Source organism: Metabacillus sp. 113a (assembly GCF_050107635.1).
Taxonomy (GTDB): Bacteria; Bacillota; Bacilli; order Bacillales; family Bacillaceae; genus Metabacillus_B.
The window spans coordinates 57672-110788 of sequence record NZ_JBNILJ010000009.1; the positions used below are offsets into that span (position 1 = coordinate 57672).

The 53117-nt window shown below is 44.5% G+C and carries 56 protein-coding genes, 1 pseudogene and 2 riboswitches (1 of these 59 only partly in view); of the genes and pseudogenes, 19 read left to right on the plus strand and 38 right to left on the minus strand.

What is annotated here, in order from left to right; translation table 11 throughout:
• Together ACQCVE_RS13480 and ACQCVE_RS13485 are read left to right on the plus strand one after the other, a co-directional pair.
• Positions 1–90, plus strand: the 3' end of a protein-coding gene (locus tag ACQCVE_RS13480) for a DMT family transporter (protein ID WP_426863115.1). The gene continues 804 nt to the left of window position 1, outside the view; the window shows 90 of its 894 coding nt (coding positions 805–894); its start codon lies off the left edge, out of view; it ends in the stop codon at positions 88–90.
• 23 nt (positions 91–113) lie between these two features.
• Positions 114–670, plus strand: a pseudogene (locus ACQCVE_RS13485) (class I SAM-dependent methyltransferase).
• Positions 671–699: 29 nt separating this feature from the next.
• Here the strand turns inward: ACQCVE_RS13485 and ACQCVE_RS13490 are convergent.
• From ACQCVE_RS13490 to ACQCVE_RS13545, 12 genes are all read right to left on the minus strand, one after another.
• A complete protein-coding gene (locus ACQCVE_RS13490) occupies positions 700–942 on the minus strand; it encodes a hypothetical protein (RefSeq protein WP_426846131.1) in 243 nt (80 codons plus the stop codon).
• A 141-nt stretch (positions 943–1083) separates the two neighbouring features.
• Entirely contained in the window at positions 1084–1905 is an 822-nt protein-coding gene (gene nadE / locus ACQCVE_RS13495; RefSeq protein ID WP_426846133.1) for an ammonia-dependent NAD(+) synthetase, read from the minus strand.
• Between the two features lie 22 nt (positions 1906–1927).
• Positions 1928–2545 (minus strand): nicotinate (nicotinamide) nucleotide adenylyltransferase, encoded by a 618-nt coding sequence (nadD, locus tag ACQCVE_RS13500; RefSeq protein ID WP_426846135.1) that lies wholly within the window; start codon positions 2543–2545, stop codon positions 1928–1930.
• Between the two features lie 7 nt (positions 2546–2552).
• Positions 2553–4019 (minus strand): nicotinate phosphoribosyltransferase, encoded by a 1467-nt coding sequence (locus ACQCVE_RS13505; protein ID WP_426846137.1) that lies wholly within the window; start codon positions 4017–4019, stop codon positions 2553–2555.
• A gap of 24 nt (positions 4020–4043) precedes the next feature.
• Complete coding sequence (locus tag ACQCVE_RS13510) at positions 4044–4592, minus strand: cysteine hydrolase family protein (protein ID WP_426846139.1); 549 nt, start codon at positions 4590–4592, stop codon at positions 4044–4046.
• Positions 4593–4607: 15 nt separating this feature from the next.
• Entirely contained in the window at positions 4608–5393 is a 786-nt protein-coding gene (locus tag ACQCVE_RS13515) for an NUDIX hydrolase (RefSeq protein ID WP_426863116.1), read from the minus strand.
• A 280-nt stretch (positions 5394–5673) separates the two neighbouring features.
• Positions 5674–7182 (minus strand): methyl-accepting chemotaxis protein, encoded by a 1509-nt coding sequence (locus tag ACQCVE_RS13520; protein ID WP_426863117.1) that lies wholly within the window; start codon positions 7180–7182, stop codon positions 5674–5676.
• 258 nt (positions 7183–7440) lie between these two features.
• Complete coding sequence (locus ACQCVE_RS13525) at positions 7441–7746, minus strand: ArsR/SmtB family transcription factor (RefSeq protein ID WP_426863154.1); 306 nt, start codon at positions 7744–7746, stop codon at positions 7441–7443.
• Positions 7747–7810: 64 nt separating this feature from the next.
• Entirely contained in the window at positions 7811–8596 is a 786-nt protein-coding gene (locus ACQCVE_RS13530) for an SDR family NAD(P)-dependent oxidoreductase (protein ID WP_426846147.1), read from the minus strand.
• Between the two features lie 639 nt (positions 8597–9235).
• The gene (locus tag ACQCVE_RS13535; RefSeq protein ID WP_426863118.1) at positions 9236–9997 is read right to left on the minus strand and encodes an NAD-dependent protein deacylase; all 762 of its coding nucleotides are present in this window, start codon (positions 9995–9997) and stop codon (positions 9236–9238) included.
• A 31-nt stretch (positions 9998–10028) separates the two neighbouring features.
• Positions 10029–11084, minus strand: coding sequence for a mechanosensitive ion channel family protein (locus tag ACQCVE_RS13540; protein ID WP_426846241.1), 1056 nt, complete (start codon positions 11082–11084; stop codon positions 10029–10031).
• 263 nt (positions 11085–11347) lie between these two features.
• Positions 11348–11455, minus strand: coding sequence for a YhdX family protein (locus tag ACQCVE_RS13545; RefSeq protein WP_426846151.1), 108 nt, complete (start codon positions 11453–11455; stop codon positions 11348–11350).
• 424 nt (positions 11456–11879) lie between these two features.
• On the opposite strand from ACQCVE_RS13545, the gene ACQCVE_RS13550 reads away from it, so the two are divergent.
• Together ACQCVE_RS13550 and nagZ are read left to right on the plus strand one after the other, a co-directional pair.
• The gene (locus ACQCVE_RS13550; protein ID WP_426863119.1) at positions 11880–13268 is read left to right on the plus strand and encodes a zinc ribbon domain-containing protein; all 1389 of its coding nucleotides are present in this window, start codon (positions 11880–11882) and stop codon (positions 13266–13268) included.
• Positions 13269–14543: a beta-N-acetylhexosaminidase gene (nagZ, locus tag ACQCVE_RS13555; protein WP_426846153.1), complete on the plus strand. Its 1275-nt coding sequence runs from the start codon at positions 13269–13271 to the stop codon at positions 14541–14543.
• Positions 14544–14671: 128 nt separating this feature from the next.
• Here nagZ and ACQCVE_RS13560 read toward each other — a convergent pair whose 3' ends face one another.
• A complete protein-coding gene (locus tag ACQCVE_RS13560) occupies positions 14672–15100 on the minus strand; it encodes a GNAT family N-acetyltransferase (RefSeq protein WP_426863120.1) in 429 nt (142 codons plus the stop codon).
• A 105-nt stretch (positions 15101–15205) separates the two neighbouring features.
• On the opposite strand from ACQCVE_RS13560, the gene ACQCVE_RS13565 reads away from it, so the two are divergent.
• Positions 15206–16582: a PLP-dependent aminotransferase family protein gene (locus ACQCVE_RS13565; RefSeq protein ID WP_426863121.1), complete on the plus strand. Its 1377-nt coding sequence runs from the start codon at positions 15206–15208 to the stop codon at positions 16580–16582.
• A gap of 57 nt (positions 16583–16639) precedes the next feature.
• Here the strand turns inward: ACQCVE_RS13565 and ACQCVE_RS13570 are convergent, their stop codons facing one another.
• The gene (locus tag ACQCVE_RS13570) at positions 16640–17431 is read right to left on the minus strand and encodes a GNAT family N-acetyltransferase (protein WP_426863122.1); all 792 of its coding nucleotides are present in this window, start codon (positions 17429–17431) and stop codon (positions 16640–16642) included.
• A gap of 779 nt (positions 17432–18210) precedes the next feature.
• Positions 18211–18690: a hypothetical protein gene (locus ACQCVE_RS13575; protein ID WP_426846160.1), complete on the minus strand. Its 480-nt coding sequence runs from the start codon at positions 18688–18690 to the stop codon at positions 18211–18213.
• 141 nt (positions 18691–18831) lie between these two features.
• Between ACQCVE_RS13575 and ACQCVE_RS13580 the strand changes: the two genes are divergently transcribed.
• Positions 18832–19185 (plus strand): hypothetical protein, encoded by a 354-nt coding sequence (locus tag ACQCVE_RS13580; RefSeq protein ID WP_426846162.1) that lies wholly within the window; start codon positions 18832–18834, stop codon positions 19183–19185.
• 141 nt (positions 19186–19326) lie between these two features.
• Here ACQCVE_RS13580 and tenA read toward each other — a convergent pair whose 3' ends face one another.
• The 9 genes from tenA to ACQCVE_RS13625 form a co-directional block, all read right to left on the minus strand.
• On the minus strand, positions 19327–20013 hold the full coding sequence (gene tenA, locus ACQCVE_RS13585; RefSeq protein WP_426863123.1) for a thiaminase II: 687 nt from the start codon (positions 20011–20013) through the stop codon (positions 19327–19329).
• A gap of 76 nt (positions 20014–20089) precedes the next feature.
• Positions 20090–20192: riboswitch (TPP riboswitch) on the minus strand.
• A gap of 50 nt (positions 20193–20242) precedes the next feature.
• The gene (locus ACQCVE_RS13590; RefSeq protein ID WP_426863124.1) at positions 20243–21217 is read right to left on the minus strand and encodes a DUF3231 family protein; all 975 of its coding nucleotides are present in this window, start codon (positions 21215–21217) and stop codon (positions 20243–20245) included.
• Positions 21218–21755: 538 nt separating this feature from the next.
• Complete coding sequence (locus tag ACQCVE_RS13595; protein ID WP_426863125.1) at positions 21756–23882, minus strand: heavy metal translocating P-type ATPase; 2127 nt, start codon at positions 23880–23882, stop codon at positions 21756–21758.
• Positions 23875–24246, minus strand: coding sequence for an ArsR/SmtB family transcription factor (locus tag ACQCVE_RS13600; protein ID WP_426863126.1), 372 nt, complete (start codon positions 24244–24246; stop codon positions 23875–23877). The genes ACQCVE_RS13595 and ACQCVE_RS13600 overlap by 8 nt, the downstream gene beginning before the upstream one ends.
• Before the next feature lie 275 nt (positions 24247–24521).
• Positions 24522–24869 carry a fluoride efflux transporter FluC gene (locus ACQCVE_RS13605; protein ID WP_426863127.1) on the minus strand — a complete coding sequence of 116 codons (348 nt, stop codon included), beginning with the start codon at positions 24867–24869 and terminating at the stop codon, positions 24522–24524.
• Positions 24866–25249, minus strand: a complete 384-nt coding sequence (crcB, locus tag ACQCVE_RS13610) for a fluoride efflux transporter CrcB (RefSeq protein WP_426863128.1) — start codon at positions 25247–25249, stop codon at positions 24866–24868. Before crcB ends, ACQCVE_RS13605 begins: the two co-directional genes overlap by 4 nt.
• A 22-nt stretch (positions 25250–25271) precedes the next feature.
• A complete protein-coding gene (locus ACQCVE_RS13615; RefSeq protein WP_426863129.1) occupies positions 25272–26204 on the minus strand; it encodes a nucleoside hydrolase in 933 nt (310 codons plus the stop codon).
• A 182-nt stretch (positions 26205–26386) separates the two neighbouring features.
• Positions 26387–27139, minus strand: coding sequence for an anti-sigma factor (locus ACQCVE_RS13620; RefSeq protein WP_426863130.1), 753 nt, complete (start codon positions 27137–27139; stop codon positions 26387–26389).
• Positions 27129–27695 carry an RNA polymerase sigma factor gene (locus ACQCVE_RS13625; protein WP_426863131.1) on the minus strand — a complete coding sequence of 189 codons (567 nt, stop codon included), beginning with the start codon at positions 27693–27695 and terminating at the stop codon, positions 27129–27131. Before ACQCVE_RS13625 ends, ACQCVE_RS13620 begins: the two co-directional genes overlap by 11 nt.
• Positions 27696–28048: 353 nt before the next feature.
• On the opposite strand from ACQCVE_RS13625, the gene ACQCVE_RS13630 reads away from it, so the two are divergent.
• Positions 28049–29512: a potassium/proton antiporter gene (locus tag ACQCVE_RS13630; protein ID WP_426863132.1), complete on the plus strand. Its 1464-nt coding sequence runs from the start codon at positions 28049–28051 to the stop codon at positions 29510–29512.
• A 46-nt stretch (positions 29513–29558) separates the two neighbouring features.
• On the opposite strand, the gene ACQCVE_RS13635 is transcribed toward ACQCVE_RS13630, so the two are convergent.
• The 4 genes from ACQCVE_RS13635 to ACQCVE_RS13650 all read right to left on the minus strand — a co-directional run bounded on the left by ACQCVE_RS13635 (position 29559) and on the right by ACQCVE_RS13650 (position 31828).
• Complete coding sequence (locus tag ACQCVE_RS13635) at positions 29559–30119, minus strand: sugar O-acetyltransferase (RefSeq protein ID WP_426863133.1); 561 nt, start codon at positions 30117–30119, stop codon at positions 29559–29561.
• An 11-nt stretch (positions 30120–30130) separates the two neighbouring features.
• Complete coding sequence (locus ACQCVE_RS13640; RefSeq protein ID WP_426863134.1) at positions 30131–31030, minus strand: cation diffusion facilitator family transporter; 900 nt, start codon at positions 31028–31030, stop codon at positions 30131–30133.
• A 116-nt stretch (positions 31031–31146) separates the two neighbouring features.
• Complete coding sequence (locus tag ACQCVE_RS13645; protein WP_426863135.1) at positions 31147–31494, minus strand: DUF4440 domain-containing protein; 348 nt, start codon at positions 31492–31494, stop codon at positions 31147–31149.
• Between the two features lie 67 nt (positions 31495–31561).
• Positions 31562–31828 (minus strand): YueH family protein, encoded by a 267-nt coding sequence (locus ACQCVE_RS13650; protein ID WP_426846192.1) that lies wholly within the window; start codon positions 31826–31828, stop codon positions 31562–31564.
• A 303-nt stretch (positions 31829–32131) separates the two neighbouring features.
• On the opposite strand from ACQCVE_RS13650, the gene ACQCVE_RS13655 reads away from it, so the two are divergent.
• Positions 32132–32362: a hypothetical protein gene (locus tag ACQCVE_RS13655; RefSeq protein WP_426846194.1), complete on the plus strand. Its 231-nt coding sequence runs from the start codon at positions 32132–32134 to the stop codon at positions 32360–32362.
• Positions 32363–32496: 134 nt separating this feature from the next.
• On the opposite strand, the gene ACQCVE_RS13660 is transcribed toward ACQCVE_RS13655, so the two are convergent.
• Entirely contained in the window at positions 32497–33393 is an 897-nt protein-coding gene (locus ACQCVE_RS13660; protein ID WP_426863136.1) for a manganese catalase family protein, read from the minus strand.
• 228 nt (positions 33394–33621) lie between these two features.
• Here ACQCVE_RS13660 and ACQCVE_RS13665 point away from each other — a divergent pair, with 228 nt between their 5' ends.
• The 3 genes from ACQCVE_RS13665 (at position 33622) to lepB (ending at position 35470) form a co-directional block, all read left to right on the plus strand.
• Positions 33622–34080: a DUF2243 domain-containing protein gene (locus ACQCVE_RS13665; RefSeq protein ID WP_426846197.1), complete on the plus strand. Its 459-nt coding sequence runs from the start codon at positions 33622–33624 to the stop codon at positions 34078–34080.
• Entirely contained in the window at positions 34080–34865 is a 786-nt protein-coding gene (locus ACQCVE_RS13670) for a cytochrome c oxidase assembly protein (protein WP_426863137.1), read from the plus strand. Before ACQCVE_RS13665 ends, ACQCVE_RS13670 begins: the two co-directional genes overlap by 1 nt.
• Positions 34866–34945: 80 nt before the next feature.
• Positions 34946–35470: a signal peptidase I gene (gene lepB, locus ACQCVE_RS13675; protein WP_426846201.1), complete on the plus strand. Its 525-nt coding sequence runs from the start codon at positions 34946–34948 to the stop codon at positions 35468–35470.
• A 56-nt stretch (positions 35471–35526) separates the two neighbouring features.
• On the opposite strand, the gene ACQCVE_RS13680 is transcribed toward lepB, so the two are convergent.
• Positions 35527–36492 (minus strand): L-lactate dehydrogenase, encoded by a 966-nt coding sequence (locus ACQCVE_RS13680; protein WP_426863138.1) that lies wholly within the window; start codon positions 36490–36492, stop codon positions 35527–35529.
• 239 nt (positions 36493–36731) lie between these two features.
• Between ACQCVE_RS13680 and ACQCVE_RS13685 the strand changes: the two genes are divergently transcribed.
• The 4 genes from ACQCVE_RS13685 (at position 36732) to ACQCVE_RS13700 (ending at position 41586) form a co-directional block, all read left to right on the plus strand.
• On the plus strand, positions 36732–37562 hold the full coding sequence (locus tag ACQCVE_RS13685) for an endo alpha-1,4 polygalactosaminidase (RefSeq protein ID WP_426863139.1): 831 nt from the start codon (positions 36732–36734) through the stop codon (positions 37560–37562).
• Positions 37556–38758, plus strand: coding sequence for a CdaR family transcriptional regulator (locus ACQCVE_RS13690; RefSeq protein WP_426863140.1), 1203 nt, complete (start codon positions 37556–37558; stop codon positions 38756–38758). The genes ACQCVE_RS13685 and ACQCVE_RS13690 overlap by 7 nt, the downstream gene beginning before the upstream one ends.
• Before the next feature lie 87 nt (positions 38759–38845).
• Positions 38846–40258: a glycolate oxidase subunit GlcD gene (glcD, locus tag ACQCVE_RS13695; protein ID WP_426863141.1), complete on the plus strand. Its 1413-nt coding sequence runs from the start codon at positions 38846–38848 to the stop codon at positions 40256–40258.
• Complete coding sequence (locus tag ACQCVE_RS13700) at positions 40255–41586, plus strand: (Fe-S)-binding protein (protein ID WP_426863142.1); 1332 nt, start codon at positions 40255–40257, stop codon at positions 41584–41586. Before glcD ends, ACQCVE_RS13700 begins: the two co-directional genes overlap by 4 nt.
• Positions 41587–41644: 58 nt before the next feature.
• Here ACQCVE_RS13700 and ACQCVE_RS13705 read toward each other — a convergent pair whose 3' ends face one another.
• The 3 genes from ACQCVE_RS13705 to ACQCVE_RS13715 form a co-directional block, all read right to left on the minus strand.
• Positions 41645–42145, minus strand: coding sequence for an RDD family protein (locus ACQCVE_RS13705; RefSeq protein WP_426863143.1), 501 nt, complete (start codon positions 42143–42145; stop codon positions 41645–41647).
• A gap of 158 nt (positions 42146–42303) precedes the next feature.
• The gene (locus tag ACQCVE_RS13710) at positions 42304–43149 is read right to left on the minus strand and encodes a dimethylarginine dimethylaminohydrolase family protein (protein ID WP_426863144.1); all 846 of its coding nucleotides are present in this window, start codon (positions 43147–43149) and stop codon (positions 42304–42306) included.
• Between the two features lie 114 nt (positions 43150–43263).
• Positions 43264–43674 carry a CBS domain-containing protein gene (locus ACQCVE_RS13715; RefSeq protein ID WP_426863145.1) on the minus strand — a complete coding sequence of 137 codons (411 nt, stop codon included), beginning with the start codon at positions 43672–43674 and terminating at the stop codon, positions 43264–43266.
• A gap of 125 nt (positions 43675–43799) precedes the next feature.
• Positions 43800–43938, minus strand: a riboswitch (cyclic di-AMP (ydaO/yuaA leader).
• A gap of 357 nt (positions 43939–44295) precedes the next feature.
• Here ACQCVE_RS13715 and ACQCVE_RS13720 point away from each other — a divergent pair.
• Complete coding sequence (locus tag ACQCVE_RS13720) at positions 44296–45474, plus strand: NupC/NupG family nucleoside CNT transporter (protein WP_426863146.1); 1179 nt, start codon at positions 44296–44298, stop codon at positions 45472–45474.
• A 222-nt stretch (positions 45475–45696) separates the two neighbouring features.
• Here ACQCVE_RS13720 and ACQCVE_RS13725 read toward each other — a convergent pair whose 3' ends face one another.
• Positions 45697–46461: a MerR family transcriptional regulator gene (locus ACQCVE_RS13725; protein WP_426863147.1), complete on the minus strand. Its 765-nt coding sequence runs from the start codon at positions 46459–46461 to the stop codon at positions 45697–45699.
• A gap of 206 nt (positions 46462–46667) precedes the next feature.
• Here ACQCVE_RS13725 and ACQCVE_RS13730 point away from each other — a divergent pair, with 206 nt between their 5' ends.
• A complete protein-coding gene (locus ACQCVE_RS13730) occupies positions 46668–47603 on the plus strand; it encodes an AraC family transcriptional regulator (protein WP_426863148.1) in 936 nt (311 codons plus the stop codon).
• A gap of 17 nt (positions 47604–47620) precedes the next feature.
• Complete coding sequence (locus ACQCVE_RS13735) at positions 47621–48010, plus strand: DUF1761 domain-containing protein (protein WP_426863149.1); 390 nt, start codon at positions 47621–47623, stop codon at positions 48008–48010.
• Positions 48011–48043: 33 nt separating this feature from the next.
• Here ACQCVE_RS13735 and ACQCVE_RS13740 read toward each other — a convergent pair whose 3' ends face one another.
• From ACQCVE_RS13740 to ACQCVE_RS13750, 3 genes are all read right to left on the minus strand, one after another.
• Positions 48044–49051 (minus strand): FecCD family ABC transporter permease, encoded by a 1008-nt coding sequence (locus ACQCVE_RS13740; RefSeq protein WP_426846227.1) that lies wholly within the window; start codon positions 49049–49051, stop codon positions 48044–48046.
• Positions 49048–50055 (minus strand): FecCD family ABC transporter permease, encoded by a 1008-nt coding sequence (locus tag ACQCVE_RS13745; protein WP_426863150.1) that lies wholly within the window; start codon positions 50053–50055, stop codon positions 49048–49050. The genes ACQCVE_RS13740 and ACQCVE_RS13745 overlap by 4 nt, the downstream gene beginning before the upstream one ends.
• Before the next feature lie 186 nt (positions 50056–50241).
• Complete coding sequence (locus ACQCVE_RS13750; RefSeq protein ID WP_426863151.1) at positions 50242–51024, minus strand: ABC transporter ATP-binding protein; 783 nt, start codon at positions 51022–51024, stop codon at positions 50242–50244.
• A 189-nt stretch (positions 51025–51213) separates the two neighbouring features.
• Between ACQCVE_RS13750 and ACQCVE_RS13755 the strand changes: the two genes are divergently transcribed.
• Positions 51214–52263, plus strand: a complete 1050-nt coding sequence (locus ACQCVE_RS13755; RefSeq protein WP_426863152.1) for an NAD(P)/FAD-dependent oxidoreductase — start codon at positions 51214–51216, stop codon at positions 52261–52263.
• Between the two features lie 7 nt (positions 52264–52270).
• On the opposite strand, the gene ACQCVE_RS13760 is transcribed toward ACQCVE_RS13755, so the two are convergent.
• Entirely contained in the window at positions 52271–52915 is a 645-nt protein-coding gene (locus ACQCVE_RS13760) for a hypothetical protein (protein WP_426863153.1), read from the minus strand.
• Positions 52916–53117 lie beyond the last annotated feature (202 nt).

Consider the following 53117-nt stretch of genomic DNA (forward strand, 5'->3'; position numbering starts at 1 on the left):
GCTATTTGGGGACTTTTAGTCATTTTAGCCGGCGTGTATCTTTCCACAAGGAAAAAGAAACCAGCCATTGCGGTCAGCGAGTCTGCGTAGAGGAAAAAAATGGAGAGTGTGAAATGTTGGTTCCAACTGAGATCCGGGTTGTTATCGGGGCAGGTCCCTACAATAATAATCCCGGCTGGCTGCATACACAGGAAGAAGAGCTCAGCCTTCAACCCCCATCAGTGGGAAAAATGGTTTGAGCCTGATTCTGTCACCGCAATCCTCGCAGAGCATGTTTGGGAGCATTTAACCTTTGAAGAAGGGGTTGAAGCAGCAAAGCTGTGCAGGCGATTCCTGAAAAAAAAACGGCTACATCCGGTGTGCCGTTCCAGATGGTTTGTTTCCGGATGAAAGCTATCAGAGACTTGTGCAAATCGGGGGGCCTGGACCGGCAGATCACATTTGCGCCTCTCATCAAATCGTCTACTATTATAACACTCTGGCGAAGATGTTTGAGAAAGCCGGATTTATGGTCAAACTGCTTGAGTACTTTGACGAAACAGGCACCCCCCATGTTACGGATTGGGATGGAGAAAAGGGCATAATTTTCCGTTCAAAAAAATACGATCCGAGGAACCAGGGAGAGCAGCTGCAATTTGCTTCCCTTATAGTGGATGCGGTGAAAGAATAATCTAGTTGTTATTTCCTTTACTGGATACATTATTTTGTTATACGGGACACAGAATGTGAAATCCTGAATTCATAAAGTTTTTCTGCCAGAAAACTTGCTGCCAGCCCGATCAGCAAAGGCATAAAGGAGCCAGCGGAAAGGGAAAGTCCATTCTCATTAATAATTAAACTAAACTCAAAGCTTAGCCATGGGATCCTATATAGTTGGCCGATTGCTGTAAACAGTGCAGCTGCTCCTGCAAAACTCAGAAAAGCAATTAAAATTTTTTTCAATTCAAGCACCTCCCTTTTTAACGATGCCATATATTTACCATATTCCACATATTGATGGGGCTATATCTTAGATGCTATTATGAGCTCAATTCATATGCCCCCTTCAAAAAAAACAGACCAGGTCGCCCCGGTCTGTTTTTATTATTCTTTCCACCAGCCGTCAAACATTGTCGCAGGCAGCTGCCTCTTATGCTCAGTGACGGAATAGCGATTTTCAATTTTTTCAGCCGTTACTTTTGACACTTCCTTGCCTTCCAGATAGTCATCCAGTTCATCATACGTAATTCCGAGCTCCGTCTCATCAGACTGCTGAGGTTTATCATCAAGCAAGTCCGCGGTAGGAGCTTTCATATAGAGGCTTTCCGGGCAGCCTAGTTCTCTTAGAAGAGCTTTACCCTGCCTTTTTGTCAGCCCTGTCAGCGGGAGAACATCGGCACCGCCATCTCCATATTTTGTGAAGAAGCCGGTAACTGCCTCTGCAGCATGATCCGTACCGGTTACAAGTAAACCGTGCTGACCTCCGAATGCATATTGAGCGGTCATCCGAATCCGTGCTTTGACATTTCCTTTATGATAATCGGCAAGCTTTTCTTCATCGGATTCATTATATGTACTTGTAAATCCGTCAACGGCCTGTGAAATATTAAAACTGACAACCTTATCCGGTTTGATGAAATCGAATACAAGCTCCGCATCTTTTTCATCATGCTGAACGTTGTAGGGAAGCCGAACGGCGAGAAATGTTGCTTCATAGCCTTCTTCGCGCAGCTCTTCTACAGCCATCTGATTCAGTTTTCCGGCTAAAGTTGAATCCTGGCCAAGACTGATGCCAAGTACGTAGCCCTTTGCTTTCGTGGCCTTAATATACTCTTTTAAAAAATCGACCCGTTTCCTGATTTCCTTTGCCGGATCAAGATCAGGCTGCACGTTTAATGCTTTCATGATTTGTTTCTGCAAGCTCACTATTACGTCCTCCTTCTGGAAATTAAGACTGATAAAGACCATGCTCTTTTATATAGTCATAACAGGCATCAGGCAGCAGGTAACGCGGTTCTCCGCCTTTTGCAAGCTCATCCCTTATATAGGTGCTGCTGATTTCCATAGCTAAACCCTTATCAATCAAATGGAAGCGGGTTCCATCATCATAGTTGCGCAAAAAGGGAGAGCGGGAAATTGTCTTTAACATATCTATACCATTTCGGGCCATGACGATAAACTTATTATTGGCAATTAGTTCATCGGAATACTTCCATTTCCCTCCCGCAATGTCTTCAAGCAGATCTGCTCCCATAATAAACGACAGTTCATCATCCGGAAAAACCGTATGAAAATGCTGCATCGTATGATAGGTGTAGACGTTCCAGCTTTCCTGCTTCATTTCATAGTCATCAAGTGAAAATTTGGAATTGTTCCTGAGAGCGAGCTTGAGCATGGAAATACGGTGTTCATCTGTCGTATTCAGCCGCTTATCTTTTCTTTTGCTCGAGCAGGGAAGAAAAATAACACGGTCCAGCTTGCAGCGGTGTGCTACCGTGCTTGCCGTCCATAAATGAACATTTGTCACGGGATCAAAGGAGCTTCCATAGATACCGATTTTAGCCATTCATCACTCACCCTTTTCTGATTTGCTCGACCTTATCCTTAATCTCCCGTATGTTTCTCATCTTATTTTCCCAGCATTTCTCACTAAGGTCCACCGGATAATCCTCAGGGTTAAGCTTTCTTCTGTACTCATCCCAAAGCTCCTCCAGATTTTCCCTAACTTTGCTCTGTATTTTCTGAATAGATGGGAGATCATAAATCATTTTCCCATTAGCGAAAATATCCTTGTGAAGGTCGCGGGCCACAAAATCAGTTACAAACTTGCTGATGTACGTATGGACAGGATGAAACATTTTCAGCCGTTCCTCTTCATTCGGGTTTTCTTCTTCAAGTGCAATATAATCGCCTTCTGATTTATGATTGTTGGTATTAATGATCCGATATATCCGCTTCATCCCCGGAGTAGTCACTTTTTCGGGATTACCGCTTATTTTGATCGTATCCGCCATTACTCCATTTTCATCCTCTATGCTAACGAGTTTGTATACCCCGCCTAAAGCCGGCTGATCGTATGCAGTTATCAGCTTTGTGCCGATTCCCCACGTATCGATCCGAGCCCCTTGAGACTTTAGGTTCATAATGGTGTCTTCATCCAAATCATTTGATGCAATAATGTGTGTCTCGGTAAATCCGGCTTCATCCAGCATTTTTCTGGCTTTTTTTGAGAGGTATGCCATATCGCCGCTATCAAGGCGGATCCCTTTAAAGTTGATTTGATCCCCAAGCTCCTGGGCAACCCTGATCGCGTTCGGAACGCCTGACTTCAGCGTATCATATGTATCAACAAGAAACACGCAATCCTTGTGGCGCCGCGCGTATTTATGGAACGCTGTATATTCATCACGGTAAGCCTGAACGAGAGCATGGGCATGGGTGCCGGCTGCCGGTATTCCAAATAGCTTTGCCGCCCGTACATTCGAAGTCGCTTCAAGACCGCCAATAAAGGCCGCCCTTGTGCCCCAAAGAGCCGCATCCATTTCATGAGCTCTTCTGGATCCGAATTCCATGACGGTCTGGTCTCCCACAGCCTGCTTAATTCTGCATGCCTTCGTTGCAATGAGAGTCTGGAAATTTACAATATTCAAAAGTGCCGTTTCAATGAGCTGAGCTTCTGCAAGCGGAGCCTCGACCCGAATCATTGGCTCGCCTCCAAAAACCAGCTCCCCCTCTTCCATCGAACGGACCGATCCTGTAAACCTCATATCCTTTAAAAAGGTCAGAAAATCATCCTGATAGCCAAGTTCTTTTAAAAATTCCAGATCACTTTCCGTAAACTGAAATTCTTCCAGGTATTGAATGACGCGCTCAAGTCCTGCAAAAACCGCATACCCATTCCCAAATGGCAGCCTTCTGAAAAACAATTCAAAAACAGCTTTCCGGTTATGGACTCCATCCTCCCAGTACGTCTCCGCCATGTTAATTTGATAAAGATCCGTGTGAAGCGCCATGCTGTCATCTTCATATTTGTGTTGCATTGAAACGATCTCCTCTCCATCCAGCTACAGAATTTGTGCGTTTAAGCTGCCTTTAAAATGTCTCAGTGCCCATTTGTGGCCTTCCTGGTCAAAGCTTGCAGCTGCTTGTTCATAAACGGTGATTCTAAATCCTTTGTTGTAAGCATCAACAGCCGTATGAAGAACACATATATCCGTACATACGCCGATAAGATGAATGTCGTTGATTCCTCTCTCTCTGAGAAGGATTTCCAAATTTGTTCCTGCAAATGCGCTGTACCGTGTTTTGTCCATCCAAATCACATGATCAGCCTGCTTGTTTTTGCTGTAAACTTCTTGAAGCCTGCCGTAAAGGTGCCTTCCCTCTGTCCCTTCGATATTATGCGGCGGATAAAGAGCCGTCTCCGGATGGAACGGGTCATTCCTTTTATGAACATCCACAGCAAAAATCACCGGTTCCTTTAACTCTATAAACTCTTCGGTAATTCTGACGATCTCCGGTTCGATTGACTGACCCGGCTTTCCGCAAGTAAGCGCCCCATCCTCAGCTACAAAATCATTTGTGTAATCAATCACAAGTAAAGCTTTGGTCATTTTCATTCCTCCTGTTCAATAGCGAGCTGTATAAATCGGCTTGATAACGTCCATATCTGTGAACCGGTACAGTTTGGCAGGTTTCTTCGATGTTCTCGCTGTCATTTTCCCTTCAGCTTCTTTAATAAAAGGCAGGGTCTTTATTTTTCTGGCAAACGATTGATCGCTTTTGATGGCCGGATCATCGGTCACTGTAAGCAAAACGGCCTGAAGCTCGGAGTAAGTAAATTCGCCCGGCAAAAAATTTTTTACGGCTGTAGTCTGCAATAAATCAGATCTTATTTCCCTGATGGCATCAGTGATCAGCCGGCTGTGATCAAAAGCAAGCTGGATGGAATCCAAATCCTCGAGTCGGAAAAGCTGCACTTCAGCCGCATCATCCTCAGCCCGTCTATCTTTAAGGGCATCTTCCGGGACAATGGCGTAATGAGCGTTGGATAAAATCCAGCCGCGCGGGTCTCTGCCAGGTCTGTCATACATCCCGTAATGCTTCATATGGATCCCGCGTACACCTGTTTCCTCCAGCAGTTCTCTGTGCGCAGCTTCAAGCGCGGTCTCATCCGGCTGGACAAAACCTCCCGGAAGTGCCCATTTGCCGCCCTCAATATTCGGGATTCCTTCTGCCGTCATTTCTGTTCTTTTAATCAGCAATAGCATTAAACTGACGACCGGGGGCTTATGCTCCATTTTTTCTGAGTGAAGGGTAAACACTGCGATATCGGATGTATAGCCATCCGGCGTTCTGTAGTCGCTCACACGGTAATGCTCTAAGGCTTCATGATTCGGGTTCTTTTTTTCCAATCGATCACCAACTTTTTAATTAACATTTTGTTAATTGCAATTGTAATACACAGATGCCTGGAAAGTCAACAAGGATCCTTTAAACAGGTAAAATTGATGAGTATTCTTCTTCACGCTTAATTTGGGATGTTTTAACCCTTTCGTGTGCTGAAGAACTATGAAACCCTTTGGGACAGATGGACTCCAGGAAAAGCGTTTGAGGAGCAAGGCGATTCGTCAATAAAGCGGACGGCTGCAGAAGAAATGGATCAACAGAAAAAAACAGCGTGGCCGCTGCTTCTCACTTGTTTTTTCCGAGGGTCGTTACCAGTCCATTCATACTGACTGTAAGCTCTCCCAACGATTCGATGATGCTTCGCACATGATGAACGGCCTGTAATTGCCCTTCCATGCCAGAAGCGATCTCTCCGCTTGCTGATTGGCTTAGCTGAAGAGCAGCCGACATATTTGAAATAGAATGGCTGACCTCGGTTATGTGCTGGACAAAACGGCCGACTTCCTCCGCCACCCTGTTTGTCCCGGCAGCCACCTCATTTGAAGCGGCATCAATCTGCTCAAACGCAGCAGCTGCAGTTTCCGCTTTAAGCAAACCTTCTTCTACTACCGAGGTACCGCTGTTCATCTCCTCTGTTACTTTCCCAATGTTGGTTTGAATCGTTTCAATTAAAGACCGGATCTTCTCTGTTGACTCGTTTGATTTAGCTGCGAGCTTGCGGACTTCGTCAGCAACTACGGCAAAGCCCTTGCCCGATTCGCCCGCTCGTGCCGCTTCAATGGCAGCATTTAACGCTAGAAGATTGGTTTGATCTGCAATGGAAGAAATTTCAGAAACAATGCCTCCTATTTCAATCGATTGTCCCTCAAGGGACTGGACAGACAGGGCAAGTTTTTCAAAGGTTTGGTGAATTGTCTGAATTTGCTGCTCTGTTTTTCCAAGTGACTCTTTACCTGCCGCTACAAGCTGATTGGCTTTTATTGACCGGTTCAGAATCTCTGATGCGGCGCTGGCAATTTCCGAGGCTCCCGTTTGCATGGAAAGCATTTTTCTCTCACTCTGTTTGGCTTCTGCCACATTTGCAATTGCACCTGCAGCTGCTTCAGCCGCTGTCTTTTCAATGGAGCTGCTCACTGCCGTTGTTTCTTCGGCATGCTCGGTCAGTTTATCAACATTTTCTACAATCCGGCCCGCAGTATAGCCAAGTTCTTCAGTCAAACGCTCGAGGGACTGCTTTTGCCATTCGTTTTTCCGAAGGAGCTCCTCGGTCATTTTATTCTTCGTATAAATTTGCCATGAAATCCCTCCAGAGGTAAGGACCAGATAGAAAGCGTGTATAAAAAACATGAACCACGTATAATCGTGATCCCCAAAAAACAGATCCGTAAAGGCGAACATGGCAAGAAGATGCGGAATGGCAAATAACACGGTCATCACTGAAATAAGTTTAATAGTGTCATAGTATGCAGCCAGTGCAACCACTAAAAAGATTGAAAAATGATAAACAACCATTCCTTCACCTGAAACAATCATCACAATGCTGGTAAACGTAAGCGTTAGAATGATGAAGAGCGGAATGAGTTTGTGGCTGCTGTGCTTTTTATAGAAAGAGATAGCGAATAGCAAAAAAATAACCGGAATAAGGATAGAGGCCAGTATAATGGGTGAGTAATGGTCAGCATGCTGCTTTTCCCAATGCATGGGCGAAATACGATGAATGCTTTGTATACCGCAGGCGATCAGGATTCCTGCAGCGGATACCCATAGCATGAGTCTGTTTTTGGATGCGATCAAGGTAAATCCTCCTATAAGATATCGGTGATGCTTTTATGTAGTTATGAATATATCGTAAAAAAGTCCTATTGTCGTCGCAGGATGTGCTGAATAATAAACTATTTTTCGACAAAACGAAGGGGACAGCATGTCCATTTGACGCCGTCCCCTTCGTTCATCGTGTTTCTTTATCCTCTTTGGCGAGAAGCCCCCCACTTCCTGCAAAATGTTCAAACGTTTAATTGTATAAACATTTTGCCCGGAGTGAATCATGTTTACTTAAAGATCACACTCTTCTTCTATTTTAGATATTAGCTGTTTAAGCAGATTGACAGACTGATTCAATGACAATGAATAATACCGCTGGGTTCCTTTTTGCTCAATCTCTACAAGGTGATTGTCCCGTAGAACCTTGAGATGGTGCGAGATTGCCGGTCTGGAAAGATGGGACTGCTCAGCGATTTGATTTACCGTAAGTGTATCGTGTTTTGCCAGCAGTAAAATAATATCCTGCCTTGCAGGATCTCCAAGCGCTTGAAAAATTGGTGTACAAGAGCGAAAAATTTCTAAAACGGATTCTGACATGCAAATCAGCCTTTCTTCAATCAATTTCATTTATTATACACCAGTGCAGATCTTCCTGGCATCGTTATTGATCCTTTCCCTGAACCTTCCTTACAACAGATGTAACCATTTTTCTCGGCATAAAACGGACAGAACCAACCAGAAGTTTATTCTGGATCCCTGGGATGATCACGGTTTTTCCATTCATCCACCCATCAAATCCAATCTTTGCCACTTGATCAGCCGGCATCACTCCATTTTTAAACAGCTTAGAATTTTCAAGCTCTGCTCTTTCGAAAAAGCCGGTTTCAGTAGGACCGGGGCAAAGTGCAGATATATGGATATTTGTTTTATTTAGTTCATTTTCAAGAGCCTCTGTAAAGGAAAGAACATATGCCTTTGTAGCATAATATACAGCCATTAATGGCCCCGGCTGGAAAGCAGCTATGGATGCAACATTTAGAATTCCTCCCTTGTTTTTTTCTGCCATCCCCGGGAGGAACATCTTGGTTAGATGAGTAAGAGACCTGATATTTAGATCAATCATATTTAATTCATCCTGAAGATCTGTATCCAGAAATTCTCCATACAGCCCGAAGCCTGCATTGTTGATTAAATAGGAGACGTGGATTTCTCTGCTCTTAAGCACCTCTCCCAGCTGGCTGATTTCCTCAGGCTTAGATAAATCCGCCGGGTGGATGATCACCTGGGCATTGTACTCTTTTTCAAAGCTTTGCTTAATTTCATAGAGTTTTTGTTCGTTTCTGGCGCTCAGCACAAGGCTGTGGCCTTTACTGGCAGCCAGTTTGGCAAGCTCTAACCCAATCCCTCCGGAAGCACCTGTTACCAATGTATAATCTTTTGAGTTCATACGTTTATCCTCCTCTTTCATTATGTTTAACATTTTAAACGTTTAATCTTACGAACTTAATATACATGGTAATCGCATTTTAGTCAAATGAATGATCAGAAATACGGAAAGCCTGTTTGTTTAAATGGTAACAGGCATCCGCTAATCTATGCTGCTTGCCGCGGCAGACATGAAGTCAACGTTTGAGCCAGGCTGAGCTGATCAGGGAAGATTGAGACCATTTTATTATGTCTGACATTGTTGTCTGACATTCACCCTTTCAGGCGCGTTGTCTGACATTGTTGTCTGACATTTACCCTTTCAGGCGCGTTGTCTGACATTGTTGTCTGACATTTACCCCCTTCAGGCGCGTTGTCTGACATTGTTGTCTGACATTCACCCCCCTCAGGCGCGTTGTCTGACATTCTTGTCTGACATTCACCCCCCCTCAGGCGTTGTCTGACATCATTGTCTGACATTCATCCCCCTCAGGCGCGTTGTCTGACATCATTGTCTGACATTCACACCCCTCAGGCGCGTTGTCTGACATTCTTGTCTGACATCATTGTCTGACATTCACCCCCCTCAGGCGCGTTGTCTGACATTCTAACAGAGCCAAACAAAAAACCTCTGTAAAATCCAGAGGCGTTACAATGACTTTTACAGCTCCAGCTTTACAGAAAGCTGTCTTGCTATTTCACCGATGGATTCATGAATGACGAGATCGAATAAATTATCCATCATTGTTGGTTCACGGTTGATGAGCACCATCCTTTTGTTACCCCTGAAACGGAAGTCCTTTGGAATCTGGTTGACTGGATAGACTTCCAGTGATGTGCCCATTACAAGCAGCAGATCCGATCGGTCGACTGTATGATAAATGTCCTCTATATGCTGAACCATGTCACCAAAAAGAACAACATCCGGCTTCAGGATAGAGCCGCACCTGCTTCCGCTTTCTAAGCGGGCATTACATCTCGGCACATCCTCCTCATGAATACTGGTCAGATCATATGCTGCGGCGCATTTAGGACATGCAGCAGTCTGAATGGAACCGTGCATGTTGTAAACGGATCTGCTTCCGGCTTTCTGATGGAGTCCATCCACGTTTTGAGTAAAGACATGGACCTCTTTCCCGGCAAGCTCCAAATCCTTCAGAAACAAATGTCCTTTATTTGGCTGATGCTGCATGCTTAATTTTGTTTGAAAAATTTCCTTAAAGTATTTCCAAAAGAGTTCAGGATTTTTTTCATAATAGGACCGGCTCATCACCTCTGTACGGGAGAAATCCTCCGTCCATAATCCTCTGGAAGAACGAAAATCCGGTATGCCGGATTCCGTGCTGACACCTGCTCCTGTCATTACTGAAATGACCTTTGATTCTCTCAGCCATCCGGCTAATTGATGAACGTTTGGATTCAAAGCAAAAACCTGCCCCTATGCTGTAGAATTTTCAAGAATACTGCTTTTCTTTAGCTTGACTATCATCCTTTTGAGAGGTTTGCTCGATATACAGTGTCTGGCTTGGGAATGCGAAGCTTGCACCCTCCTCTTCCAATATACTCATAATTTTCAAGTTAATGTCTTGCTTAATTTTCAAATGCTCCCCGTATATGGTTGTTTTCGTAAAGCAATTAATCAGCACGTCCAGGCTGCTGGCACTAAATGCGTTAAATGTAACCTGCACGATTTCATCATCGATTCCATCATGATCGATCAGCATCTTTTCAATTCTTCGGACACAATCCTTAAGCTGTTCTTGTGTTGTCCCATAAGTAACTCCGATGGAAAAGTTGATCTGCCTCTTCCCCATTTTCGTCCAGTTGGTGATCGGTTCATTTGAGAGAGTTGAATTCGGTACGGTGACCAGCGCCTGCGGAAACGTACGGATTTTCGTGCTTCTAAACGTAATATCCTCTACAACGCCTTCCACACTTGGAGCTTTAATCCAATCCCCGATTGTAAAAGGTTTTTCAGTAATGATGACGATTCCCCCAAGAAAGTTTCCGATTGTATCCTTGGCGGCAAGGGCAAAAGCAAGCCCCCCGAGGCCGAGCCCTGCCACGAAACCATTCACATCATAATCAAATTCCTGGGCCACGATACTGAAGCTTAGCGCTACGATAACAAACCGCATGAGTTTTGAAAGAAACGGGACTAAAATATCATCAATACCGAGATCGAATCTTGTATTCACCTTATTGAAAAACAGTGAGGATGAGCCTGTCAGATTATACAGACCCCACGAAATTACAATGACAATGGCGGAACGGTACAACTCATGGACAATTTCCATGCTGTTTGTAAAGAATGGGGAGTATACGATGGCCAGATAGACACCAATTGATACAAACAGCCAGCGCAGCGGTTTTTCAAATGACAGGAGGACATGGGTGAAAAATTCTGTCGGAGTTCTCCTGCTGATTTTCATAATTAAGTGAAAAATGTATTTTGTAAAAAGCTTTCTCAGAATTAAAAACAACACCAGGATCCCAATGCTGATTCCCATCTGTGTTAAGTTCTCATATGTAAAAAGTGATTCCGGCACTCCTTCGTCTCTCCTTTTCGCGTTCGTCGAACAGAATTATACTATAGCATTCGTTACAAGTGCTGGAATCCTGTCCTTTTTTCTTATATACCTTGTTTAGAGGATAGTAAACAGATGGATTGAAAAAAGCTGCCAGTTTCGGGGGCTGGCAGCTTAAAGCAAGGACGGAATGTTAAATATCGTTTAGTGAAAAGGCAGTGCGGCTTTGATTCATGGAATTGGGATTATTTCTTTTCCTTTGTGCTATTCTGGTCAACGAGGGTGGCTTTGTACATTTCTTCATTAGTCTCAACTTTAATACGCTCCTCCACTCTGATTCTTCCCTTTCCCATTGTCTCGCCTCCTTTTCCATATCATAAATTTTTCAGAATATTTAGTAAATGAAACAGAATGCCTAAATTAACCCGATGCTTTAGCAAAATTCGAAGGACCTTCGTTTGCACCATTTGGGGATAAATGCTGAATATTCAGGAATTTCATTGAATGGAGGCAGCTAAACATGCCTTAATATATTTTAAAAAAGGGTCTATTTTTCTAGGTGAATAGACAGGCATGGCGCATAGATAGCATCCAAAATTATTTTAATTGAACAAGCGGTTCGTTTTCTTAGCCTTGTTTAGTCTGCGCAACCTAATGCATATCTTTTCCTCTTTTACATATATTTCACTTTTCATAAGTAAATAGTTGTGGTTAACTCTAATTATGCTTACTATTTTATAGGTAATTTATACTTTCATACACTAGGAGTGAATCATCGTGAGATTTTGTAAAAATTGCGGAAACAAAATGACTTCAGAAACGGAGTATTGTACAAATTGTGGACAATCCCTGCAAGAGACTATCTCTAAACAGCCTGCACCTCAGAGAGCACCAAGACAGCCGATGAGCAAAAAAACCAAGGTTATGGCAATAAGCATTGCCGCGGCAGCGATTTTGTTCTTCGGGGTTTATAAATTGTTGGACTCCATGTACTCTCCTGTTAAAACGGCCGAACAATTCATTCAGGCAATCGAGAAAAAAGATGCAAAGCAAATAGCTGAAATGATTCAGCATGGGAACGCACAGCTTAAAACCGCTGATGCAGCCCAGGCATCGCTATGGCTCTCCTATTTGGACAATAATCCAGATTTGAAGGACGGTTTAATCAATTCCCTAACTGAATCCGCTCAAACCCTAGAATCCGGCTCTTTAGAAAATGGCGGAACGGCAGGGTTTGAAGAAAGTCAAATACACCTAATTCCAAAAGGGAAGAAGTGGATGATATTTGACGAGTATGCTGTATATGCCCAGCCTGTCTATATTGAGGTTCAAGTAAATGAAGACGACACACTCGTTCAAATTGATGGAAAGAATGAAAAGACTGCCTCGAAAGAAAAAGCGTTAACGTTTGGCCCTTATCTCCCGGGAGAACACACGGTTTCCGGACTGCGTGAAACAAAATTCGCAAAGGTAGAGCAAAGCGAAGTCCTTGAATCATGGAATGATAGCGAAAAACTGTATACAGAATTGGATATGTCAGGGGATCAAGTGTATGTATCTTCTAATTATTCCGATGCCATCCTGTTTGTAAACGGGAAATCTACCGGGATGACGATAGAGGAAGCGTACGAATTCGGTCCTATTACAGCCGATGGGTCATTAAAGCTTCACGCAGAGCGCAAGAAAAATGGTAAGACGTTCAAGAGCAGCATCCAGCCGGTAAAGAATGCAGAAGAAAGTCTGGACCTATGGTTTGAAGAAGAAGCTGCAGAAGACCTGTTTGACGATTATGAGGCTGATCCGGAATTTGCAAGCAGCACAAGCGAGATTGAAGACGTGATCCGGTCTCATTACACAAGCATTTCCAGTGGTGAGTACGAAGCAGCATTTAACCTGTTTGATTCTTCAAGACAAGCAAAATATACAGTAGACAACTGGGCAAAAGGCATGAAAGATAATATCTCTAACGAAATCCTCTATGTTTCGGTTGACGAAGACGATGGGATCAATGCTTCTGCGAGCTTTGAAATGATTTCCCGGGATAAGCAGGAGGACGGTTCCGTGCTTGTTCAGTCTTGGAAAGGAAGTTGGACGCTTGTTAATGAAGATGGGGCATGGAAACTAAAGTCACCGAGCATTGATCAGACAGGTTCACGAACAGAATAGATGAAAAACAAACCTTTTATCCTTCCGGCAATTTTGATTTTGCTGATTGGACTTTCAGCTGGAATTTGGTATTGGATGGCGTCAAATCATTCAGAAGGAAAAAAAAGCCCTTCCATTCACACAAAAAAAGAAGGGTTCTCTTCAAATAAACCTGAGCCTGAGAAAGAAACCTTGCCTCCTGAAGAGGAAGCAAAAAAAATCCTCTCTTCCATGACGGCGGAACAAAAAGCGGGGCAGATAATGATGGTCGGCATCAGAGGAAAAGAAGCTGCTGGGGATGCCGCTGATTTTATTAACAACCGTTCAGCTGGCGGGATTATATTATTCGACCGCAATATGGAGTCTCCCGGACAAGTGGCTGAACTGACAAATTCCCTGCAAAACGCTGCCAAAAAGAGCCCGTTATCCCTGCCTCTAATGATCTCTGTGGATCAGGAAGGCGGAATGGTTACCCGGATGAAAGAAAAGGTGTCTCCAATTCCTTCACAGCAGCAGCTGGGGCATACATCGACTGCAGCAGATGTATACGATGTAGCCAATTTAAACGGGAAAGAGCTTTCAGCAATGGGAATTACAATTAACCTTGCACCTGTTTTAGATTTATCTTCGACAGATACCCGGTCCTTTGGAGAAAATCCTGAAAAAACATATGAGTATGGTACTTCTTCCATAAAAGGACTGAATGATGCCGGAATAACGGGTGCACTTAAGCATTTTCCCGGAAACGGACGAAGCCAGGTGGATCCTCACAAGGATTCCTCAGCAGTCGAGGCAGATCAGCTTGATTTGGAGAATTCAGACATTTATCCGTTTAAACGGATCATTGCGGAAACAGATAACCAAAACTTTTTTACACTTGTTACGCATATAAAATATCCGGCTTATGATAAAGAAAAACCAGCAAGCCTTTCTCCCGTCATTATAAAAGATCTCTTGCGGAAAAAGCTCGGCTTCGAAGGAATTGTAGTGACGGATGATTTGGAAATGGGTGCCGTAAATAAGTACTACACCTACAAAGATATGGGAGTAGAAGCCGTAAATGCAGGGGCAGATCTTTTACTGGTCTGTCACGAATACAAAAATCAGGTGGAAGTGTATGACGGAATCGTGGCAGCAATAAAATCTGGAAAAATCAAACAGGAAAGAATAGATGAAGCTGTAAAGCGCATCCTCATTTATAAGCTTTCATCAAATGAACCGGAAGAAGCAGACCCCCAAAGAGCAGAAGCACTGGTTGGAAACAAGGCGAGCCGCGATTTTCTGAATGGGTTATAAACAATTGGACTATCTGAAAACAGGGAGACGCAAATCAGCGTTTCCCTGTTTTCTTTATGAAGCCTGGACCAGGGCAGCGGAACAGGAAGCTGTATTCTCCAAAGTTCCTTTTGGAATTTACGTGCCATTCAAAATCCTTTTTTAAACGTGTAGCCCGACCTCTCATACCCCATCTTCTCCTCGTAAAACCGGTGGGCCGCTGTTCTTTGAAGATTGGAAGAGAGTGCAATCCCTTCATAGCCATTGTCTTTTGCCTCATATTCCACGTGCTCAAGGAGACGTTTTCCAAATCCTCTGGACCGGTGATTCTGATCAGCTGCTAAATCTGAAACCCAGATGTATTTTCCATAATACAGAGTAATCATCGGCTGGAATCCAATATAGGCTACTGGCTCTAATCCGCTGTACATAAGCTTCACACGATAATTTTCCTCCCGGGCTGCTAAAGCGACTAAATCAATAAACGTTTTTTCATCCAAATGCGGCCGAAGCTGTTTAATGATTGGGTAACCCTTTATCCATTCAGACTCTCCGATAAGCTCTTCTACTCTCTCCATTTCTCATTCCTCCTTTATGATAAGATGAATATAACAAGAATCTGGAATGGCCGGGAGAGTCAGTTTTTTCATTTTCGGCAGGTCCAGAGATGGAGGGAGCTGTTTATGGAAACTCTATTTTTTCATCAAAATAAGCCCATGTTCATCCAAATTTATGATCATATTAAAAGGAATATTGCCAACGGCAGCCTGCACCCCGGGGCAAAGCTCCCTTCAAAGAGAAAACTGGCTCTTCTTCAAAATGTCAGTATTAATACAGTAGAGTCTGCATACACCCAGCTGGAGGCAGAGGGGTATGTTAAATCCATTCCCAGAAGAGGCTGGTTCGTGCTTGAGTTTGAACCCGGAGTCATTTGCTTTGAAGAAAAACCGGCACCTGCTGATTCTGAACCTGAGACCGTGATAAATGGAAACGTCATTGATTTCAGCCAGACAGTGGATACTGCAAAATTCCCCTACGCCCAATGGAAAAAGTGTTCAGCGGAGGCTCTTGACCATGAGGAGCTTTACCATACAGGCCATCCCTTTGGCGAAGCTGCATTCAGGAGGGAAATAGCCCGCTATCTGCACCAGACGAGAGGGGTAAGATGCCGTTCAAATCAAGTCATAGTAGGATGCGGCACACAAATGCTTCTCGGAAAAATTTCACGCATGCTTAAGGATAGCTGCATTGCAGTAGAAGACCCCGGTTACCACCGGACACGGCAGACGCTAAGTAATCACCGGATCGAACCGATCGCTCTTGATGAAAGCGGCATTCAAGCAGAGGCTTTGGCAAAAACCCCGGCATCTGCTGTGTATGTAACTCCTTCCCATCAATTCCCGCTGGGCACAGTAATGCCTGTACAGCGAAGAATGGAACTTCTAAACTGGTCTGCACTGCGAAGCAATGCATGGATTATAGAGGATGATTATGACGGAGAATTCAGGTATGAAGGAAAACCGATTCCCTCTTTACATAGCTTAAGCGAAAACGGGGATGTTCTATACTTAGGCACTTTTTCAAAAACCTTCATCCCTTCCCTGCGTATTAGCTACGCGGTTCTTCCCCTAAAACTGCTGGAGTCGGGACAGGAGGAGCTTATGACGGAAAAGCAAACGGTATCCAGGTTTCATCAGCACGCCCTTTCTATTTTTATGGCAAACGGATGGTGGGAGCAGCATTTAAACAGAATGAGAACCCATTACCGGAAAAAGCATTCGCTGCTGCTGAAGCACGTAAACGAGGTTTTCAAAGGAGATGTCCGATTCATTGGGGAAAAATCAGGCACCCATTTTCTGCTTGAAGTCATGAATGGGATGAGCGAAGCAGAACTGATTGCCTCTGCTTCGCAACACGGGGTCAAAGTCTACCCGACCTCCCCCTATTACATCCATTCACAGCCGGATCGCCCGCTGATTTTCCTTGGATTTGGAGGGGTGACAGAGGAGGAGATTAAAACTGGGATGCTGTTATTGAGAAAAGCGTGGTTTGACAAATAAACAGTATTCCCCGATTGTTCATACAGCCGGCTTTCGCCCTTTATGGCAACAGCCGGTTCATGAACAATTATACATGGTCCACTTGCCTATATCCTTGAATCCAATCCGCTTATAAATTTTCCCTGCTTCAGGATTATCGTAAAACAAGCAAAGTTCCCGGCCTTCCTCAAGCACTTCTTTGCAAAGCTTTAGCATGCACCGGGTCGCATAGCCTTTCCGCTTATGTTCGTTCAAGGTGCAAACTCCGACAATCATGGCTGACAGTGTATTTTCAGCCGCAGTAGAAGCCGCGCTCACCATCAATCCATTTTCCTCCACATAGCACGTTCTGGAAACACCCTTTTCCATATTTCTGCGCCGGCTTTCTGCATTATCACTTCCTGAAGTAAATTCTTCGATTTGTCTGTACAAATCAATTATTCTTTCCGCATCCTCGAGTACAGCCCTTTTCACCGCTACATAGGATTCCCTTTCAGCAATTTGCTCAAGCTTATCGCATTTCGCATAATACAGCACCCGCTTCTGAATGGTCCGATCTAGAAATGGTTCTAGCTTTCGTGTTACCTCTTCAAGACCTGAAAGCATTCTCCATTCCGGATCGCCTTTCATGATTTCTGCAAAGCCTTCCGCATCAAAATCGCCTTCCGCATAAGGAATATAGTTGATTTCGTATTTTAAGAGCACTCCTCTCAAGGTTCCTTTGTCATCAAAATCACCCCATATTTTCTGAAAAGGTTCACTGTAGCCGAATGCTTCAATATCTCCTATAAAAAAAAGATTTTCAGCAGGCTTTTTCGCTACAAAAGCATAGCACTGCTCATGATCCTTTGCCGTCAGCTGTCTGATCATCCCTTGCCCTCCCTAAGCTTTAATTTGCTGCCCTCATTTCAATGTTCGATTTTCCGTCATGGGCCGCAGCAGAAGCAGCCCAAATTCGATATGTATCCTGTATTCTGATCATCCTGTTTGCTCACTTGACCGTTTTTTTTTATGCCTGCTGCCAATCCCGTTCACATCTAATCTCCGTTGGCATCCACACTTATGTGATTCTTATTATATGGATTATCCCGTTCTTTTTCACTACTATTTCAAAATTTCTGTCATATGTTTTATGGAAGCTGGCTTGAAAGGGGATATGTGCATGCAGTATTCTAATCAACAGGAGTATCAGCGGCAAATGAGGCAGAATGCGCTGATTGCAAAAGATATTGCTAAAGCGTTAGTTGAGAGTACAGTGCCATAAATTGCTATGAGGTTTTGGCAAAACAAGCCCCTGATCAGGCTCAAAAGATCAGATTCTGGAAATACGGAATGATGAGAAAAGACATTACGAATTTTCGCAAATTTATGTTTCGTTGACAGGAAGGCAGCATAAGCCGAAACAACTGGAAGGATGTCCGCCGGCATACGGAGAAGGTTTATATGCTGCATTCAAGGATGAACCGGAAACAGGTGATTTTGATTTTGACCTGTCCGATAAGTCCACAAATGCCTATATGAAACGTATTTTCAGAAGAGCGGCAGCCGATGAACAAAACCATTCTGTTTGGTTCCTCTATTATTTAACAAAGCTATAAGCCAATAGCCGCCAGAAGGCGGTTTTTTAATTGTGATTTTAACAGCCTATCTTAATCAATAGGGTCGCACTTTCTTCCATGCCGCAGCACTTCATAGATTGCCATCCCGTCACTTGGATGGTCATCAGAATAACGGACAGGCAGCAAGGCAAATATGACATAGTAGCTGGAAAAATAGGCGAATTGGTAGAAAAACAAATGAGGCTCCACCACTCCTTGTACAATCAGAAAATTCACCAGCAGTATTGAAAGTAAATTAAAAAGCGCTCCCCCGCCGTATACGAGGGCGTGGGTTGCCCGGTTGTCATATCTCAGTCCTTCATACTGGCAAAAAGAGTCTAAAAAGTAAAGACGTTTGACCGTCAGATTTTTAAACGAAAAAAGCGTCTTGCCTCTCCCAATCGTAAATGTTCCTTTTCCGCCGAATACCAGCGCCATCACCGTATGTCCAAGCTGGTGAACGAAGGATGCAATCGGCAGCACAATGCATAAGGACCAAAGCAGTGTTAAAACGTCTTTCAACTCGAACATGAATATTACCTCCTTATTGTGAATCTAAGCTGTAATGGCTATTTCCCCATTTTTCATACCTTAAACAAAATGACAGGAGAGCATTGTTACGGTATGATATAGAGGCTCCACCAAAATTCCAAAACAAGGAGGAAATGACTCATGCGCTTTGACGATCAGCCACCAGCGATAAACGAGAATGTAAACGTTTTTACAGACATCCCTGAAGACGGTACCGTTATTGGAACAGCTACCCAGGATGAACTGCAGATGGCCCAGGACTTGGAGTGCAGGCACCTAGCCCATATGCGTCTTATGGATTCGAATATTCAGATTCAAGGAGCATCCTATAAGGATCTCATGCAGGAATATCTGGAATTCGAAACAAAATCCGCTGAGTTTTGGAAAAGCATTTATAAAAGACTGGATGTTCCATGGGAATGGATTCTCCGCATAGACTTAGCCCACGCTTATATTTACGTAATCAACCCGTTTGACGATGATGAAGTAAATTAAAAAAAGGGCCTGCCCCCGCAACAGGGCAGGCCCTTTCTTTGTGCTGCTTTTTCTCTCCTGAGTGGCCTGAGGCCAGAAGCATATACTGGTCAGTTCCAGCCAGACAAACCGACCCTCCAGACGCTTCTCTCAGAAGATCTCCTACCTTACGGCGATGGCAGAAGCGTCGGGCCATTGCTCCATAGTGTAAGCCATTTCCCAAAAAGCCAGTTCATACTTGCAGCTGATGGTAAAATGATGAAGCATTTTCTCTTTTTCTTTTTCGGATGCGGCAAGCGCCAATTCATCTAACCGGTCAAGCTGCTCGGTTACTAATTCTTTAAACCACTCTCCCCCATATGCTGCAATCCATTCCTGATAGATCGGCTCTTCCGGTCTGCATTCTTTTAATCTTTCTCCAATTTCGTAATAAATCCAGTAGCACGGTAATATGCAGGCGATGATTTCGCCGAGGCCCCCGTTTATAGCAGAACGATACATATGGGAGGTGTAGGCATAGGCGGTTGGGGACGGTTCAAAAGCGAGCTTTTCCTCCTCAGATATGTCTAATAGCGCTGAGAACTTTTCATGGAGGGACAGCTCTGCTTCATACGTTCCTTGAGCATGAAATGCCATCCTGGCCGTTACATGAAGGTCATCGGCTTTGCTGCCTGCAAGCGCCTGTACTCTTGCAAAGTGCGATAGATAATACGCATCCTGTTTTACATAATAACGAAAATTTTCTAATGGAAGGGTGCCGTCACCGATTCCTTTGACAAAAGGGTGCCTGAAGTTTGCTTCCCAAATTGAATTTGTTTTTTCTCTTAGATGCTGTGTAAATGATTTCATTGAACCGTTCCCCCTATTGCTGCTAAGTAAAAATAAAAAAACCGCTCTTAGCGGATAAGAGCGGGAAAGATTAGAATAAGCCAATCTCCCGCTTCCCTCCGCTGGAATTAACCAGATCAGGTTCAAAGGGTCCCGGGTCATTCCGGTCTCAGCCTCAACAGGCTCCCCTAGCGGCAATGCGGTATTTTATTTTCCATTTTTATCATACCATGTTCAGGAGAAACTTCAACTATCGTTTGGTAACCGCTTCCGGAATCTCTTCCATCCATTGATGTTCAATCATCATTCTTCCGCCTTGCTTGGCGAAGGAATAAATATCTCTGGCGGCCAGTGCCATTTTAAGAGGAAGATCGGGTCTAAGGCTATATGTCGTTCCCAGGGCATTGCTTGTCAGTCCCAGGCTGCTGAAAAGGTTGACGAGGTACATAATAAGCTTGTCGGAGAAAGGTGCAGTTTTCGTCTCGGTAATCACTGCTCCTGGCAAAGCCGATACAGGGATCCCGCTTTGCTCCATTAATTTTCCGAACGATACATTCAAATCAAATGCGAGCTTTTCTCCCTTTTTCAAATAGTTCCTGACTTCAGAATGAGTTACAACCTTGGCAAAGCCTTTCATCATCTGGGTGCCAAAATTATTATTTTCAACAATATGGTAAATAATCGCAAGCTCTATCGCGTTCAAGTTTCTCTTTTTAAAGTGAAAGCCGGATAAATAGCTGTCGTTTACGACAAATTTAGGATGATCAGGCATCTGTATAACAGGTGGAATGGACCCATTCCCTACTTGCAGAAGACAATTCGTACACATCCCGAATACTTTATTGGAATGAGCAGATGTTCTTGAAAAAAAGTCATGGATATCATTTCTGTACACCATTGAGAGATGCACAGCGTTAAGACCGATTCCAAGCTTCATGATCATACGCAATAGCCGGAGATAAAAATACTGGTCGAACAGCCTGTCCGCTTTACGATTCACATCGGTTTCGTTAAATCCCTCTGGAACTGCAGCGCCTGCTTGTTCTAGAAGCTGTGCGATTTCTTTTACGAATTTCGACTCTTCCTGATACGCGTATTGCAAAATGGAGGTGATGTCCTTCTGTGTTGTTACATCTGAAGCATGTTCTAAAATTCGGAGAAGCATCGTTTTTTTCTGGTACGTGGACCATAGGTTAGCTAATTCAGAAGAAGACATTGGTTTCATGAAGCCGGCCTCATTTCAGTAAAAATAGATACCGTTATTTTTCCATTAAGAGGCGTTTTTATGTTAAGAAATTAAAAAAGGTGGCCTTAGAATAGACCACCGGAGTTCATCTCTTTTTATTTTTCAGCGCTTTTGTAACAAGGTTTATGGCTTTTTTGGTTTGATCAGGATTTTTCTTGGCGTAATCCACGACCTTTTTCAGAATGGATGTTTTATTATTCATAATCTTCACCTTCCTTACCGTCAGTATACCATATTTCAGCAGGGCTGCATTTCCTTCTGCTTCAGCCATCTTCAAGCTAAGTTCTTTTCATCGGGTGGGGACCATTGATTACAGTTGCTTTATATTCACATAGTCATTCAGCTCTGCAAAGAATGCTTAAGGCACTTCAACATGATGAAATCAGCACCCGTCTTATGTTTTTCAGCCGAGCCCCTCTTCTTTTCACCCGCCTGGCCGAATGTTCACCCCTCAAAAAGAAGAGCCTGCCTATGAGTAAAAGGCAAGCTCTTTTGTTGATGGTCCTATCCTTCCAGCCTAACGGTCTTTGACCCTCAGAAGCCTCAATCCATTCAATGTGACAATCAAAGTAGCTCCCATGTCAGCAAAAATGGCAATCCATAACGTCAGCCAGCCTGGTACGACGAGAAACAGGGCGGCCAGTTTAATTCCTAGAGCGAAGATTATATTTTGTTTTATAATGCGCAATGCTTTTCTGCTCAAGCTGATTGTGAAAGGGAGCTTTTTCAAATCATCACTCATGAGAGCCACATCGGCGGTTTCAAGAGCGGTGTCCGTGCCGGCGCCCCCCATTGCGATTCCAATTGTGGAAGCAGCTAATGCGGGAGCATCGTTCACTCCATCTCCGACCATTGCAACCCGTCCGGCTTTTTTTCTCATATCTTTTATAAGCTCCAGTTTGCTCTCTGGCATCAGTTCCGAACGGATTTCGTCTATACCCAATTCAGTTCCGACCGCTTCTGCTGTCATTCGGTTATCGCCGGTGAGCATAACCGTTTTTTCGATGCCAAGCTCCTTTAGTTTTTTCACTGCCTCCACACTGGTCTCCCTTACCTGATCGGCAATGGCTGAAATGGCGAGGATCTTTTCCTTCGTGCCAAACAGGATGACCGTGTTTCCCTTCCGCTGAAGAGCTTCAACCTGTTCTTTTATATCGGCGGCGTGAAAGCCGCTGGACCAGGTGCTAAAGAAAGAAGGACTTGCGGCCGCGTACTCTTTTCCTTCAATCGTTCCTTTGATTCCTTTACCCGTTATGGAAATAAAGTCATGCACGTTAATTTTTTCGTACATAACCCCGTCAAGGTCCGCTTTTTTCAAAATGGCGGCAGAAAGAGGATGGCGGGACTTATGTTCTAATGCAGCGAAATGAGCAAAATCCACTTCAGCATTTCCAAATGACGCAAAATGGACAACTTCCGGTTTACCGGCTGTTAAAGTCCCGGTTTTATCAAAAGCAATTGCTTTAAGGGAACCCATTTCTTCTAAATAGACGCCGCCTTTTATGAGTACGCCGTTTTTTGCTGCGTTTCCGATGGCCGTTACAATGGCAACAGGGGTAGACACTACAAGTGCGCAAGGACAGCCGACCACAAGGACAGCGAGACCCTGGTAGACCCATGTGTTCCAGTCAGCACCGGCGAATAATGGCGGCCCTATCATGACGAACAGCGAAATCAGCATAATGGCAGGTGTATAATATTTCGCAAACTGATCAACGAATGCTTGCGATGGGGCTTTCTCTGCCTGGGCTTCCTCAACAAGATGGATAATCTTAGCTAACGTTGTATCTTCGACCCTTTTTGTCACCTGAATTTCGAGTACCCCATCCTCATTGAGGGTCCCGGCAAATACTTCGTCCCTTAGATTTTTTAGGGCCGGCATGGATTCTCCTGTTATCGCGGCCTGATTAACCGCAGACGATCCGTGTACAACGACTCCGTCCATTGCAATTTTTTGGCCGGGTCTGACGATCAGAATATCGCCTGCTTCTATGTCCTCTACGTCCACAATCCATTCTTTGCCGTTTCTTTTAACGGAGGCTTCTTTAGGTGCAATATCCATGAGGGAACGGATTGAATTCCTTGCTTTATCCATTGAATAGCGTTCAAGTGCTTCACTGATTGCAAACAGAATAACGACAATTGCCCCTTCGCTCCACTCTCCAATTATCGCTGCTCCGATAATGGCTATGGTCATTAAGGTCCGCATATCAAATTCCAGCCGGACCAAATTTTTCAGGCCGGTTAAAAAAAGGCCGGATCCTCCAATTATAATGGAAGCAGCAAAGCTTAAGATCGTCAGGAGGTTATCTTCACCAAGCCTGTATTGGAGCACAATAGCAGCAAATAGAAAGGCTCCGGCAAGAAGCAGCAGCAAATATCGTCTCCAGAAAGGCCGTTCCGGTTCCTCTTCAGCCGCTGCACGAAAGCGATCCGGCTGGATTCTTAAATTTTCGAAAGCACCTGCATGTTCAATTTCTTCAATTGAAGCTGATCCGAACACGGTAAGCTTTGCAGCCCCAAAATTAACCTTTGCCTCATCCACTCCGCTGATCGCCTGAACATTCCGCTCAAATTTCCCCGCACAGTGAGCACACGTAAAACCCTGAACCCTGTATACGTTTTTATTCTGAGCTTCAGCCACGGGCAGTCACCTCTTCCTGATGGGCAAACGCAATTTCGATCAGCTGTTTCACATGGTCGTCATCAAGAGCATAATAAACCTGCTTTCCTTCTTTACGGAATCTGGCCAATCCCATTGTTTTTAGAAGACGCAAATGATGGGAAGCCGTTGCAGTGGATGATCCGGTAATTTCCGCCGCATCGCAAACGCAAAGCTCACCTTCCAAAAGCAGGGCATAGGCAATCTTCATCCTTGTTTCATCGGCTAAAGCTTTAAACAAATTGGCTACAGCCCCTGGATTTTTCACCTGAAGATTCTGTTTTATTTTTTCATTTTTTTCATTCGTTCCGCAAACGTCTGTACATTGATCCTTTAATTCTTCCATAAAAAAGGCCCCTTTATTCAAACGATTATTTGAATATAAGTTTAGTATGTATTTTCAGTATAGTCAAATGGTTGTTTGAACGTTCCTTGAAATAGTAAAATATCAGCACTCAGATTGTCTATTTTTTGTGTAATTTCCAAAAGCAGCGGCCTCTCCTTAACTTTTGGTTCCAATTAACCCAGCTTTTTATGATTTTTTTGCAAAAGAAAACCCCCGGATAATGGGGGTTGTTTCAACTTATTCAGCAGCACCTCAGCTCCCAGGCTGCGGGAGTGTCAAAGGCCTTTTCCTACCCAGTAACCAACAAAAGCCAGGGAGATCCCACCTATATAAGATGCAGCCGCATACAGGAGAAACACCTTTATTTTTTTGCTTTCTCTTTGCATCCACAGCTCAAGATTCAGCGTAGAAAATGTTGTAAAGGACCCCAGAAACCCTGCTGCTGCAAAAAAGGATGCGTGCCCCGCTATTTCTGCTCCAGTCATGCATCCCAGTATGATGGATCCAAGCCAGTTGACAAGTAGGGTGCCGAATGGAAAGGTTTTTCTGTTCATTTTTTTACTAATAGCCGCTCTGGCTGCCGCCCCGAGAAAGCCTCCGGCTGCGATGTATAAGTAAATCATAAACGGGTCTGCCTTTCAGTGAGTTTTTTTCCCATTATAAATCCTGCTGAGGCAAACAAAAACCCTAAAATTGCACTGGATAAGACATATAGGACTGCTATTCCCAGCTTCCCTTTTTCAAGGAGCTGAACCGCTTCAACACTAAAAGCTGAAAAGGTCGTATAAGATCCAATCAGCCCGGTTCCAATTGGTGCAGCAAGTTGCTTCGGGAACTTGTCCAGACGAAAAACCCCGGCGGTTAAAAAGCTCAGCAGGAAACAGCCGATCATATTGGCTGTAAAGGTGCCTGCAGGAAAGGCTGATGCATTTCCCGCCAGACCGGTCAAATACCTGAGGATAGACCCTGCAGCACCTGCGAGACCTATGACAAGATAATTCATGTTTCCTCCGTTTTTTCATTCATTATACCTTATTCACCATGATTTTTATAAAATCAGAAATAAAATGGCGATAGTCGAACTGCAGCCCGATGAATCGTTTGCTTCCGTCATTACGGCTGGAGCTTCTTAAATCTGCTTCACTTGTTCCGCGTCCCTCCTGGCAGGTTAAAACGGTAATTTTCCGTTCTTTTGTCAGGACAAAGGCAGGGTTCATCAATTGATAAAACGGGATCACGTCATGGATAGGGGCTCCTTTCATTCCAGGGTTCATTTTTTGATAGTAGGCAGAATAATAATCGGTAACAGGCGGGATCAGATTTTTGAAAGGTGAAGCAGACTGGTTATAAATAAAATTGGCTATCTCTCTTGTGACGATTGCTGAATTGGTGATGTTCAGCGGGGAGATCACCACCTCAGCAGCGTATTTCAGCACTACATTGGCTGCAATCGGATCACCATGAAAGTTTGCTTCCGCCATCGGGGTTACGTTTCCCGGCACCAAAAAAGCTCCGCCCATCAGACTGATTTTTTTCACTTTCGTCATGAGACTTTGATTTAAGTTGAAGGCTGCAGCCAAGGATGTGCTTCTGCCAACATCAACGATGACCAAATCCTGGATATTCCCCTCAATGATTTTGTATAAATAGTGAAATTCCTGATAATTTCCTTGTACAGACACTGGCGGCCGGATCGGGCCAAGTCCTTGTGAACCATGAATTTCCGGATAATACACCGTATTCTCTCCGGATAAAGGGAATTCTGCACCGGATATGACCGGTATATCAGAACGGCCTGCCAGACCTGCCAAATAAGCTGCGTTCACAGTAGCCTGATCCTTCGATACATTTCCATAGCTTGTTACTATTCCGAGCAGCTCAATATCAGGATGCATAAGCGCATAAATAATCGCAAGAGAATCATCGATTCCGGGATCGCAGAATAAGAGAACCTTCATTTCATCACCTCTGTGTATTACGTATGGACCGAGGCTTCGGAATAGACCGCATCAAGTAAAAAAGAGCCGTTTGAACCAGTTTCGTTCATTAGTTTAGGCACATGGAATCAGGGGTATTTTCTTTATACATATCCTCAAAAAAGAAAAAACAGAAGGCCGGCTTTGCCTTCTGTTTTCATTTCCTAACTTTTCCCGGCTAATAGAACTTTTCCTCTCGGGGCGGGAAGGTTCGGTTCGTTCTCTACCGTTATTGCAACCGTATCCCAATCAAATTCTTCGTTATCCACCTCATATACGAGTGCACCGTTTCCATTTTCATCCGGTTTAAAATGCCCGGCTGGAACTGGCTGATTGCCTTTAATAAGCCAGACCTGGTATAATTCTCCCTCTTTTATTTCAGGCAGGCCATCTGCCTGAAGAACCATAAATTGATTATCTTTTTCCTGAAGAAAAGAAGCAGTTGCTTTTACTGAATCCTGTCCTTCCATGGACGCCAGCGTCACGTTTTTCTGGAGGGCCTCGCTTTGGAGAATGGATTCTCCTTCATCTTCTGTAAGCTGTATGACGTTCGCTGCAAGCGATAGCACCAGACCTGCTGCCAGACTGCCGATCAGCAGAGCATGACTGCGCTTTGGTTTCTTTACTTCAGGTTCATTATGAATTGTCTTATTCAAAAGCTGCTGTTCAAACTCTGAAGGTGCTCCTTCCTGCTGTTCTTCTTCATATGCCGCCTCTAATATTCTGCTTTTGAGACCTGCTGGCGGATCAGCTGGTTCAGAAAGGAAAGGAAGGTCCTCAGTCAGATTCTGCAGCTCTTCCAGCTCTTCCCTGCATTCTTTGCAATCTGCCAGATGGTGTTCAAATTCTGCCGCCTCTTTCTGCGTTAAGGCTCCATTAAAATAATCAATTAAATCATGGCATCTTTCATGCTTCATAATCGGACCTCCCTCCTTTCTCCATTGTTTCCCTTAGATGTTTTAGTGCAAGGCGGATTCTTCCTTTAACTGTCCCAAGCGGAATCCCGCATTTTTCGGAGATGTTCTGCTGGCTGAAGCCTTTAAAATAAAAGAGGTCGATAACCTTTTGCTGATCTGGATTGAGATTGGCTACGGCCTTCCGGATTCCTTCTTTTTCTTCATTCCACTCTGCCATTATATCAACCGGCTTTTCATCGCTGATCAAGGCATCCTTATCCTGCAGTTCATAATGTTCGTGTTTTGCATATTTTCTTATCATATCAATCGCCTTATTTCGTGTAATAGTAAGCAGCCAGGATGAAAACTTTCCTTTCTTTGAATCAAAGGCGTGGGTCCCATTCCATAGTTTTACGAAAACATCCTGCATCACTTCCTCCGCTAAACCATGATCTTTAGTTATTTTGTAAGCAAAGGAAAACAGCAGCTTTTCATAGCGGTCATAGAGAGTTTCAAAAGCCTGCTTATCTTTTGCAGCAAGCCGCTCGTAAAGTTCTGCGTCATTTTTTTCGACCATAGTTATCTCCTTTATCGTTAGGGCTAAGAAAAAAATACCATATATAATACCTAAAGTGGAAATGGAATGGTCTATATAGGTAACGGGAAAATAATGATAACAGATCATTTTTCACAGGCTTTTTTTATCCGTGCTTTTTGCCTTGAGCAAATGGGGAGTGTTCCACTGAAAGTTTGTGTATAATTAAATGGAATCCTTCCCTCATGATGCTCCTTCCTTAACCCTCTGCTATACAGCGTTTAAGCCGCTTCTGCGGCTAATGTGCGATTCATTTACCAGCATTACATCAATTACTCTGCAGACTGATTCTGAGTGAACAGCAGGATTTTTGGAAAGAAAGGTGTTCGGTTAGATTGAATTTTTCTATAGACAGCATTATTTTTGTACTTGCGTTATTACTCATCATTGGTGTATTGACAGCTAAATTTTCTACAAGGCTCGGACTGCCTGCATTGGTATTCTTCGTAGCTGTCGGAATGGGCCTTGGAGGCTACGTTTATTTTGATAACGCAAAAATTACACAGCTATTTGGTATTTTAGCATTAATCATCATCATTTTTGAAGGCGGAATCCAAACAAGGTGGAAAGATCTTCGCAGCGTGCTTAAGCCTGCAGGTTCGCTTGCAACGGTAGGAGTCCTAGTCACTACTGTTGCTGCAGGGTTCTTCGCTAAATTCATACTGGATTTAAGCTGGCTGGAAGGGCTCTTGTTTGGTGCAATCGTAGGTTCAACTGACGCTGCAGCTGTATTTTCCGTATTGGGCAGTAAAAATATCCGCAAAAAACTTACCTCCACGCTTGAAGCAGAGTCAGGATCCAATGACCCTATGGCTTTGTTTCTGACCGTAACACTCGTTGGGCTGATCCAGCACCCCGAGACTAATTTCGGAACACTGATCCTGACTTTCTTTTGGGAAATGGGCTTTGGTTTAATCATGGGGTACTTAGTAGGGAAGGGATCGGTATGGCTGATTAATAAAATTGACCTTGATTCCTCAGGGCTCTACCCCGTTTTGACACTCGGACTGGCCATTTTTGCTTATGGTGTAACAACGACCCTTCATGCCAGCGGGCTGCTTGCCGTTTATGTGACAGCGGTTATCATCGGGAATTCTCCACTTTCCTACCGGCACAGCATCATCCGTTTCCACGAAGGATTTGCGTGGATGATGCAGATTCTCATGTTTATTCTTCTCGGTCTGCTTGTGTTTCCTGAACAGCTGGTCGAAGTCACGTGGTCCGGAATTCTGCTCGCATTCCTTCTCATGCTCGTTGCACGGCCTTTAGGTGTCTTTATCAGTATGATGTTCAGTAAATATTCATTTAAGGAAAAGCTGTTTATTTCCTGGGCGGGGCTTAGAGGAGCGGTTCCCATTGTTCTGGCAACTTACCCGCTTATGGCCAACATCGAAAACGATAATCTCATCTTCAATGTCGTTTTCTTCGTCGTCCTGCTTTCCGCCTTGCTACAGGGAGCAACGATTTCTCCCCTTGCAAACAGGCTTAAGCTCTCAGAAGGGGAAACGAAGGTGCAAAGCCATACGCTTGAGCTCGTCTCCATCGGGAAAACAAATAATGAACTGATTGAACTGGAAATACCGAAGGAAACCCCCTATGCGGGCATTGAATTGAAAAACATTGATTTACCGACAGATACGCTCATTACCGGAGTTATCCGCGGGGAAAGGCTGATCACCCCGCGTGGAGATACCATTCTTCAAGGGAAAGATACTCTTTACATTCTTGTCTCTAAAAAAAACCGGGATACCATTCAAGAGCTGTTTGAAGAAAAAGAGAGCGATGATTCTGTTTCATGAAAAAAGGACCTGAAAACAGGTCCTTTTTTTGATTCCTGATTCCTGCTTAAAGCTCAATCTCTTTCAGCACCCTTGCAGGATTTCCGCCGACAACACAATTCGGCGGCACGTCTTTCACGACAACGGCCCCGCCTGCGATAACCGCATGATCGCCAATCGTGACACCTGGATTAATGACTGCCGCCCCGCCAATCCATACGCTGTCCCCGATGGAAACCGGTTTCCCATACTCTTTTCCGCTATTGCGCTCTGCAGGGTGGAGCGGATGGGTAGCCGTATAAATATGGACCCCGGGACCAAGCATGCAATGGCTGCCAAAGCGAATCTCACATACATCCAGGAAGACACAGTTGAAGTTAGCAAAAAAGACTTCTCCTGTATGAATGTTATAGCCGTAATCACAGCGAAAGGACGGCTCAAGCCAGATTTCCTCTCCAGTAGAACCGAATAGCTCTTTTATAATGCGGACTCTTTCCTCCTCTGCTGAATCTTCTGTGTCATTCAGCAGCCGGGTCAGCCGTCTGGCGATTAGGCGTTCCTCCATCAGCTGCGGGTCATTGGCTTTATATAATTCGCCCGCCAGCATTTTTTCTTTTTCTGTTTTCATTTGCTCCCTCCCTAATTGCAATGGTCATGGCTGGTTTGGTTTTCTTCATCTATTTGTATGGTTGTATGATGCAAATCAAACTCTTCACGCAGAAGCTGATTTGCAAGCTTAATGATTTGCTTCCCGCTGGATCCTTCCCGAACCGCCAAATGGCAGCTCAAGGCAGGGAAATCGGATGTGATGGACCAGACGTGCAAATCATATACACCGCATACACCATCTATTTTGACCAGCCTTTCTTTTACCGCATCTATCGGTATATTCGGCGGCACACCCTCCATTAATACATGGAAGGAATCCTTTGTTACTCCCCATCCGCTGACCGCTATTAATCCGGCTGTGAAAATACTGGCAACAGGATCTGCTGCTCCCCAGCCAAAAAAGAGAATGAGGAATGCGGCGATAATGGCCCCCGCTGAACCCAGGAGATCTCCTAGCACATGGAGAAATGCACTTCTGACGTTTAAATTGTCCTTTTTATCACCCCTCATCAAAATAAAGGCGGCTGCGGCATTTACAAGGAGACCGAGAAACGAAATAACAAGCATTCCCGTACCGGCAATCTCAGGCGGCGAAGAGAATCTTTTGACAGCCTCCCAGATAATTAGAAGAGAGAGTATCATCAAAGTGAGCCCATTTATAAATGCAGCCAGAATTTCAAATCTTTTGTAGCCATAGGTTTTGGATGCGTCTGCCTTTTTCACGCCGAACTGAATGGCAAAAAAGCTCAATCCAAGTGCTGCGGCATCGGAAAGCATATGTCCGGCATCTGAAAGCAGAGCCAGACTGTTGGTCAGTATTCCGCCGACAACTTCGACCAGCATAAAAACGGCTATTAATAGGAACGCCTGTAAGAGAGCGTTTTTATTGCTTGTTCCGTGATGATGCTGATGATCATGATTGTGTCCCATATTGTCCTTCACCTTTTTTAGTGTTTTCCCTAATATTCTCCTTGATCTGGCAAAAATGAACATGATCGTAAACAGTTTACGCCATTGCATTCATGAACTGATTTCGGTCTGTATGTTTATTCCTTTATGATGGTCCCCTGGTGGAAAGTCATCTGCCACGTATCGTTATGTTTTTTCCAGATAGAGCTTCGCATGGTTATTTTGAATTGCCCCTCATGCAAGATTCTATAGAAGGTTTGTACCATCTCTTCGCTTAAGAGACGGTATGTGAATTCTGAGAGCTTCATAGCTGGAATTTCCAGTCCGTCTAAACAATCCTGCTTGTTTTTAATCATTCCAGAGCTGGTAATTTCGATGAATTCCTTCGCGATCAGTCTGTTCAATTCCAGGATGTCCTGGCGTGTTTCAGGCTGAAGCAGCCGTTCTTCAAGAATTTTAATATGCCCGCTTAGCTCTTTTTCCATCAGTATGCTCCTTTCATCAACAATCAGCCGCTGGGGAAATTTCAAAAAAAAGACCGGAATCCCGGTCTTAAAGTACTTCGTTCATTGTATTGAATTTCTTGACCATACCAATGATGGCTTTTGCCAGCTCATCCGTATTCCCTTCAAACATATGAAAGTTTAACGAGGATTGAAGGTGCACAAATTGCTCATGAAGATCATCTATTTGGTTAAACTTTGCTGACCAGTGAATATCAGGGACTGCTGCAACATATTGTCCAGTGGCTGTTTGGTGCAAAAATACTTCGGCTACCCGATTACCGGATAAAACCATCTTTTCAAGAGCCGTGTTCATTTGCATCATTCCTATCTGTCCGAAGATTTCCGAACGTTCGTTTCTATTATAACACAGATAAAAACTTTGCATAACCACTGGAAGCGAATGTTAAACCTGTTTTTGGGAATTGCGCCCTTTTACCTATTTTCACTCAATACTCCAGCATCCATTGACGTTCCGCTCAGTACCCAATCTGGGGATTTTTAACGCAATGTTGATATTCTGTTTATTTTCCAAACAACAGGTCTCAGCACATCATCCGGTTTAAGTGAGCCACAGACGGGAAGAGACAAACAACCTTAGAATGAGGAGGAATCAGGCATGAGTGAAAAAACGTTAAATGAGGGACAGAACTATACTGCACGCAGCCTGGAAACGTACCTTTCAGAGAATGACGCAGTCCTGGTTTCCAGCAATAACAGCAGCCTGTTCAAAGATCCGGATAGGGAATACAAAGTGGTTAAAGAAATGGAAGGTTTTTTTGAGCATAAAGAAAACGAAGGCAGCAGTGGATTTACTGAGAAAAGAACCTATTATGTAGAAAAGGTGTAAGTGATTTCTTTTAAACTCCCACGGCTGAATCTTACATCCGGAGGCCGCAGTCCGATGCCTAGAAAAAATGACCCCGCATTCAGCGGGGTCTTTTTTATAATGTCTGGGAGGTGTTTCAAACCTATTCTTTTCTATTATATTCCTGCAGATTTTTTCAGACGGTCTGCAATTTGCATAAATTCATCAGGCCCGATACCAGGGGCGAACTCCTGCGGCAGCTCATGATACTCCGGGATTTCAAATCCTTCCGGCATGCCAGCGTGCACCGATAAAGGCTGCCCGTCAATCGGATGAGTCCCTTTCCAAATCTGGTCGATTGATTGATAATCTGCTTCGCTCCATGTATATAACTTTGTATGCCGGCCCTCTTCTTCATACTTTCTGGCATGGTCAAAGCGTTTATTATCCAAGTCGGGGATCGGCAGTAATTTTCCAATCTCCACTCCTGTAGCAGCCTCAATCGCCTTTGCATAGGCTACAACGTGAACACCTCCGCGGACTAGAAGGTAGCCGACCATTTCTCTGATTACCGGGCTCTCAGTCATCTCGTATACTCTCATTTTATGTGTGCGTGCTCCGCATTCCAAAAAGAAATTGTGAAGCAAATCCAAAATCAGATTTCCGCTGTTGAACACATTGTCTCCTGTCCAGGGCTGTCCGGAAGATGAAACCGGCAATGCGGATTGTGCAGCAGGGACAAAGTGGAATTTATTCGGCATAGAACTTGCTGCTTTTAACGGGGCACTGTCAGGCTCTCCCTCACTCGTAACACCCTCTAATGATGAATTAATCGCGTGACTTACTAATTCGACATGGCCAAGCTCCTCGGCAGTAATGCTTGAGACTAAGTCAAAAAATGGGCGCAGCTTCTTTTTGCCGCGGAAATTAAAGGATTGAAACATATAATTGTTCAGAGTCGACATCTCTCCGAACTTCCCCCCCAATAATTCCTGTGCGGCAGCGGCGCCTTCCGGGTCTGGATGTTTAGCGGCAGGAAGATCAATAAGCAGCTTATCAAATCTTGCAAACATTTCATCACCCCTATTAATAGTAAAGTCTTTAGTCTATACCCTGTAAAAAATTGGACAAACCGCCTGCTGAACAATTTTCACCTCACACTACCTGTCCTCCCGCTTTTGCTGCAGGCGTTTCACCCCCGTTCATGGGGGGGAAATCTTTCTTTTTCTTTATGGACGTTTACATCCACTTTTAGAAGGATATACAAAAAATAACGGCTAACAGCGGAATGGAGGACTAGTATGGAAAAAAGAATCTCGCTTTCCGGCCGGAATGCCTGGTCTGGAGTCCTGTTCGGTCTTGGAATGGTAGCTTTTATTGATGAAACGATTTTCCATCAGCTGCTTCATTGGCATCATTTTTACGATAAATCCACTACGAATGCCGGATTGGTATCGGATGGCCTGTTTCATTCCTTTAGCTGGTTTGCGACAGTAGCTTCTTTATTTATGGTGGCAGATTTGAGAAGAAGGAACTCATGGCGGGTCAAGCGCTGGTGGGGCGGGGTTTTAACCGGAGCCGGTTTCTTTCAGCTTTATGACGGTACGATACAGCATAAAGTGATGGGCCTGCATCAAATTAGGTACAACGTGAACATTTTGCCTTATGATCTGGTCTGGAACATAACTGCTCTTCTTATGCTGGCAGCGGGAGCGTATTTGCTGATTAAAACAAAGAGAAATCGCGGAGCCGGCGGCTGATGCATCACCATTATGCAAACCCAGACCTTTATTTGGCAGTTCAGATATTGCTGGCATTGCCTTTTTTTGCTTCCTTGGTTCTGTATGTGCTGGCAGCCAGTAAGCAAAAGAATTGGCCGGGTTACAGGATTTGGCTTTGGGCAGCAGGATCTGCCGCAGCACTCTTTTCTGTAGCTGGTCCCCTGGCTGAGCGTGCATTATCGGATTTTACTGCTCATATGATCAGTCACCTTCTTTTGGGCATGCTGGCACCGGTGCTCATGGCACTTGCTGCACCTCTGACTCTCGTTTTCCGATCAGTCCCTGTCCAAACCGGCAGAAAGCTATCCGCAAATCTTAGAAGCGCTCCAATCCGATGGCTTGGAAACCCTATAACCGCCTCCCTGCTGAACATCGGAGGCTTGTGGATCCTCTATACTACTGATCTTTACGGGTGGATGCACCAGCTATTATGGCTTCATATCCTTATCCACCTTCATATCTTTCTAGCCGGTTATCTGTTTACCATTTCATTTATTGCGATCGATCCTCTCGCTCATCGGTCCTCATATACATTCCGAAGCATTGTACTGGTACTGGCTTTTGCAGGCCATGGCATTCTTTCTAAGTATGTATACGCGCACCCGCCAAGCGGTGTAGGCAAGGACCATGCAGAAATCGGCGGAATGCTCATGTACTACGGCGGTGATGCAATTGACATCTTTATAGCAGTCATCTTTTGCTTCCAATGGTATAAAGCAGCGCGTCCGAGGCCAACTCTTCATAAGGAAGCAAACACCCTCTAAATAATGGAAAAAAAGAATACACTTCCTGTCTTCCAAGGTGTAGAATAGGAGCTGGAAATATCCGCTTGAGGAGGGGCCGTATGAAAAAACGCACGAAAGAGTTACTGTCACTGGCGGGTTCTTTACTGGCAGCTGTTATTGTGGCGTTTATATGCCGGGAATTTATTTTCACCCCCGTTACCGTAGAAGGAAAATCAATGATGCCTACTTTTGAAAACAATAACCGGATTATTGTTTCCAAGCTTAGTCAAATTGACCGCTTCGACATGATTGTCTTTCATTCACCTCTAACCCGGGATGATTACATTAAGAGAGTCATCGGTCTTCCCGGGGATACAATTAAAATTAAAAATGACAATCTTACCATCAACGGGAAAACGTATAGTGAACCCTATCTCGAATCCAACAAAGAAGGACTTGCCCCGCGCGAGAATCTTACGGAGAATATAGAAGTAACGGTTCCTGATGGATACCTGTATGTATTGGGGGATAACCGCCGCGGCAGCATGGACAGCAGAGTTTTCGGCTGCATTTCAAAAGAATCGGTAGTCGGGGAAGCTAAATTCAGGTTCTCTCCCATTGAAAAAATCGGAACGCTAAAATAAATATAAACGCAGCTGTGCCCGGCAGGCACAAGCTGCGTTTTACTCTTTAGCAGCTATTATTTAACATGGACTTCTTCAAAATAAGGCGCAAGAGTTTTTCTTAGGACAGCAGCGCTTTGAGCAAACTTCTCTTTCTCTTCCTTATTCAGATCCAGCTCAATGACTTCGCGGATCCCGCGTCTATTAATGACAGCAGGAACCCCAATATATACGTGCTTTTCTCCGTATTCCCCTTCAAGCAGAGCAGATATCGTCAATACACTGTTCTCGTTATGAAGGATGGCCTTTGTTATCCGGACAAGGCCCATTGCAATGCCGTAAAAGGTTGCTCCCTTCCTTTTTATGATTTCATACGCTGCATCGCGTACATGAACAAAAATCTCATCCAGATCTTCTTTTTTACAAGCTTCATCGCGTTCAATCCGTTTTAAAACCGGCACCCCGCCCACATCTGCTGCGCTGTATACCGGCAGTTCACTGTCTCCATGCTCTCCAATGATGTACGCGTGCACATTATGAGGAGCAACCTTAAAGTACTCGCCCAGCTCAAACCGGAACCGCGCTGTATCGAGAATCGTGCCAGAACCAATCACCCGTTCCTTCGGAAGACCGCTGTATTTCCAGACAGCATAGGTTAGAATATCGACAGGATTCGTAGCCACAAGGAAGATCCCATCGAAGCCCGCTCCCATTACCTGATCTGTAATGCTTTTAAAGATCGTTAAATTTTTCTCTACTAAATCCAGCCTGGTCTCACCTGGCTTTTGATTGGCACCGGCACACACCACCACTAAATCTGCACCTGAACAATCCTCATAGCTGCCCTGCCTGATCGCTGTCGGATATGGAGCAAAAACCTTTCCATGATTCAAATCCATTACATCGCCCATAGCTTTTTCTTCATTCATATCAATCATAATCAATTCATCTGCAATCCCCTGATTCATAAGTGCAAAAGCATAGCTAGATCCGACAAATCCTGTTCCAATCAAAACAACACGGTTTGTTCTTTCGCTTGCCATAATGACTCATCCTTTCAGAAATCGAGAGTTTATTCAAGAATTTCGCTTCATTGTGAATTAATTCACATGTTCATTTTACACCTTATATTGGAAAATTCAAATAGGCAGAAACGAAGATATTTGTCTATTTTGTTTCAGATTCTACAGCTTCAGTCACCCGCTGCGAAGCAATCAAGTTTTCCAGTGGGAAGTATGGTAGGTTAGAAAGAGAAGTAAGCATTCCAAAAGGAAGTGGCAATTTGAAGAAGAAAATAATCGTACTCATATGTACAGGAGCTGTTCTCATGCTTTCTTTCTGGTTCTTTTCTCATTCAGGAAAACCCGTCAATCCGCTTGCGGATGTAACCCGCTATAAAATCTATTATGGATCTCCCAATGAAAAAATTATTAAAAAGCTTGCTGAGTTCCCTCTGGTGATCATTGAGCCTGTATTTTATTCCGGGAAGCAAATCAGCGAGATACAAAAAGATGGCACGCTGGTATACGGCTACATAAACTCGATGGAAGCCGACCGCTGGAATCATGATCTATTTAAGAAATTCACAGATCAGGACTTTTTTAAAAAGGATGGCAAAAAGGTCTATATAAAAGAATGGGATGCCTATTTAATGGATATGAAATCAACGGGATACCGTACGAAGTTACTGAACGAAGCAGACAAACAGATTTCTGATAAACAGCTTGACGGTGTTTTTATGGATACTGTGGGAGATATTGATGATTATTTTGCAGATGATCCTAAAGAATTGAATGCTCAGCAGGAAGGGCTCATTCTTCTCTTTCAGGACCTGGAAAACCGCGGCCTCTCCATTATCCAAAACTGGGGGATGAATACCGCTGCCAAAACTGCACCCTATATTGATGGCTTTATGTGGGAGAGTTTTCAGTATACAAAAATCAGGGAGGATCAATGGTCTTTAAATTGGATAAAAAAAATGCGCGGCTTGTCAGATGAGCACGGGTTCAAAATTTTTACCGTTTCAAGCAAAGAGAAAGCAAAGAGTGCAAAATATTCAGCTGATCATGGATTTGTTCACTTTTATACACCGAAGGACTATCAGGAATGGTAAAAGATTTTAACAGGCTGATGCGCAAGGAAATGGAGTACCGGGACTATCCTTCTATTAAACCCATCAAAGGAGTGCAATCGATGCTGTTGCCTGAATTAGCGGACAAAATTGTGGAAGAAGTCAAAAAAGTAATTCATGAAGATGTCATTGTCGTTTCTTCTGAAGGAACCATTATTGCCAGTACAGACGAAAGAAGAAAAGGAAGCTTTCATGAAGGCGCCAGAACAGCCTCTGTCGGGAAACGGAATGTCATCATCTCAACAGAAGATGAGAAGAAGCTTTCCGGAGTAAAGGCTGGCATGAATCTGCCGGTTTTCTTTCAGGGGGAGGTTGCCTGTGTAATCGGAATTACCGGGTCGCCAGAGCGCATCTTGCCTTTAGGGGAAGTAGTCCGCAAAATGACAGAGCTGCTTATAAGAGAAAACTATTACTCAGAGCAGCTCAATTGGGAGGCCCGCAGCAGGGAAGCCTTCATCTTTGATTGGATCCAGCTGAAAGAATGGTCTGATCCGTTTATCAGACGGGCTCATGTATTGCATATTGATCTGCTGCCTCACAGAATGGCGGCGATTGCTGTATTTCAAGAGGAAGCCCTTTTCCACAAAAAAATTTCCGCGATTCTGCAGACGTGGCAGAACAGCCACCAGGAGGATATCTTCGTACGATGGGGTCACAACCGGATTGTGATGCTTTTTCAAGCAGAAAGTCCAGCCTATACCAAAAGCAGAATCGCGGCATATCACACTTACTTGGAGGAACAGCTCAATCAGCCTGTTTATCTCGGTGCTGGAAAAACTGTCAAACCCCAAAGGCTATCAGAATCTTATATCCAGGCTGAAAGAGCCCTAAAATCTTCGGGAGTAAAGCGCAGAGTGATTTTTGATGAAGATTTGACGATCGAAATGCTGCTGTGCGAAGTCCGGCCGGAAACAAAGGAAGAGTACATTGAACGGATTCTATCCCCGCTGCTGCCTGAGAGAGACCTGTACCACACCCTTATCATGCTTTTTGAGAAAAACCATTCACTCAAAAAAACAGCAGAAGGACTGCATATCCATATCAACACCTTGCATTACAGGCTGAAGAAAATAGAAGAGCTGACGTCTTTGAACCCATCAAGTATCAATGATGCCCTTATTCTCTATCTCGCTGTTCTGCTCATGGATGATCATCCAAAACCTAATGGTATATTCTAATCTATTTTTATAGGAATCTACATAGCGGGCTGAGCCCGCTTTCTTTTATACTGTTAGAAAGCGCTTACTTATAAAGGTGGGATTGATATGCTGAACGCAGAATTCAAAGAAAGATTGATTGCCGCTGTCGGCAAAAGCAACGTAGAAGACTCGAACGCAAGCCGCCTTGTCTATTCCTATGATGCGACACCGAATTTCCAGGCGCTTCCGGAAGCTGTCGTATCACCCAGATCTGCTGGAGAGGTATCCCAAGTAGTCAAGCTTTGCGGACAATACAGTGTCCCGATTGTGCCTAGAGGATCCGGTACGAACCTTTGTGCCGGAACCTGCCCGACAGAAGGAGGGATTGTCCTCCTATTTAAGCACTTGAACAAAATTCTTGAAATCGATGAAGAAAACCTGACTGTCACAGTTCAGCCTGGAGCGCTTACTTTGGATATCATCCATGAAGTTGAAGCACTTGGACTGTTTTATCCTCCAGATCCCAGCTCTATGAAAATTTCTACAATCGGAGGGAATATCAGTGAAAATTCCGGAGGACTGCGCGGACTGAAATACGGTGTTACCCGTGATTATGTTATGGCTTTAGAGATTGTTCTCGCTAATGGAGACATCATCCGGACAGGGGGCAAGCTTGCGAAAGACGTGGCAGGCTATGATTTTACCCGTTTGTTTGTCGGCTCTGAAGGAACACTTGGAATTGTAACTGAGGCAACACTGAAGCTGATCCCAATGCCGGAATCAAAAAGCACTATGCTCGCCATGTATCAGGATCTGGAAGCAGCCGCAAAATCCGTTTCAGCCATTATCTCCGGCAAAATCATTCCTGCAACGCTTGAATTTTTAGATCAGCCGACCTTGAAGGCAGTAGAAGACTTCGCCAATATTGGACTGCCGACGGATGTGAAAGCGGTTCTGCTTATAGAGCAGGACGGTCCTGAAGATCTTGTAGCAAGGGATATGCAAAAAATGGCGGACATCTGCAAAAAGGAACAGGCCGTTTCGGTTCAGCTTGCGCAAACGGACCAGGAAGCAGAAGCACTGCGGACTGCGAGGCGGTCAGCCTTATCCGCTCTTGCCCGTTTGAAACCTGCAACCATTCTCGAGGATGCGACTGTACCAAGATCTGAAATAGCAAACATGGTCAGAGCCATCAATGAAATTGCGTTGAAATACCGGGTTCAGATTTGTACGTTCGGACACGCAGGCGACGGGAACCTCCATCCAACTGCTGCAGTCGATGCCCGGGACCATGACGAAATGGAACGGGTTGAAAAAGCATTTGCAGAAATATTTGAAAAAGCAATAGAACTCGGCGGGACCATTACCGGAGAGCATGGAGTCGGTGAAATGAAGGCACCTTATCTCGAATTAAAATTAGGGGCAGCTGGCATATCGGCAATGAAAGCTGTTAAAAACGCGCTGGATCCCGGCAACATCATGAACCCAGGGAAAGTATTTGCGAAAGACACAAGAAAAAGGGTGGTCGTGTCATCATGACAACAGAACAGGAAAGGGAAAAAATACAAGACCAGTTCAAGCAGCGCATGAATGAAGATGAACTGCTGAACTGTATGAGATGCGGTTTCTGTCTTCCCTCCTGCCCGACATATATCGAGTCAGACTTTGACGAAGCCCACTCACCAAGAGGAAGGATCGCTTTGATGAAGGGCGTCGTCGATGGATTGATCGAACCTGATGAAGATGTGGAGCGGTCATTGGATCTTTGCCTTGGCTGCCGGGCATGTGAGCCGGTTTGTCCATCAGGTGTGAGGTACGGACATTTACTGGAGGAAGCACGCGATATTATCAATCAAAATAAAAAGCATTCCCTTCCTGTCAGGGTGTTGAGGAAGGCTGCATTCCACCATTTGTTCCCCCATCAGAGCAGGATGAGAAATATCACCGGTCTGCTTGGGTTTTATCAGCGGTCGGGCTTGCAGAAGATTGCCCGGAATATCGGGGTTCTGAAGCTGTTTCCTGAAACGCTGGCGACGATGGAGAAAGTGCTCCCTCCCGTACCGCCGATGAAAGAATTGAAAAATCGTCCTGAATTCCTGCCCTCTCAAGGAGCGGCCTCTAAACGTGTGGCCTTTTTCAGCGGCTGTATAATGGATACGATGTTTATGGACACCAATAATAAGACCGCCAAGCTCCTTCAGGCAGCTGGCTGTGAGATCGTCATTCCGAAAAACCAGGCATGCTGCGGGGCCCTTCACGGACATAGCGGAGAAAAAGCGGAAGCAAAAGAGCTTGCAAAACGAAATATTCAGGCTTTTGAGAATCTGAATGCAGACTATATCATCACCAATGCAGGCGGCTGCGGGGCCTTTCTTATTGAATATGGTCATCTCCTGCAAGATGAACCGGACTGGCGTGAAAGGGCAGAAGCGTTTTCCGAAAAACTTAAGGATTTTACAGAGGTGCTGATTGAGTGCGGGTTTCATCACAGCATCCCTCTTTCTCTCTCCTCCAGGGTAATTACTTATCAGGATTCCTGCCATCTTAAGAATGTCATGCGCACCTCCTCCGCTCCCAGAAAACTGCTTCATGCCATTAAAGGAGCCGAGCTCAGGGAGATGAAGGATGCAGACCGCTGCTGCGGGTCAGCCGGAATTTACAATATTGTTGAATCAGAGATGAGTATGCAAATTCTTGATCATAAAATGGAGCAGGCAAAAGCCTCACATGCAGCGGTAATCGCAACCGCCAACCCTGGATGCCTTCTGCAAATGCAGCTCGGGATTGAACGGGAAGGGCTCAGCGATAAAATGAAGGCATATCATCTTGCAGATATACTGTATGAAGCAATGGAAAAAGGAGGCTAAGCCTATAAAAGGGACATAGTCCACTGCAAAACCCAGTAACGGAGGTGCCTAATCCAGATCAGTTCCTTTCTTTCACCGCCACTCTGGTTCCTGATGCCCAATCATGAATGAATCTTCTGTCATGATTTAAAAAAGGGACAATCAAATATATTAATGCGGCACCATTTGCAGCGTAGGCAATCATGATTATGACCAGCTCTGGCAAATCGGTCGGCAAAAAAAATCTCCAAACAGCAAAATGAGCCATCTCCCAAGGTAAAAATTTTATCATCGATCGAACAAGTGACCTGGATAGACTTACCCCTGTATTTACTGAGCCCGCTACTCTTAATTTTGCTGCTCTTTTTCCCAGGGTCGCCTGAAATGGAGAAGCTTCAAAAATGCTAAAGTACAAATACACAGGCAACGTTAAAATAAAAAAGCTGCTAAGATGCGCAGTAAACGCATTATCCGTAAACAAAGGCGATAACAGAGGAGATAAAAGACCCAATACCACCCCATATCCCACTATGATCATGTAGTCAATCAAAAAAGCAGTGAAACGGCGCCTCATAAACATTTCCCCCCCTCTTTATGTAGATCATATGCGTTACATGTAAAACACTGATCCATATCAGAGTTGATTTTTCATGAGGGAGGGATACGTTGGATTTACTTTAAGTGTGAAATAAGAAAATGGGTGCAGCCGCTATTTATTGCATAGCCTAAAGGCGCAGCTTATCCCCTTAACAGCGGAAGAGTACAGCATCGGAAAGCGCCACCTGATTTAATAATTTCCGATAGATCGGCTTCGATGATTTCATAACCAAGTTTCTTCAGCTGATTATTTGTGTGCTTGTTACCTGGAAGGGCGATCAGCTTCTTATAGCCGATCGAGAGCACATTCACACCCAGCCTGAATTGATCCTCTTCGTTTACTTCAATCATGTTAAATCGTGCCGACAGCTTATCAATTTCATCCTGATTAAGTGCCGGTGGATATAAAAGCGCTTCATTTTCCGAAATAATATTAAACACACAATCCAGATGGAGGTATTCTTTTTTAATCGGAACAGGAACGATTTCATACCCCGGCAAATAATTTTGAAGCAGTGGAACACTCTCAGAGGAAGTTCTTTCGCTGATCCCTACATAAACGGTCCGGCCATGAATGAGGACATCTCCCCCCTCAATTCCAGCCCCCTTCAAATCCACGAATTCAGCATCTGCGTTTGTCAGCCATTCCTTTAACAAAGCTTCTTCTCCAAACCTGATGTCCATTTCCATATTGGCAATAAATATCTTCCTTCCGACCGTAAACCCTATATCTCTCGTGAACACTTGCTCGGGGTACTTTTCAGACGGTTCCAGAAGGTGCGTCTTGATACCCTGAGACTCAAGAATCCGGACAAACTCTTTATGCTGCCTGGCAGCCTTTTCTGTGTTTAATGGTTCATGCTGATAATGTTTTTGTGTCTCATTAATAACCTCTTCAATTTTCAAATATTTCGCAGGGCACAATAAAACATGCTTCAATGGAGCAAATTCGGTTTCGCAGTAGGTCCGGAACTCAGATTCAGACATCGATAATCCTCCCAGTAAGCTAATGATTATGAGAATTAGTGTCTCCATATAGATGCCAGTTAACCCATTACAAGTGCGAAGCTATCGGTTTATATGAAATACATCCATAAATGTTCAGATTTTGTTAAAGAGCTGCTCCGCACAATATTCAATAATTTCCCTCCTGCGGATAATACCGATAAATATCCCCTGATCATCCACTACAGGAACAAAATTTTGTTCCATTGCCCTGGAAATAATCTCTTCCATTTTGGCATGTATGGGAACAGGTTCGTTCGTTCGGTGCAGTTCTATTTCACTGATACTAATTCTATTCGTCGTGTCAAAAGTTAAGTTGGGAGTATTTTTTAATTTCCAAAGCAAGTCGCCTTCCGTAAGGGTGGCAACATATCTTCCTGCATCATCTAAAAGCGGAAGGGCCGTATAACGGTGGTACTCCATCTTTTCCAGCGCCTGTCTCATGGTCGATTGAACGGGCAAGTGAATGACTTCTTTTTTTGGGAGCAAGAAAAACGCTATGTTCATTTTGCATATTAACCCCTTTTTGATTTCGTATATAGTTCGGCAATACAAAAAGACCGTCGATTTCCAAAAGGCAAAAGCTGCAGAAAAAACAGCATAAAAAGCCCTTTAGAACAAGGCGGTCTCGTGACCTCCTTCGCTTTAGCCTGCGAAGTTAGCTGACGGGCAGGATGGCGAAAGAGTTCTTTCATCCCTTCTATAAATAGAATTAGCCCCTGAAAATTGGTTCCTCCGCTCCCGCTGTGCGGGATTAAGCCATTTACATTTTCATGTCTATATTACTCCCACCCATAGCCCTATGTAAATGTGAGATTTTTACTATAAGCCAGCCTGTGATTCATTGCCGTTCCAATATCCGGAATTTCCTCTATAATTCATACTTTTGCGGAAGATTATGGCTTCTGCTTGTTCCTATTAAGAAACCGAATTCATTTTTTTCAATTAACCCCTTTTTTATTAGTTGGAAATCAGTATAATAGGAAAGGGCGTTCGACGTCATCAATCGACAGTTTTTTCAGCAGCCGTGTGCTAGCTTGGGAAAGTTTGGGTAAAGATAAGTACATGCAGCAATTGCTTATACGGTCCCTTGTCATCATTCGTTTACTACATAAGGAGGTTTCAGCATTGAATATCATCATTCCGCTACTAGGGATTGCGGTCGTTCTGCTGCTGGCGTATTTAGTCAGCAACAATAAAAAACAAATTAAGTATAAACCGATCATCGTCATGCTTGTACTTCAAATAATCTTAACCTTCATCCTCTTAAATACAGGCATTGGTTTGTTTATCATTGAAGGAATTTCTGCCTTATTCACGAAACTGTTAGAGTATGCCGCAAGTGGAATCAACTTTGTTTTTGGCGGAATCGCAAACGCAGAAGAAATGCCTTTTTTCCTGAATGTCCTGCTTCCGATCGTATTTATCTCCGCTTTAATCGGAATTGCCCAGCACATTAAACTTCTTCCGCTTATCATCAAATACCTTGGATTGGTCCTGAGCAAAATAAACGGTATGGGCAAACTTGAGTCTTATAATGCAGTTGCCTCAGCTATTTTCGGTCAATCTGAAGTATTTATATCCGTTAAGAAACAGCTCGGATACCTGCCGGATCACCGGTTGTACACATTATGCACATCAGCTATGTCAACGGTCTCGGCCTCTATCCTTGGAGCATATATGACAATGATCGATCCGAAGTTTGTCATTGTAGCTTTGGTGCTTAACCTTTTCGGCGGATTTATTATCGTAAATCTTATCAACCCGTACGAGGTTACAGATGAAGAGGACTTCGTCCAGGTTCAAGAGGGGGAAAAGCAGACCTTTTTCGAAATGCTTGGCGAATACATCATGGACGGATTCAAAGTAGCGATTATCGTTGGAGCTATGCTGATTGGATTTGTTGCTCTTATTGCAGCGATTAATGACCTGTTCAGCATTATTTTCGGTATCACGTTCCAAACGATGCTTGGTTATGTATTTGCTCCATTTGCCTTCATGATTGGAGTACCTGCAGCAGAAGTTGTACAAGCCGGTACAATAATGGCAACCAAGCTCGTCTCCAATGAGTTTGTCGCCATGCTGGATCTGTCGAAAATGACAGAGCTTTCCGAACGGACGACAGCGATCATATCCGTTTTCCTCGTTTCCTTTGCAAACTTCTCCTCCATCGGTATTATCACCGGTGCCGTAAAAGGATTGCACGAACAAAAAGGAAACGTCGTGGCCCGCTTCGGAATGAAACTGCTATACGGAGCTACCTTGGTCAGTTTCTTATCAGCAGCAATTGTCGGTTTGCTTATTTAAAATAGCCGCGCGGCTTTTGATGCCGCGCGGCCTTTTTATTCGTCTTCTATAAGGGTTTCAGCAAGAATGGCATGGCCCCTCTGCACCTTGTTTGCCTGACAAGATTGCCTGAGCGCTGGGTGACTAAACTAATCTGCCGGCTATTTTTTGGCCTCGCTTCGGCGCTGTTTAACAGGACTTAAAGGTACAGAGGCCTAAGGCCCCGTATTGTTTCATGTCAAATTACTTTTTCCGGCCGGTATAGACATAAATAGCATCTCTCAAAAATTCAGCGAGTCCGGGCTGCTGCTCATCATAATACGCTTTAAACCGTTCGTCTTCTGCATACATGTCCCCCAGTCCCGCATGTGCCTCTTTGCTGTACTCTGCCCAGTAGTAATTGAGCCATTGCTTGTGGAGGCGGACTGTATTTTGCGCTTCAGCGCTAGCAGGATCACCTGTTTTGTAGGCTTCAGCTAATGCCGTTTTCACTTTCTGTTCAAGCAGGGTTACTTCCTCGTACTGCTCTTGGGACATGTTTTTCAGTTTTTCATTTGACCGCCTAATGGCATCCTCTCCGTATTTACTGCGAATTTCCTTTCCATACTTTTCCTCATTTTCGTCTATCTGCTTTTGTTTAAAGCCTTCGAACTTTTCGTGATCTGACATGGTTATTCTTCCTTCGTCCGCTGCGATTGTCTTTTCCACATTGGAAATGAGCAAATCGAGCTGCTTCCGTTTTTCCAGGAGCTTTTCACGATGTTCTATAAGGGCTTTGGCTCCGCTGAAGGAAGGGTCAGCCAGTATTGCCTGAATTTGTTCGAGACTGATGCCCAGTTCACGGTAGAAGAGAATCTGCTGCAGCCGATCTACTTCTGCAGCCCCATAAATTCTGTACCCCGACGAGTTCATTCTAGCCGGCTTTAGAATGCGGATCTCATCGTAATATCGCAAGGTTCTGGCTGTAACTCCCGCCATCTTCGCAAGCTTCTGCACAGTATATTCCATCTGTGTTCACCTCCTGATAAGTTCAGATTACACCTTGACGCAGCGTGAAGGTCAATGGCTTTATACATTTTACATTTTAGCCATATTTTAGATGCCGGCATGCTTCATAAGCAGTGGAAGCAGCTTTGAATCAGATTAAAAAAGAGTAGAGTTTATGTTCACATACCTCCATAATGGATATGAATTCTTAAAGGAAGGGAACCGATATGAACATCCGACATGATCAGCAGAAGCATTTAGAACGAGTCATCGATTATATAGAAGAGAATATCCAGGAGGCTCTACCGCTGGAAAAGCTGGCAGCCGTTTCCACGTATTCGGCCTTTCATTTTCAGAGGCTGTTTAAGAGGATGACAGGCGAAACCCCTGCCACCTATGTAAAGCGGCTTCGTCTGGAGGATGCTGCCCATTTGCTTATTTATGAGCCAGACCTTCCTGTAACTCATGTAGCACATCAGTGCGGATTTTCATCATTATCTTATTTTACCTCTTCTTTCAGGGAAGCATTTGAAAGCAGTCCGAAAGAATGGCGTGAAGGATCTTATTTGGCACGCTTTCCGCGTGAGTATAAAGATAGCAAGAAATCGAAACTTTTCAGCAAGAATAGAGAAGCAATATGGACCCCTCACCACTATAATCAGTTTAGATGGCTTGACTTGAGCAAGGTTCAGATCATTCATCTCCCTTCCTGCAAAACTGAAAAAAGACATCATATGGGTTCTTACATCAGCGGAATTCCCCAGACTTGGGGGGAACTCTATCACTGGGCTAATGCGAGAGACCTTATACATCAAGATGCGCTGATGCTTGGTTATCCGAAGAATAACCCTTACATTACCCCTCCAGAGAAGAGCCGGTATGAATGTCATATAGAGCTTGAAAGCAGGACCGCAGAGGGTGTGAACCTGTCCTCATTTCATGGAGGGAAGCATGTGCTGTATGAATTTGATGAGCCGGTACCATACAGCGATCGGGGAATGCTGATTGAGTGTTATTCTGAACTATACAGCTTCTGGCTTCCCGGGAGCGGGTTCAAATACTTAGGAAAACCTGTTGAACTGGTTCAGGTGAGACCTCTGCCAGGAACCCTCAAGCTTGATTGCAGGATCAAAGCCATCGCACTTGCTATTGAACCTAAATAGGATAGGAGGAAAAATATATGGGAATTGACTGGACACAGATGAATGTTTGGGCGATTTTAGCCGGCGGTGCACTATACATGATCTATGGAGCCATTTATTATTCTATTTTACTAAAAAATAAAGGTGAATTTGCCGCTAATGAAAGCAAAGGGCCGGGCAAGTATGCCGCCTCAGCTGCAATCGCGTTCATCAGTTCACTTTTAATTGGCATTCTTGTCGTTTCGGCCGGTGCCGAAACATGGATTTCGGGAGCCGCTGCAGGTTTCATAGTAGGGCTGATCATCACTCTCGTTTACTTGAAAAATTCTTTGTTCGGCTTACTGAGCAGAAGAGCTCTTTTCATCGCGGCCGGTGACCATCTCATTATTTTCACCCTGCTTGGAGCAGTCCACGGAATTTGGTCATGAAAGAGCCGTACTCGCCTTGAGTACGGCTCTTTGTTATTTTTTCATAAGCAAATACATAAAGTACGGGGCTCCAATGATGGCTGCCACTATTCCTGCCGGTACCCCCTCTGGTTCGATTACATTCCGGCCTATTGTATCAGCCAGCAGCAGGAGCCAGCCGCCTAAAAGAATCGCAGCAGGCATGAACAATTGGTGTCTTGGGCCGAGTATTGCTTTTGCGATGTGCGGGGCGAGCAGACCTATAAAAGCGATTCCTCCTGTAACAGAAACGGCAGAGGCTGCAAGTGCTACAGCTGCAAGCAGCAGAACAACCCGTTCCTTCTCAAGTGAAATCCCAAGTCCGATTGCCGTTTGGGCGTTAAGCCCGAGGATGTTAAGCCTGTTGGCTTTATATAAAGAAAATGGGATTAGAATCACCAGCCATGGAAGAAGAGCCCACACGAAGGGCCAATCTGTCCCCCATATGCTTCCCGCAAGCCATTTTGAGATAAAATCGACTTTCTCCCTCTCTGCAGACGAGATGAGGACAATCATCAATCCTGACAGGGCGGCAGAGAAACCAACTCCGACGAGTACCAGTCTTACCGGCTGGAGGCCCTCCTGTTTGCTGAACGAGAAAAGATAAATCAGGCAGGCAGTAAGCATGGCTCCCATAAATGCAACAAACGGAAGCAAATAGATAAACGTACCAGGGTCTATTGGAGAAAACAAAAAGAAAATGGCGATTGCGGCACCGGCACCCGAATTGATTCCGATAATACCTGGTTCAGCTAAATCGTTTTTCGTAACGCCTTGTAAGATCACGCCTGAAAGAGCCAGAGCCATACCGGCAAGCAAGGTGATCACGATTCTCGGAAGACGGATCGAGAAAAGGATAAACTCTTCTTTAAACGTCCCTTGACCGAGCAGGACCGGGACAAAACGATCCAAAGAAATGGAGGAGTATCCTAACCCCATTCCTGTAAATACAGTTAAGAAAATACATACAGCCAGCCCAATCAGCACAAGCTTCTGTTTTTTGAGAAGGGATGAAGGAATCACGTAAAAGCTCTCCCTCCTTTATGAACGATATATAAAAAGAATGGCAATCCGAGTATGGAAATGACGGCCGCAACAGGAGTCTCATATGGGGCATTGATTAAGCGGGCCGCTGTATCAGCCAGCAGCATGAATACGGCCCCTCCAATTGCAGACATTGGAAGGATATAGCGGTAATCCGTACCGACAATCCATCTGACGATATGAGGGACCATTAATCCTGCAAAGGCCATATTTCCAGCCAGCGCCACAGCGGCACCTGTAAGAATGATAATCACGATAAACAAAATCGCTTTTATTTGACCGGTCCGCTGCCCTAAGCCAACCGCAACCTCTTCACTTAAACTGAGAATCGTCAGCTGCTTCGACAGGAGGATCGCGATCAGGATGCCGACGGTGATGCTTGGAATTACAAGCTGAAGCTGTGTCCATGTTGTTCCGGCCATCCCGCCTGCGGTCCACATTGAAACATCCTTTGATAGTTTAAAATAAATGGAAAGCCCTTCCGCTATAGCGAATAGAAAGGCCGATACCGCTGCTCCGGCCAGTACAATCCGAAACGGTGAAAAACCTCCTTTTTGAGAGGCACCTATCGCCATAACCATCATTGCACCTGCTGCTGCTCCGGCAAAACAGGCGCCCATAATAACAAAATAATTGGCTCCAGGAATGAACGCCAATGTCAAGGCCAGGGCTGCATTGGCTCCTGCTGTCAGACCGAGCAGACCCGGGTCTGCGAGAGGGTTGCGTGTCATACCCTGCATGATCGCACCTGCTGCAGACAAACCGGCTCCGACAAAGATGGCTGCCAGTTCACGGGGAAATCGGATTTCCCTAAGAATCGAAAGCTTGCCGCCGGATTCATCTGTAAACAGAGCCTTCCATACATCGGAAAATGTCGTTTCTGCCGCCCCGGAGACCATAGCATAAATAAACACAAAAGCAAAAACAGCCAAAGCAATCAGCAGTTTATAAAAATATGGAAATTTTCGTTCTTTCTCTCTCATTTCTGCTCATCTTTTCTGCTCAAATTTTGGGTGTGCTTTCAAAAATCCTTTTATAGAATTACAGCTAATCGTCGAGAGGGGCAGATAACCAGAACTCTTTCGCTTTCACTTCAGGAACCTGGCGAAAAAGCGGCGCCGTCTTCCCGCTGCTTCCGCCGGAATTTTTTCAGCGGATCCTTAACCTGCTTATATTAAATTATAGGTTAAGCACATTGGCTTGTTTGTTCTCGGATCGCGCCCTACCTCTGCATCGATCTGAAACACTTTTTTTAGAATATCAGGATGGATGACTTCTTCACATTCCCCGCATTTTACAATTTCCCCGTCTTTTAAGGCAATCATGTAATCGGCAAACCGGGCTGCCTGGTTCAAATCGTGAAGAACCATAACAATTGTTCTTCCCTGATCTGCATTCAGTTTTTGCAGCAGCTCCAGGACTTCAAGCTGATGAGCCATATCCAAATAAGTTGTTGGTTCATCGAGGAAGATGATGTCTGTTTCCTGGGCAAGAGCCATGGCAATCCATACCCGCTGACGCTGTCCGCCTGATAAAGCATCTGCCGGCCTGTATTTGAAATCCTTTGTTCCGGTAACTTCAAGCGCCCAGTCTATGACTTCCAAATCCCTTTTTGACAGCCTTCCGAACCCTTTCTGATAAGGAAACCGGCCATAAGAAACAAGCTCACCCACAGTAAGCCCGCTTGCGCTTTCCTGTGTTTGAGGCAGAATCGCCATCTTCCTTGCCAAAACCTTCGTCTGTTCCTGGGAAATGTTTCCTCCATCTAATATTACAGCACCAGATTGCTGGGTTATTACACGCGTGATGGTTTTTAAAAGGGTAGATTTCCCGCAGCCGTTTGGACCGATAATCGCTGTGATTTTTTTGTCCGGGATTTCTACACTGAGATTGTTTACGATCATTCGTTCACCATAGCTGATTTGTAAGCTATCTGTGTAAAGGCGAACCATATGGAAACCCCCGTTTTCTATAGCAAAATAGGCAAATGACATTGATAATGATTATCAATGTCGCATCTTTTCTCATTTTCATCTATTTTTATAACACTGTCAATCATTAATTTGTTGTCAAGCACCGTTATTACAGGTATATTTGAGTGAGAATGATAATCAATCACATTGAATCGGGGGAAGGTACTCATGGGTGAGCTGTTTGACGTTACCATTATTGGAGGAGGGCCGGCGGGCCTTTACTCTGCTTTTTATAGCGGTTTAAGAGAAATGAAGACTAAGATTATTGAGTTCCAGCCGGAATTAGGCGGGAAAATCCATGTATACCCCGAAAAGATGATTTGGGATGTAGGAGGTCTTACACCGCTCCCAGGCGCTAAACTAATGAACCAGCTCATCGAACAAGGGCTGACGTTTAATCCTGAAGTTGTTCTGAATGAGAAAATTGAAGCTGTTGCAAAAAGGGAAGATGGGGTTTTTGTTCTGCGTGCTGCTTCAGGCAGGATTCATTATTCAAAAACGGTGATTGCCGCGGTAGGAAGCGGCATACTAAAGCCTCAGAAGCTGGCCATTGACGGCGCTGAAAAATTCGAGGTTACCAATCTGCATTACACGGTGAAATCGTTAGAGCAGTTTAAAGGCAAGACGGTGATCATCTCAGGCGGAGGAAACTCAGCCATCGATTGGGCAAATGAATTGGAGCCCATTGCCAAGAAGGTTTATTTGGCGTACCGTAAAGAAGCTTTGGCCGGGCATGAAGCCCAAGCCTCCCAAGTCATGAACAGCCTGGTCGAATGCCTGCCTCATACCGCTATCACAAAACTAATCGCAGAGCGGAGCCACGAAAAAATTGACAGTGTTGAACTAAGCCATCAGGAATCAGGGAACGTTTACTCTCTGTCTATCGATGAAGTGATTGTCAGTCACGGGTATGAGCAGGATGCCGAACTTCTCCAAAACAGCAGCCTGGATCTTGCAATCGCTGACAGCTTTTATCTTTCAGGTAACGCTTCAAGTGAGACGTCTGTTCCCGGTTTCTATGCGGCTGGTGATATTCTTAAGCACGATGGAAAACTCCATTTAATTGCAGGGGCCTTTCAGGATGCGGCCAATGCTGTGAACAAGGCAAAGCAGTTTGTCCAGCCAGACGCACAGCAGCACGCTATGGTTTCATCCCACAATGAAAGATTCAAAGAAAAAAACAGGAAGCTAGTGCAGAGAATGCTGATGCAGGGATAAACCATTTTCAAAATCGGCTTTTGATTGCTTCTGCAGGAGGAACGGGTGAAACAGATAAATCAGGTACCCCCTTTTGCTTGAGCAGACCGGTTATTTTATTCAGATGCTCCTCGTCTTCAACAACAGCGAATCGCTCACCGCTGTAGTGGTTTTTTAAACGGACCGTCAGCTTGAAGGCTCCATTGATACGTGAATCCAGCCCATATAGCGCGTGAGGACGATCGATTTCTTCTGCACTAAACCCTTTTACTTTACGGTAAGCATAATATCGGCCATTTAAAATCATTCCTTCCGGCAACATATACAAGTTTCCGGGGTGCTTAACAAGATGAATAATTGAGATAAAAGCGTATACGATATTTAAAACATAGTATTCAGGAGAATCTGCCGTTAATATGAGCCAAACGGCTCCAAACATACACAGCGCAAGAACGGCGGTTCCCCACTTCACCATCTGATAGGACTTCGATTGCTTCGTAATCGGCTTCATCTCTTTCCAGTCTGCAGGGATCAGCAATGTATCGAATTCATCCTTTGAAACCGGGTACAAGGCTTTCTCTGCCAGGTCAGCTGCAAGCTTGACATGAAGTCTGTGGCGAATGAGCCAGTAAATGGCTGCGGCAAAGATTAAAATAAACATAATTTTCAGCAATTTGCATCCTCCTCGATGTCTTGTACCCTTTTATACGGTTTACCCCCTTCTTACGTTTCTTTTTTTATCAGGCTCTTTGAGACTCCCACGGCTAAAGCCGCAAGCCCTACACCTTACGGTGTGACGGGTGGGATTCTTGAATGACTAAACGTTCGCAGTCCATTTCTGTTTTGAACAGCCTTCAAGACAGGGGCATCTCATT

What these genes read in the sequence shown, in the direction of transcription:
- nadD (WP_426846135.1), bottom strand. Translation starts at nt 2,545, where the DNA reads ATGGCTAAAATCGGTATCTATGGAAGCTCCTTTGATCCCGTGACAAAT.
- ACQCVE_RS13505 (WP_426846137.1), bottom strand. Translation starts at nt 4,019, where the DNA reads ATGCAACACAAATATGAAGATGACAGCATGGCGCTTCACACGGATCTT.
- ACQCVE_RS13510 (WP_426846139.1), bottom strand. Translation starts at nt 4,592, where the DNA reads ATGACCAAAGCTTTACTTGTGATTGATTACACAAATGATTTTGTAGCT.
- ACQCVE_RS13525 (WP_426863154.1), bottom strand. Translation starts at nt 7,746, where the DNA reads ATGTCAGAATCCGTTTTAGAAATTTTTCGCTCTTGTACACCAATTTTT.
- ACQCVE_RS13530 (WP_426846147.1), bottom strand. Translation starts at nt 8,596, where the DNA reads ATGAACTCAAAAGATTATACATTGGTAACAGGTGCTTCCGGAGGGATT.
- ACQCVE_RS13540 (WP_426846241.1), bottom strand. Translation starts at nt 11,084, where the DNA reads ATGGGAATCAGCATTGGGATCCTGGTGTTGTTTTTAATTCTGAGAAAG.
- ACQCVE_RS13545 (WP_426846151.1), bottom strand. Translation starts at nt 11,455, where the DNA reads ATGGGAAAGGGAAGAATCAGAGTGGAGGAGCGTATTAAAGTTGAGACT.
- nagZ (WP_426846153.1), top strand. Translation starts at nt 13,269, where the DNA reads ATGAAAAACAAACCTTTTATCCTTCCGGCAATTTTGATTTTGCTGATT.
- ACQCVE_RS13560 (WP_426863120.1), bottom strand. Translation starts at nt 15,100, where the DNA reads ATGGAGAGAGTAGAAGAGCTTATCGGAGAGTCTGAATGGATAAAGGGT.
- ACQCVE_RS13565 (WP_426863121.1), top strand. Translation starts at nt 15,206, where the DNA reads ATGGAAACTCTATTTTTTCATCAAAATAAGCCCATGTTCATCCAAATT.
- ACQCVE_RS13570 (WP_426863122.1), bottom strand. Translation starts at nt 17,431, where the DNA reads ATGATCAGACAGCTGACGGCAAAGGATCATGAGCAGTGCTATGCTTTT.
- ACQCVE_RS13575 (WP_426846160.1), bottom strand. Translation starts at nt 18,690, where the DNA reads ATGTTCGAGTTGAAAGACGTTTTAACACTGCTTTGGTCCTTATGCATT.
- ACQCVE_RS13580 (WP_426846162.1), top strand. Translation starts at nt 18,832, where the DNA reads ATGCGCTTTGACGATCAGCCACCAGCGATAAACGAGAATGTAAACGTT.
- tenA (WP_426863123.1), bottom strand. Translation starts at nt 20,013, where the DNA reads ATGAAATCATTTACACAGCATCTAAGAGAAAAAACAAATTCAATTTGG.
- ACQCVE_RS13590 (WP_426863124.1), bottom strand. Translation starts at nt 21,217, where the DNA reads ATGAAACCAATGTCTTCTTCTGAATTAGCTAACCTATGGTCCACGTAC.
- ACQCVE_RS13600 (WP_426863126.1), bottom strand. Translation starts at nt 24,246, where the DNA reads ATGGAAGAATTAAAGGATCAATGTACAGACGTTTGCGGAACGAATGAA.
- ACQCVE_RS13605 (WP_426863127.1), bottom strand. Translation starts at nt 24,869, where the DNA reads ATGATTTACTTATACATCGCAGCCGGAGGCTTTCTCGGGGCGGCAGCC.
- crcB (WP_426863128.1), bottom strand. Translation starts at nt 25,249, where the DNA reads ATGAATTATCTTGTCATAGGTCTCGCAGGTGCTGCAGGGTCTATCCTC.
- ACQCVE_RS13615 (WP_426863129.1), bottom strand. Translation starts at nt 26,204, where the DNA reads ATGAAGGTTCTCTTATTCTGCGATCCCGGAATCGATGATTCTCTTGCG.
- ACQCVE_RS13620 (WP_426863130.1), bottom strand. Translation starts at nt 27,139, where the DNA reads ATGAAGCATGAAAGATGCCATGATTTAATTGATTATTTTAATGGAGCC.
- ACQCVE_RS13625 (WP_426863131.1), bottom strand. Translation starts at nt 27,695, where the DNA reads ATGGTCGAAAAAAATGACGCAGAACTTTACGAGCGGCTTGCTGCAAAA.
- ACQCVE_RS13635 (WP_426863133.1), bottom strand. Translation starts at nt 30,119, where the DNA reads ATGAAAACAGAAAAAGAAAAAATGCTGGCGGGCGAATTATATAAAGCC.
- ACQCVE_RS13640 (WP_426863134.1), bottom strand. Translation starts at nt 31,030, where the DNA reads ATGGGACACAATCATGATCATCAGCATCATCACGGAACAAGCAATAAA.
- ACQCVE_RS13645 (WP_426863135.1), bottom strand. Translation starts at nt 31,494, where the DNA reads ATGGAAAAAGAGCTAAGCGGGCATATTAAAATTCTTGAAGAACGGCTG.
- ACQCVE_RS13650 (WP_426846192.1), bottom strand. Translation starts at nt 31,828, where the DNA reads ATGAACACGGCTCTTGAAAAGATGGTTTTATCCGGTAATCGGGTAGCC.
- ACQCVE_RS13655 (WP_426846194.1), top strand. Translation starts at nt 32,132, where the DNA reads ATGAGTGAAAAAACGTTAAATGAGGGACAGAACTATACTGCACGCAGC.
- ACQCVE_RS13660 (WP_426863136.1), bottom strand. Translation starts at nt 33,393, where the DNA reads ATGTTTGCAAGATTTGATAAGCTGCTTATTGATCTTCCTGCCGCTAAA.
- ACQCVE_RS13665 (WP_426846197.1), top strand. Translation starts at nt 33,622, where the DNA reads ATGGAAAAAAGAATCTCGCTTTCCGGCCGGAATGCCTGGTCTGGAGTC.
- ACQCVE_RS13670 (WP_426863137.1), top strand. Translation starts at nt 34,080, where the DNA reads ATGCATCACCATTATGCAAACCCAGACCTTTATTTGGCAGTTCAGATA.
- lepB (WP_426846201.1), top strand. Translation starts at nt 34,946, where the DNA reads ATGAAAAAACGCACGAAAGAGTTACTGTCACTGGCGGGTTCTTTACTG.
- ACQCVE_RS13680 (WP_426863138.1), bottom strand. Translation starts at nt 36,492, where the DNA reads ATGGCAAGCGAAAGAACAAACCGTGTTGTTTTGATTGGAACAGGATTT.
- ACQCVE_RS13690 (WP_426863140.1), top strand. Translation starts at nt 37,556, where the DNA reads ATGGTAAAAGATTTTAACAGGCTGATGCGCAAGGAAATGGAGTACCGG.
- glcD (WP_426863141.1), top strand. Translation starts at nt 38,846, where the DNA reads ATGCTGAACGCAGAATTCAAAGAAAGATTGATTGCCGCTGTCGGCAAA.
- ACQCVE_RS13700 (WP_426863142.1), top strand. Translation starts at nt 40,255, where the DNA reads ATGACAACAGAACAGGAAAGGGAAAAAATACAAGACCAGTTCAAGCAG.
- ACQCVE_RS13705 (WP_426863143.1), bottom strand. Translation starts at nt 42,145, where the DNA reads ATGTTTATGAGGCGCCGTTTCACTGCTTTTTTGATTGACTACATGATC.
- ACQCVE_RS13710 (WP_426863144.1), bottom strand. Translation starts at nt 43,149, where the DNA reads ATGTCTGAATCTGAGTTCCGGACCTACTGCGAAACCGAATTTGCTCCA.
- ACQCVE_RS13715 (WP_426863145.1), bottom strand. Translation starts at nt 43,674, where the DNA reads ATGAACATAGCGTTTTTCTTGCTCCCAAAAAAAGAAGTCATTCACTTG.
- ACQCVE_RS13725 (WP_426863147.1), bottom strand. Translation starts at nt 46,461, where the DNA reads ATGGAATATACTGTGCAGAAGCTTGCGAAGATGGCGGGAGTTACAGCC.
- ACQCVE_RS13730 (WP_426863148.1), top strand. Translation starts at nt 46,668, where the DNA reads ATGAACATCCGACATGATCAGCAGAAGCATTTAGAACGAGTCATCGAT.
- ACQCVE_RS13735 (WP_426863149.1), top strand. Translation starts at nt 47,621, where the DNA reads ATGGGAATTGACTGGACACAGATGAATGTTTGGGCGATTTTAGCCGGC.
- ACQCVE_RS13745 (WP_426863150.1), bottom strand. Translation starts at nt 50,055, where the DNA reads ATGAGAGAGAAAGAACGAAAATTTCCATATTTTTATAAACTGCTGATT.
- ACQCVE_RS13750 (WP_426863151.1), bottom strand. Translation starts at nt 51,024, where the DNA reads ATGGTTCGCCTTTACACAGATAGCTTACAAATCAGCTATGGTGAACGA.
- ACQCVE_RS13755 (WP_426863152.1), top strand. Translation starts at nt 51,214, where the DNA reads ATGGGTGAGCTGTTTGACGTTACCATTATTGGAGGAGGGCCGGCGGGC.